The organism is Clostridium collagenovorans DSM 3089 (assembly GCF_900130005.1).
Taxonomy (GTDB): domain Bacteria; phylum Bacillota; class Clostridia; order Clostridiales; family Clostridiaceae; genus Clostridium_D; species Clostridium_D collagenovorans.
In genome coordinates, this window is sequence record NZ_FQXP01000003.1 from 865,071 (window position 1) to 922,741 (window position 57,671).

The 57,671-nt window shown below is 28.7% G+C and carries 48 protein-coding genes and 1 riboswitch (2 of these 49 cut by a window edge); of the genes, 4 read left to right on the plus strand and 44 right to left on the minus strand.

The genetic code is table 11. The features are described 5' to 3' along the window. The 10 genes from BUA48_RS04085 to BUA48_RS04130 form a co-directional block, all read right to left on the minus strand. Window positions 1–985 carry the 5' portion of a LacI family DNA-binding transcriptional regulator gene (locus BUA48_RS04085; protein WP_072830336.1) on the minus strand. Its footprint begins 29 nt before the window's first position, so 985 of the gene's 1,014 nt are visible here — the first part of the coding sequence; it begins with the start codon at window positions 983–985; the stop codon falls past the left edge of the window. A 399-nt stretch (window positions 986–1,384) separates the two neighbouring features. Beyond that, window positions 1,385–2,401 (minus strand): 3-deoxy-7-phosphoheptulonate synthase, encoded by a 1,017-nt coding sequence (aroF, locus tag BUA48_RS04090; RefSeq protein ID WP_072830338.1) that lies wholly within the window; start codon window positions 2,399–2,401, stop codon window positions 1,385–1,387. 390 nt (window positions 2,402–2,791) lie between these two features. Next, the gene (locus BUA48_RS04095) at window positions 2,792–3,550 is read right to left on the minus strand and encodes a Tim44 domain-containing protein (protein ID WP_072830340.1); all 759 of its coding nucleotides are present in this window, start codon (window positions 3,548–3,550) and stop codon (window positions 2,792–2,794) included. Between the two features lie 64 nt (window positions 3,551–3,614). Further along, the gene (locus BUA48_RS04100) at window positions 3,615–4,364 is read right to left on the minus strand and encodes a Tim44 domain-containing protein (RefSeq protein WP_072830342.1); all 750 of its coding nucleotides are present in this window, start codon (window positions 4,362–4,364) and stop codon (window positions 3,615–3,617) included. A gap of 92 nt (window positions 4,365–4,456) precedes the next feature. Continuing rightward, window positions 4,457–5,014 (minus strand): NUDIX hydrolase, encoded by a 558-nt coding sequence (locus BUA48_RS04105; protein WP_072830343.1) that lies wholly within the window; start codon window positions 5,012–5,014, stop codon window positions 4,457–4,459. A gap of 210 nt (window positions 5,015–5,224) precedes the next feature. Next, the gene (locus BUA48_RS04110) at window positions 5,225–5,893 is read right to left on the minus strand and encodes an ABC transporter ATP-binding protein (protein WP_072830345.1); all 669 of its coding nucleotides are present in this window, start codon (window positions 5,891–5,893) and stop codon (window positions 5,225–5,227) included. Further along, window positions 5,893–6,648, minus strand: coding sequence for an ABC transporter permease (locus tag BUA48_RS04115; RefSeq protein ID WP_072830347.1), 756 nt, complete (start codon window positions 6,646–6,648; stop codon window positions 5,893–5,895). Before BUA48_RS04115 ends, BUA48_RS04110 begins: the two co-directional genes overlap by 1 nt. Beyond that, window positions 6,623–7,618, minus strand: a complete 996-nt coding sequence (locus tag BUA48_RS04120; RefSeq protein WP_072830349.1) for an ABC transporter substrate-binding protein — start codon at window positions 7,616–7,618, stop codon at window positions 6,623–6,625. The genes BUA48_RS04115 and BUA48_RS04120 overlap by 26 nt, the downstream gene beginning before the upstream one ends. Window positions 7,619–7,938: 320 nt before the next feature. Further along, entirely contained in the window at window positions 7,939–8,580 is a 642-nt protein-coding gene (locus tag BUA48_RS04125; protein WP_072830351.1) for a YidC/Oxa1 family membrane protein insertase, read from the minus strand. A gap of 44 nt (window positions 8,581–8,624) precedes the next feature. Then, window positions 8,625–8,852 carry a hypothetical protein gene (locus BUA48_RS04130; protein WP_072830353.1) on the minus strand — a complete coding sequence of 76 codons (228 nt, stop codon included), beginning with the start codon at window positions 8,850–8,852 and terminating at the stop codon, window positions 8,625–8,627. A 394-nt stretch (window positions 8,853–9,246) separates the two neighbouring features. On the opposite strand from BUA48_RS04130, the gene BUA48_RS04135 reads away from it, so the two are divergent. After that, a complete protein-coding gene (locus BUA48_RS04135; RefSeq protein ID WP_072830354.1) occupies window positions 9,247–11,913 on the plus strand; it encodes a cation-translocating P-type ATPase in 2,667 nt (888 codons plus the stop codon). A gap of 194 nt (window positions 11,914–12,107) precedes the next feature. On the opposite strand, the gene BUA48_RS04140 is transcribed toward BUA48_RS04135, so the two are convergent. The 14 genes from BUA48_RS04140 to BUA48_RS04205 form a co-directional block, all read right to left on the minus strand. Further along, entirely contained in the window at window positions 12,108–13,337 is a 1,230-nt protein-coding gene (locus tag BUA48_RS04140; RefSeq protein WP_072830356.1) for an ion channel, read from the minus strand. 176 nt (window positions 13,338–13,513) lie between these two features. After that, window positions 13,514–14,200, minus strand: coding sequence for a PHP domain-containing protein (locus tag BUA48_RS04145; RefSeq protein WP_072830358.1), 687 nt, complete (start codon window positions 14,198–14,200; stop codon window positions 13,514–13,516). A gap of 77 nt (window positions 14,201–14,277) precedes the next feature. After that, window positions 14,278–18,858: a S8 family serine peptidase gene (locus tag BUA48_RS15905; RefSeq protein WP_072830360.1), complete on the minus strand. Its 4,581-nt coding sequence runs from the start codon at window positions 18,856–18,858 to the stop codon at window positions 14,278–14,280. A 702-nt stretch (window positions 18,859–19,560) separates the two neighbouring features. Then, window positions 19,561–21,294 (minus strand): NADH-dependent [FeFe] hydrogenase, group A6, encoded by a 1,734-nt coding sequence (locus BUA48_RS04155; protein WP_072830362.1) that lies wholly within the window; start codon window positions 21,292–21,294, stop codon window positions 19,561–19,563. 14 nt (window positions 21,295–21,308) lie between these two features. Then, window positions 21,309–23,189, minus strand: a complete 1,881-nt coding sequence (locus BUA48_RS04160; protein ID WP_072830364.1) for an NADH-quinone oxidoreductase subunit NuoF — start codon at window positions 23,187–23,189, stop codon at window positions 21,309–21,311. Between the two features lie 8 nt (window positions 23,190–23,197). Further along, window positions 23,198–23,677: an NADH-quinone oxidoreductase subunit NuoE family protein gene (locus tag BUA48_RS04165; RefSeq protein WP_072830366.1), complete on the minus strand. Its 480-nt coding sequence runs from the start codon at window positions 23,675–23,677 to the stop codon at window positions 23,198–23,200. A gap of 523 nt (window positions 23,678–24,200) precedes the next feature. Continuing rightward, window positions 24,201–26,168, minus strand: coding sequence for a YgiQ family radical SAM protein (locus BUA48_RS04170; protein ID WP_072830368.1), 1,968 nt, complete (start codon window positions 26,166–26,168; stop codon window positions 24,201–24,203). 296 nt (window positions 26,169–26,464) lie between these two features. Then, on the minus strand, window positions 26,465–26,968 hold the full coding sequence (locus tag BUA48_RS04175) for a PaaI family thioesterase (protein WP_072830370.1): 504 nt from the start codon (window positions 26,966–26,968) through the stop codon (window positions 26,465–26,467). 78 nt (window positions 26,969–27,046) lie between these two features. Next, the gene (locus BUA48_RS04180) at window positions 27,047–29,383 is read right to left on the minus strand and encodes an ATP-dependent DNA helicase (RefSeq protein ID WP_072830371.1); all 2,337 of its coding nucleotides are present in this window, start codon (window positions 29,381–29,383) and stop codon (window positions 27,047–27,049) included. 182 nt (window positions 29,384–29,565) lie between these two features. After that, complete coding sequence (locus BUA48_RS04185) at window positions 29,566–29,745, minus strand: hypothetical protein (protein ID WP_072830373.1); 180 nt, start codon at window positions 29,743–29,745, stop codon at window positions 29,566–29,568. A 273-nt stretch (window positions 29,746–30,018) separates the two neighbouring features. Further along, window positions 30,019–31,419, minus strand: coding sequence for an MATE family efflux transporter (locus BUA48_RS04190; protein ID WP_072830375.1), 1,401 nt, complete (start codon window positions 31,417–31,419; stop codon window positions 30,019–30,021). Between the two features lie 226 nt (window positions 31,420–31,645). Beyond that, complete coding sequence (locus BUA48_RS04195; RefSeq protein WP_084666042.1) at window positions 31,646–34,888, minus strand: ABC transporter permease; 3,243 nt, start codon at window positions 34,886–34,888, stop codon at window positions 31,646–31,648. A 2-nt stretch (window positions 34,889–34,890) separates the two neighbouring features. Then, window positions 34,891–35,595 (minus strand): ABC transporter ATP-binding protein, encoded by a 705-nt coding sequence (locus BUA48_RS04200; protein ID WP_072830574.1) that lies wholly within the window; start codon window positions 35,593–35,595, stop codon window positions 34,891–34,893. 401 nt (window positions 35,596–35,996) lie between these two features. After that, window positions 35,997–37,505 carry a DUF1846 domain-containing protein gene (locus BUA48_RS04205; RefSeq protein WP_072830377.1) on the minus strand — a complete coding sequence of 503 codons (1,509 nt, stop codon included), beginning with the start codon at window positions 37,503–37,505 and terminating at the stop codon, window positions 35,997–35,999. 606 nt (window positions 37,506–38,111) lie between these two features. On the opposite strand from BUA48_RS04205, the gene BUA48_RS04210 reads away from it, so the two are divergent. Continuing rightward, entirely contained in the window at window positions 38,112–41,045 is a 2,934-nt protein-coding gene (locus BUA48_RS04210; protein ID WP_072830379.1) for an insulinase family protein, read from the plus strand. 309 nt (window positions 41,046–41,354) lie between these two features. On the opposite strand, the gene BUA48_RS04215 is transcribed toward BUA48_RS04210, so the two are convergent. Beyond that, window positions 41,355–41,510 carry a zinc-ribbon domain-containing protein gene (locus tag BUA48_RS04215; RefSeq protein WP_072830381.1) on the minus strand — a complete coding sequence of 52 codons (156 nt, stop codon included), beginning with the start codon at window positions 41,508–41,510 and terminating at the stop codon, window positions 41,355–41,357. 683 nt (window positions 41,511–42,193) lie between these two features. On the opposite strand from BUA48_RS04215, the gene BUA48_RS04220 reads away from it, so the two are divergent. Then, window positions 42,194–42,916, plus strand: coding sequence for a TVP38/TMEM64 family protein (locus tag BUA48_RS04220; protein WP_084666044.1), 723 nt, complete (start codon window positions 42,194–42,196; stop codon window positions 42,914–42,916). Between the two features lie 53 nt (window positions 42,917–42,969). On the opposite strand, the gene bilS is transcribed toward BUA48_RS04220, so the two are convergent. The 8 genes from bilS to BUA48_RS15510 all read right to left on the minus strand — a co-directional run bounded on the left by bilS (window position 42,970) and on the right by BUA48_RS15510 (window position 50,066). After that, window positions 42,970–43,488, minus strand: a complete 519-nt coding sequence (gene bilS / locus BUA48_RS04225; RefSeq protein WP_072830385.1) for a flavodoxin family protein BilS — start codon at window positions 43,486–43,488, stop codon at window positions 42,970–42,972. Between the two features lie 362 nt (window positions 43,489–43,850). Beyond that, window positions 43,851–44,177, minus strand: coding sequence for a CGGC domain-containing protein (locus BUA48_RS04230; protein ID WP_072830387.1), 327 nt, complete (start codon window positions 44,175–44,177; stop codon window positions 43,851–43,853). Between the two features lie 15 nt (window positions 44,178–44,192). Further along, complete coding sequence (locus BUA48_RS04235; RefSeq protein ID WP_072830389.1) at window positions 44,193–44,948, minus strand: ABC transporter ATP-binding protein; 756 nt, start codon at window positions 44,946–44,948, stop codon at window positions 44,193–44,195. A gap of 6 nt (window positions 44,949–44,954) precedes the next feature. Next, complete coding sequence (locus BUA48_RS04240) at window positions 44,955–46,040, minus strand: FecCD family ABC transporter permease (RefSeq protein WP_072830391.1); 1,086 nt, start codon at window positions 46,038–46,040, stop codon at window positions 44,955–44,957. A gap of 20 nt (window positions 46,041–46,060) precedes the next feature. Beyond that, complete coding sequence (locus BUA48_RS04245) at window positions 46,061–47,125, minus strand: ABC transporter substrate-binding protein (protein ID WP_072830393.1); 1,065 nt, start codon at window positions 47,123–47,125, stop codon at window positions 46,061–46,063. A 207-nt stretch (window positions 47,126–47,332) separates the two neighbouring features. Continuing rightward, a riboswitch (cobalamin riboswitch) is annotated at window positions 47,333–47,523 on the minus strand. A gap of 77 nt (window positions 47,524–47,600) precedes the next feature. Continuing rightward, on the minus strand, window positions 47,601–48,161 hold the full coding sequence (locus tag BUA48_RS04250) for a ribonuclease FAU-1 family protein (protein ID WP_072830395.1): 561 nt from the start codon (window positions 48,159–48,161) through the stop codon (window positions 47,601–47,603). 308 nt (window positions 48,162–48,469) lie between these two features. Beyond that, window positions 48,470–49,834, minus strand: coding sequence for an amidohydrolase (locus BUA48_RS04255; protein WP_072830397.1), 1,365 nt, complete (start codon window positions 49,832–49,834; stop codon window positions 48,470–48,472). Between the two features lie 79 nt (window positions 49,835–49,913). Continuing rightward, a complete protein-coding gene (locus BUA48_RS15510; RefSeq protein ID WP_178138942.1) occupies window positions 49,914–50,066 on the minus strand; it encodes a hypothetical protein in 153 nt (50 codons plus the stop codon). Window positions 50,067–50,176: 110 nt separating this feature from the next. Here BUA48_RS15510 and BUA48_RS04260 point away from each other — a divergent pair, with 110 nt between their 5' ends. Next, window positions 50,177–50,917 (plus strand): hypothetical protein, encoded by a 741-nt coding sequence (locus tag BUA48_RS04260; protein WP_072830399.1) that lies wholly within the window; start codon window positions 50,177–50,179, stop codon window positions 50,915–50,917. A 152-nt stretch (window positions 50,918–51,069) separates the two neighbouring features. On the opposite strand, the gene BUA48_RS04265 is transcribed toward BUA48_RS04260, so the two are convergent. The 11 genes from BUA48_RS04265 to BUA48_RS04315 all read right to left on the minus strand — a co-directional run. Then, entirely contained in the window at window positions 51,070–51,849 is a 780-nt protein-coding gene (locus BUA48_RS04265; RefSeq protein WP_072830401.1) for a hypothetical protein, read from the minus strand. Next, entirely contained in the window at window positions 51,843–52,541 is a 699-nt protein-coding gene (locus tag BUA48_RS04270; RefSeq protein ID WP_072830403.1) for an ABC transporter ATP-binding protein, read from the minus strand. The genes BUA48_RS04265 and BUA48_RS04270 overlap by 7 nt, the downstream gene beginning before the upstream one ends. Further along, window positions 52,542–52,910, minus strand: a complete 369-nt coding sequence (locus BUA48_RS04275; RefSeq protein WP_072830405.1) for a GntR family transcriptional regulator — start codon at window positions 52,908–52,910, stop codon at window positions 52,542–52,544. It lies immediately after the preceding gene. 154 nt (window positions 52,911–53,064) lie between these two features. Continuing rightward, on the minus strand, window positions 53,065–53,436 hold the full coding sequence (locus BUA48_RS15515; RefSeq protein WP_072830407.1) for a NifB/NifX family molybdenum-iron cluster-binding protein: 372 nt from the start codon (window positions 53,434–53,436) through the stop codon (window positions 53,065–53,067). 2 nt (window positions 53,437–53,438) lie between these two features. Beyond that, entirely contained in the window at window positions 53,439–53,816 is a 378-nt protein-coding gene (locus tag BUA48_RS15520; protein WP_072830409.1) for a metalloregulator ArsR/SmtB family transcription factor, read from the minus strand. Window positions 53,817–54,156: 340 nt separating this feature from the next. Further along, a complete protein-coding gene (locus tag BUA48_RS04290) occupies window positions 54,157–54,504 on the minus strand; it encodes an arsenate reductase family protein (RefSeq protein WP_072830411.1) in 348 nt (115 codons plus the stop codon). 134 nt (window positions 54,505–54,638) lie between these two features. Continuing rightward, on the minus strand, window positions 54,639–55,088 hold the full coding sequence (locus BUA48_RS04295) for a GNAT family N-acetyltransferase (protein ID WP_072830413.1): 450 nt from the start codon (window positions 55,086–55,088) through the stop codon (window positions 54,639–54,641). 158 nt (window positions 55,089–55,246) lie between these two features. Continuing rightward, window positions 55,247–55,900 carry a hypothetical protein gene (locus tag BUA48_RS04300; RefSeq protein ID WP_072830415.1) on the minus strand — a complete coding sequence of 218 codons (654 nt, stop codon included), beginning with the start codon at window positions 55,898–55,900 and terminating at the stop codon, window positions 55,247–55,249. After that, window positions 55,891–56,301: a hypothetical protein gene (locus tag BUA48_RS04305; protein WP_072830417.1), complete on the minus strand. Its 411-nt coding sequence runs from the start codon at window positions 56,299–56,301 to the stop codon at window positions 55,891–55,893. Before BUA48_RS04305 ends, BUA48_RS04300 begins: the two co-directional genes overlap by 10 nt. Before the next feature lie 54 nt (window positions 56,302–56,355). Further along, window positions 56,356–57,093, minus strand: coding sequence for a carbon-nitrogen hydrolase family protein (locus tag BUA48_RS04310; protein WP_072830419.1), 738 nt, complete (start codon window positions 57,091–57,093; stop codon window positions 56,356–56,358). Window positions 57,094–57,107: 14 nt separating this feature from the next. Continuing rightward, window positions 57,108–57,671, minus strand: the 3' portion of a protein-coding gene (locus BUA48_RS04315; RefSeq protein ID WP_072830421.1) for a DUF6709 family protein. 495 nt of this gene lie beyond the right edge of the window; the window shows 564 of its 1,059 coding nt (coding positions 496–1,059); its start codon lies beyond the right edge, outside the window — the gene reads right to left on this strand; its stop codon occupies window positions 57,108–57,110.

Consider the following 57,671-nt stretch of genomic DNA (forward strand, 5'->3'; position numbering starts at 1 on the left):
CAATTAACTTTGCTTCATAACTATAAGACTTATTTTCAACTTTTTTTCCCTCTATAAGTGAAAGTAAAGTATCAGTAGCTTGTACAGCTAATTCATCTATTGGTTGCTTTAAAGTAGTAAGTCCTGGTGTTATAACATCTGAAAAGAATATATCATCAATTCCAATTACCGATAAATCTTTAGGTATGCTAATATTTGCATCGTTAGCTGCCTTATATATTCCATATCCTATTATATCTCCACAGGCAACAATACCTGTAATTTCCTTATTATTTTCAAAAAAATAATTTGCACCATCAATTCCTGTTTTCATATCAAATTTTGATGAATATATATAGGACTCATCTATAGGTAAATTATAATCTTCCATAGCTTTTTTATATCCATTTAATCTATCAACAGCATTAGAAGCCCAAAGCTGGCCTGTTATGCATCCTATATTTTTATGTCCTAAGTCTATTAAATATTTTGTAGCTAAGTATCCGCTGATATAATTATCCACGGATACATTGCAAACTTCTTTAAAACCGTCAATTCTCTTATCAATTGTAACCATTGGATAATGTGCATTTACTAAAGCCTGTAAATGTTCGCTTTTCTTTATTGCACAAGAAGTAAAGATTATTCCCTCTACACAATACTGTTTCATTATATCTATATATTTTTCTTCTTTATTAGCATCATTATGTGTATTACAAACTAAAATACTATACCCACTTTTACTTGCTACTTCCTCAATTCCATCAATTAATTGTGAAAAATAAGGATTAGTGATATCTGATAGCATTACTCCTATCATTTTACTTCTTCCTTTTACTAGTCCTCTAGCTATTGCATTAGGTTGATAATTATATTCTTCAACCAACTTCATAATCCTTTGCTTAGTTTCTTCCTTTGCTTTAGCACTTCTATCATTTATAACATTAGAAACTGTAGTCGGGGATACGCCTGCCATTTTAGCAATATCCTTAATTGTAACTGCCATTTGCCCCTCCAAATTATATATTTTTCTTGCGTCTATTATTTAAGAAATATACTTTATAACTAAATATACTTCCTATAATGCGACTTAAAGGAATAACTTATGAAAATAATTTTTAAATTCAAGTTGTATCCCTTAATAATTTTTATTCTTTAGATTTTATTCATACTTTTACCAAAATATATCATATAATTTTTTTTGTTCTTAAATTGTCCAATATAACCATATTTTTAATTATATAATATTCTATCAATATATACAACAGTTGTACTTCTAAATATAATATTTAAAGTTATATTATGTAATATTTTAAACTTCTTTATTTAATCACACAATATTTTTATTGCATACTTAACCTTCTATAATTTTAACTTATCTTGTTAAAAACTACATTTTTAAGCTCTAAACTTCTTTTCCTATGGCATCTCCTATTGCTTTTAATCCCTTCATCATATCTGCAAATTTACTTGGTTTAATAGATTGATCCCCATCACAAAGAGCATTTTCTGGGTCATTATGCACTTCTACTATTATTCCATCAGCTCCAGCAACTAATGCAGCCTTAGCTAAAGGATCCACTAACCACCATTTTCCTGAAGAATGAGAAGGATCAACCACTACAGGAAGGTGAGATAATTTTTTTATTATCGGTATAGCTGAAATATCTAAAGTGTTTCTAGTATATCTTTCAAAGGTTCTTATACCTCTTTCACATAATATTATATTTTCATTACCTCCATACATAATATATTCTGCTGACATTAAAAGCTCCTCTATAGTATTTGATAATCCCCTTTTTAGCAAAATTGGCTTTTTAGTTTTACCTAATTCCTTTAAAAGTTCAAAGTTTTGCATATTCCTAGCACCAACTTGTATAATATCAACATTTTCTTCAAAGTGTTCAATATCATATGGAGACATAAGTTCTGTAACTATTGGCAACCCCGTACTTTTTCTTGCCTTTATTAGTAATTCTAGTCCATCTTTTTTCATACCTTGAAAAGAATATGGAGAAGTTCTAGGTTTATATGCTCCTCCTCTTAAAAACTGTGCTCCATGCTTTTTAACCTCTGAGGCAATAGCTAAAATTTGATTTTCACTTTCAACAGAACAAGGTCCTGCAATTACCGAAAACTTTTCCCCACCTATTTTTTCTCCACCTATACTTACAATAGTATCTTCAGGTTTAAAGGCTCTATTAACTTTTTTATAAGGCTCTTTTACTTCTATTATTTCATCTACATATTTATTATTTAATAAACTATTTTTATTTATGGCTTTTATATCTCCTGTAATTCCAAAGGAAATTCCTTCTTTAGATCTTATGAATTGTACCTCTACACCCTCTACCTTTTTAATAAAATCAACCATATTATTTATCTTTTCTTCTTCAGTATTTTTTTTAATTTTTATAATCATCATACCTCTCCTTATTTTATCTCTTAATACTATTGAATACATATTTTCTATTTTTATATATTTTTTGTAAATAAAAAGAGCTCACCTTCAGGTGAGCTCTGTAATTCGTTATAATATACAATTACATCTCTTAATATAAGGAGTTTAAGCCATATAAAAACCCCTCTATTATGAACCTCTCTGAAAAGTTATATCTTTTATGAAATTTAAGACAACACAAATAACCAGTACGCCAAAAGCTGCACCAGTTTAAAAACATATTGCTATTAAATTTCACTAAATTCAAACTATTCATTGAAGTTTTCATAAATTTCTCCTTATAATTTTAAAATAATTATTTACAATTATAGTACTAACATTTAATATATGTCAATACATTATTTTGAACTATTACATTTTTCTATTAATAAAAGTGCTTTCATCAACATCTTCTTTTTGAAGTATTTCATCCAATACCCAATTATCATTACCTCTTATAAACTTCCAATACTCCACAAAACTTTGGTGTCTTGGTACTCCACCCTTTATACTGCCTGTTAAGGTATCTACAGTGTAATCAATCATAGATGCTTCAATAAAAAACCATATGGTATCATTGCTATCTTCTTCAAAATCTACAACTCCAACAGGCTTTAATTTTAGAAGTCTTATATCTTCTAACATATTTATTTCATTTCTCATTTTCATCCATTCTAACTTAGTTTGATGCGAATTATATATTGCTTCACTGATACAATCCGAAGCAATATTCATATCTCCTTTAGTCCACGCTCCTTGTACCCTATAAAATACCTCTTCTGCCCTTTTTCTTATACTCTTATAATCCCAAGTGCAATCCTCTTTGCTAAGGTTACTCATGAACTCCTTACTTTTCTTTCTTTTAAAACTTATTCTTACTTTATAAACTATAGTAGTTCCTGATACAAGCACAGTCATCCATATAAAGCTCATTACATTACTAAGCGGAGTCCCTTTTGTACTACTTCCTCTACTTGAGGAATGACTACTAGAAGAAGAGCTACTTCCTCCACCTCCGCCGCCACCGCCGCCTCCACCTCCTCCTGCTCTTGCAAGAACCACTGAAGAACTCTGTATTATAAGACATGTTAATATACTCATAATTATTAATGCTTTTCTATATTTTTTCATCCTTTTTCCCCTAAATTAAAACGTATTTTAGATTTGTTTCCAAATATACACATATAAGTTTTTATCACAATTTAATATTTTTAAAAGCGTGCTCTTTAATTTCATCAGTCTGTAGTATTTCATCTAATATCCAAGTATCAGAATTCCTTATAAATTTCCAATATTCTTGAAATATGCCTGTTGTATTTCCATTTCTTTTTATTTTTCCTTGTACATTATCTATATCATAGTCCTTCATTGAAGCCTTAATAAGAAACCAAATACTATCACCTACATCATCCTTACAGTCAGTAACTGATATTGGCTCTATTTTTAAAAGTCTGATGTCATCTATAAAATTTGCCTTTCCCATCAGTGTCATGAACCTCAATGAATCATTATGTCTATAATATATCTTATTGCTTATGCAGTCTCTTGCCATGTCCATATTTTGCATTTGCCAAGCCTCTTGCACTCTATAAAACACTTCTGCTACTCGCCCTTCTATCTCATCATAATCCCAATCCTTATCTTCATTGCTTAGCTCTTCTATAAATTCCTTTCCTTCTTCTGCTCTCCTTTTCATATTAACTCTATAAAGCAAGCCTGGAACGGCAATTGCAACCATTATAACTATAAAAAGTTTTATTTGTTCTGGAGAGCCAAGCTGCCCTCTTCTCCTTAAAGAACTGTATCTTCTTGAAGATGAACTACTTCCACCACCTCCACCACCTCCACCACCGCCGCCTGCTCTTGCAAGAACCAATGGGGAACTTTGAACTAAAAGACATATTGAAACCGCTAATATTGTAAGTAACTTTCTACATTTTTTCATTTCACTAAATACCTCTACATAAATTAATTACTCAATTTCCATTCTTCTTTATGTTATTTTAGTAAAATATTTTCTAAGTTTTATATTATTGTTTATAACTTATTTATTTTATCTATTAGTTTTTTGTATACTTCCTGCATGTGTGGCTCTGTACTACTACTTATGACTTCATTGATAGGAATCCATTTTACCCCACTATTTTCATCCTCTTTTACTTTAAGAGTTTCTTTTTCCTCAGCTTGCAATAAAAAAGTAACTGATAAGTGTAAATGTGCTGATACATATTTACCTCTTTTCATGTGTCCCACAACAGGTAATACCTCTATAGAGAATATATTTTTTATAATAGGCTCCACCTTTGTTACACCTGTTTCTTCCTTAGCTTCTCTTATTGCAACTGCAAGTAAATCTTCTTCTTCATCAGCATGTCCACCAACCCATGACCATGAATTATATATATTATGATAAACCATTAAAACTTTATCTCTATCCTTATTTACTATAAAAGCTGAACTAGTTACATGGGCAATTTCATTTTGTCTACTTAAAATGTCTTTGAAATTCTCTATGAAATATATTAGTCTTTCTTTATCCTTCAGTTCTTGATTATTGAGAGGCTTATATGATTTTATTTCTTCTATCCAACTCATATTATCTCCTTTTACTAAAATAAAGTTCTTTAAACATCTTAACTTTTAGTTTTTAAGTTATACATCTTTATTTTACTTCCTTTTTTATAAAATATCAATTTACATAGTTATTATAATAAAAAAGAGACTATTTTAATTTTAAAAAATCTTATTTTAGTTTACTATGACCTAAAATAAGATTTTATAATTAATCTAGTCTCTTAACTATTACTATATAAGTTTTATTATATTTTCTCTATTATCATATAAGTTTTCCTTAAAAACACCTTTTATTTTAACTGGTGATTCCCCTAAAACATAAATGTTATCATTAAAAAATATGGCCTCATCTACATCATGAGTTACAAAAATTACTGTTCTATTCTCATTTTTTAATAAGGTCTTAAAGCAATTCATTATGCTTATTTTATTTTTAATATCTATGGACTTAAAGGGCTCATCCATTATTATTACCTTGGAAGGTTTTGCAAAGGCCCTTGCTATGTTTATTCTTTGTCGCATTCCACCACTTAAACTTTGAGGATATTGATTTTCATAATTATCCATATCAACTTTTTTTAAAAGTTCTTTCAACTCATAGTTTACTTGCTCTTTCTCATAAAAGTTCTTTAATATAAGTGATAAGTTTTCACCCACTGTAAGCCAATCTATTAACCTATCCTCCTGAAATATGTAACTTATATCCTGCTTATCTATGCCTATAATTTCTCCACTATCTTTTTCTACTAGACTTGCAATAATATTAAGCAGCGTACTTTTACCACAACCAGACTTTCCTATTATAGAATTCACTTTATTACTTTTAAAGCTTATATTGAAATTTTTAAATATAAGGTTTTTTCCATAACTTTTATTTAACTCACATATCTTTATATCCATTAATTTTTCCACCTAAATGCTCTTTTCTCTATAATTTTTTGAAGTTTGTCTAATAAAAATGATATAAAAGCTATTATTATTATCCATGCAAAAATACCTGAAGTATTAAAATTTATTTTTTCCAACTGAATAACAGTGCCCATACCATAGGTTGGTTGTCCATAAACCTCCCCTGCTACTACTACCTTTAAAGCTAAAGAAAAGGTTGAAAGCATTATTCCTACTATTTGAAACTTAATTGCTGGAAAATACACCTTTAATATTTTATCCTTAATATTAAAATTATAGATTTGCGTCATTTGTAGCAGTTTCTTATCTAAATTTAAAATTGCACTTACAACAGCATCATAAAATATAGGAAACACTATGGCGAAGCCTACTATAAATGGTGTATCATTTTTATTAAACCATATTATAGCTAAAACTACTAATATCATAGTTGGTATAGACATAACTAGAGAATTTATTGGTTTTAAAAAATTCCTAAAGAAATTACTAAAGGAAGCTAAGACTCCTAATAAAATAGCCATGATTAGCGCTACTATAAAACTCAGTACAGCTCTGCTCATTGAACTATATATATGAAAAATAAACTTTTCATCTGTAATTGTATATTTTATACTCTTACCCACCTCTCCCAAGGTGGGTAAGTATATATTGTTATTTATGCTTAAGGCTATTACTTCCCATAAAACAAGCAAAATTATAATTGATAAAAATACCTGAAATTTATCTTTCCATAAATATTCCTTCATCAGGTAAAGCTCCTCCTACAGAACTAGGGTCAATCTCTAACAACTTTTTATAATAATTTTTATAATCATCCTTTGAGTCTTTTATATCTACAAATCCTATATTAGCTCTTTCCATTGCCTTAGGTATCATAACCTTGTCTGTAGATACACCTATTTCTTCACTGTAATTTCCTAATTCCTCTTTATTTTCATTAGCCCATTTAGTACCATTAGCAACTTCCTTTAAAAAGTCATTTATAAACTTCTTATTCTCATCTAAAAAGCTCTTTTTAACAATAATAGTGGATTGAGGGTAACCGTTTTTAGAATTATTTAATTCTTTCCACTCATCATTTAAATTCTTAACTATCTTTACCTCTGGCTTTTTAGTCATTAATGCACTTAATGCTGGTTCTGGCACTACAGCTATCTTTTCTTTCCCAGCTACTATAGTAGGTACTAATTCTGAAGCTGCATTTAAATAATTAAAGGTAACATCTTTATCAGCTTCTAAGCCTCTTTCCTTAAATATACTCTTTGTTATTATATCTGGAGTAAGACCTCTTCCTATATTTGCTATAGTTTTTCCATTTAAATCCTCATAATCCTTTATTTCCTCTGTTGAAACTAAGTATAAAGAACCAAAGCCTACAGTTCCTGCAATCTCATAATTCTTAGTTTTATTATAAGCTATAGCTGCCATATTAGAAGGTACTACAGCTATGTCGGCTTCTTCCTTCATAACAGCAGTTGAAAGATTTTCAGGTGTCTTCTCAATACTGTACTCTACTTTATAATTTTTCCCTATTTCAGGTTTTTCTTTAACTAGCTTTGCCATTGCTATTGAAGGCAAACCATCTGGCATAACTACCTTAACAGACTTTTCTTCCTTATTTTCTTCCTTTGCTGTCTTATTGGATCCACATCCTAATAAAAGTCCTGTAGACATAACTCCTACGATTATTAATGACGTAATTCTCTTAAAATTCATTGAATTTCCTCCCCAATTTTTATGTAAGTCATAATCAAGATTACTTCTTTTGTTGTAAAATCTACATTATTACTTTATTATTTTATCTTGCATGTATATTATACTACCTTAATTGTAAAATGTTAAATATTAATAGTAATTAGAAAAATTTTATAGCTATATTATATTTTCCTTGCTAATATTTGGTATATAAAATTACTTAGAGGTGATTTATGTAATATATGTTCTTCCTAATAAAAAAACCTATAGAATAGACTTCTTTTATTTCGTCTACTCTACAGGTTATATCTCAAGAAAATTCTCTCAACAAATCTTTTATATTAAGCTGCAACTTTATTTTTAGAATAAATTCTATACCCAATTTCCTCTATTAAAGAAAATAAACTACTACTTATAAAGTATAACCCTAAAGCAACGGGAGTTTTCATTGTAAACATTAGACCTATAAATATAGTTGAAATCATATTGGCTTTATTTAAAGCAGCTTTACCCTTTACATTAAAGTAAGGTATATATGAAATTAGATTTGGTGCTAACATAGTTAACACATATATTATAGGTACTATAAAATAATTATCGTGAAGGCCTAAGGAACTTACCCAAGGTATTAAAATACTTCCTGAAGATATATTGAGATTTGAAAATACATTGAATAAAGCGTATATAATTGGCAGTTGAATAAACATACCTAAGCATCCACTTAAATTCTTCATACTTTCCTTGCTATATTCCTGAAGCCTCTTATCAAGTTCCCTTGAATTATTTTTATACTTTGCTTTTATTTTTTCAATTTCCATCGGTGCTTGTTGTTGCTTCTCTATGGATTTTTTTTGTTTCAATGATAAAGGTAATAAGCATATTTTTATTACTAAAGTAAGTATAACTATTGCAATTCCTAAATCTCCTGTAAAACTAATTAAGATATCTAATATTCCTTTTAATATATTTATAATGATGTCCATCTTATTCTCTCCTTATTTTTAAAATATCTAAACATCATTATAAATTAAAATAAACTACAGTATCTCCAAATATCATACTTAAAATAACTAAAGCACTGTCTAGGGGTTAGCTTCTCTAAATAAGCATAATTTTTAAATTCTACTTCTACAAAAATACCTAGCTTTACTCTTAATATATTTTCTTTTAAAAAATATGATATATATATCAAAAATGCGCTTGTAAATGTAATAAGCATGAACATTTGTATTAAACTAAGCATATCTATTTTCATAACTAACCTCCTTTACATAAATTTTAATTTTATCTCATTATATAGTAAGACATTTCCTTAGTCAACAAAATTAATGCTCTACTACTTTTGTCAAAAATTTCTTTGTAAAAAGTATTATTTTGCCTAAAATATTTATTGACAATTATTCAACTTAAGTATATCATAATATTAAATTCAATATTGCTTTCCATATTAAAAGGGAGTAGTTTTAAGTATAATATCAACATCGCGGTTAACTTATGTTGCCTGGTATTATACACCATGAACATATAATGGTTACAAGACTTTTAATATAATCTTAGTAAGATCCTGAGGTTATATTAAAGGTCTTGTTTTTTTTATACCTCACCTTCTTACTAAAGTGCAAAATTATATTAAAGAAGGAGATTTTATTATGAAAAATGCTTATGCAAGGTCAAAGGAAGAGTTATTTAAGGACTTAAATGTAACTTCCAGTGGACTAACTCAAAAGGAGGTACAAGAAAGACATACTAAGTACGGATTAAACGAACTTACGGAAGGTAAGAAAAAGAGTATTGCTCAAGTGTTTTTAGAGCAGTTTAAGGACATGCTAGTAATTATACTAATGATAGCAGCTATAGTTTCAATGTTTCTTGATAATGTAGAAAGTGCTCTTGTTATTTTCGTAGTTATAACACTTAACGCTATCTTAGGTACTGTTCAACATGTTAAAGCTGAACAATCTCTTAATAGTTTAAAAGCTCTTGCTTCACCAATGGCAAAGGTCTTAAGAGATAATAAAAAATTAGAAATTCCATCAAAAGAAGTAGTAGTTGGAGATATCTTATTCTTAGAAGCTGGTGACTTCGTTAGTGCTGATGGTAGAATAATTGAAAACTTTAGTCTTGGTGTAAATGAAAGTTCTTTAACAGGTGAATCAGAAAGCATACTAAAAACAAGTGATGTTATAGAAAAAGAGAATATTCCTGTTGGAGATAGAACAAATATGGCCTTCTCTGGAAGTCTCGTTACTTCTGGTAGAGCTACAATGTTAGTTACAAATATAGGTATGGATACAGAACTTGGAAAGGTTGCTGACTTATTAAATAATACTAAGGAAAAGAAAACACCTCTTCAAGTTAACTTAGATAAATTCGGTAAAAATCTTGCTATTATAATTTTAGCTATTTGTGCTTTAGTTTTTGTAGTTAATATATCAAGAGGACAAGCTTTAATTGATTCCTTTATGTTTGCTGTGGCTTTAGCTGTTGCTGCAATACCTGAAGCTTTAAGCTCAATAGTAACCATAGTACTTTCTCTTGGAACTCAAAAAATGGCAAAAGAAAATGCCATTATAAGAAAGTTAGCTGCTGTTGAAGGTTTAGGTAGTGTATCTATAATATGTTCAGATAAAACTGGAACTTTAACTCAAAATAAAATGACTGTACAAAAATTATATGTTGATAATAGAGTTTTAAATTCAAATGAGTTAGATTTAAATAACTCTCTTGAAAATGATTTATTATCAATGGGTCTATTATGTAGCGATGCTGTTACAACAGATGGTAAAGAAATAGGCGATCCAACTGAGGTAGCTTTAGTAAATTTAGGAGGCTTATATAATATTGATGAACTTGATATTAGAAAAGATCATCCTAGATTAAATGAACTTCCTTTTGATTCTGATAGAAAATTAATGAGTGTAGTTTATAACTCAAATAATAAAAATATAATGGTAACTAAGGGTGCAGTAGATGTTCTTCTTAATAGAACAGTAAATATAGAAACTTCAAAGGGTATACGTAAAATATCTAAGGATGATATAAATAAAATTGAAAATATAAATAAAGACTTTTCAAAAACTGGGCTTAGGGTTTTAGCCTTTGCTTATAAAAATATAGATAATGCAGATACTCTTTCTTTAGAGGATGAAACTGATTTTACCTTCCTTGGACTTATATCCATGATGGATCCTCCTAGAGTAGAATCTGCACAGGCTGTAGAACAGTGTATAAAAGCTGGAATAAAACCAATAATGATAACTGGTGACCATAAAATAACAGCGGCTGCCATAGCTAAACAAATTGGTATATTAAAAAATGAAGAGGAAGCAGTTGAAGGTGCTTTCTTAGACAATTTTAACGATGAAGAACTTAAGGATGTAGTTGAAAACTATTCCGTTTATGCAAGGGTATCCCCAGAGCATAAAATAAGAATTGTTAGAGCATGGCAAGAAAAAGGTAATGTAGTTGCTATGACTGGTGACGGTGTAAACGATGCTCCAGCATTAAAGCAAGCTGATATAGGTGTTGCAATGGGAATAACAGGTTCTGAAGTAGCTAAAGATGCTTCTTCTATGATTTTAACCGATGATAACTTTGCTACTATAGTTAAATCTGTTTCAAATGGTAGAAACATTTATACTAATATAAAGAACTCCATAAAATTCCTACTTTCAGGTAATACTGCTGGAATTCTATCTGTATTATATGCGTCATTACTAGCATTACCAGTACCTTTTGCCGCAGTACACTTATTATTTATAAACCTTCTTACTGATAGCTTACCTGCTATTGCTTTAGGAATGGAACCTCATAATAATAATGTTATGAAAGAAAAACCAAGAAAAATGAATGCTTCAATATTAAGCAAAGACTTTATAATTGAAATATTCTTTGAAGGTTTAGTAATTGCTGCTTGTACAATGGCTGCTTTCCATATAGGTATTAATGCTGGTGGGGAGCTTCTTGGAAGCACAATGGCCTTTGCTACACTTTGTTTATCAAGATTAGTTCATGGGTTTAACAGCAAAGCTAAATCTCATGTTTTAAGTAAAAAAGCATTATTTTCAAATAAATATTTATGGGGTGCTTTTGGACTAGGTTTCTTATTATTAAACCTTGTTTTATTAGTATCACCTCTACAAAGTATATTTGAAGTTGCACCTCTAAGTTCTGTACAACTTATGACTATATATGGCTTATCCTTTGTACCATTTGTAGTTATACAAGGTGCTAAACTTATAATAAGCAAACTTCCATCAAAGGTTGAAGAACCTGTAGAAGATGAAGAACCTGTAAAAGAATCTATAGCTTCTTAATAAAATATGTGGTTAAGTGCTAAATTATTTTAGTACTTAACCACTTTATTTTTATCTATTTATGCCATCTTCTATGTTCTATTTTTTCTTTCATAAAATATCTTTATTCTTCTTAATTATAATTTTCTCAATAACTCCCCTAATTTTTACTATGAATAATTTCTTTATTAAAATGATTTAATCTTAAATTTAATTTATCTAGATATTTTTCTTGCTAAAGTTGCAGTCCATATTCCTACCATAGTAACTCCTAAAAACATTTCTATACTACACATAAGAACGCTTAAATCAATTGGAGTAATATTTCCATATCCAACAGTAGTAAAAGTTACTATACTGAAATGAAAAGCTCTTGAAAAATCCTTTATTATTCCTATTAAAGTAATCTTACTTATGTAAGATATATTGTACTGTACTATTCCAGCACCATCCACCTTAAGCCCAGTAAACATATAAATAATAGCAAAAACGCACATAATAAGAATAGATGTAACTAAAGCATAGGTTGGTCTTTCACCATATCCAGAAATAGCCCAATATATACTAGAATTAAATCTTTCTATACCCTTCAAAGTCCTGTGTTCATTTATCTTATATAAATAATAATACTCCCCGTATCTGCTATATATATTATTTTCTTCAAATTTACTAGCTATAACTTTATATATCCTATATATATCCTCATAGTCACTTTCCTTTGTAACAGGCAATTCATCTAAAAAAGTATCCTCATCAAATTTACTTTTTCCTTTATCATCAAACTCCATATCCTTAATTGAGGTTGAAATTATTCTAACTGCTCTGAAATCACAATCTGAAAACTTAATTTTACTTATCAAAGCCTTATTTATAACAGAATATTTTAAATTGCAATTTATAAATTCGCAGTCTAAAATTAATAAATTTTCTAAAATCATAGCTTCCATATTACAGTTATTAAATATACAATTGCTCAAATTAGATTTTTCATCAAATTGTGTATAAAATATATGTACTTCCTTTTCTCTATTTTCTAAGGGGTCCAAGGCAAATTTACATCCATCAAAAATAACATTTTCAAAATAACACTTTTTAAACATACTTCCATAAAAAGAACAATTTATAAAATGTATATTTTTGAATATACATTTTATAAACAAATTTTTTTCTAATATCAAATCCTTAACTATTTCATATTTTTCTTGCTTCTCGCCTTGTACTTTCTGTAACTTACTTTCCTTTAAATAGGATCCAATAACTTCACAAAAATTCAGGTTATTTATTTTTTTTAATTCAGAACCGCTATCTTCTAGAAGCCTTAATTTCCTTATAGATTCATGCCCTTTACTTAACTCTTTATTTTTATTTATATTGTATTCTCTTTTCCTACATCCTATTTCTTTCAGTGATAATCTTCTTATTTTACTCAAAACATTTCTTTTCACTTAATCACCCTTATATAAGCAAATATATTTTCCTTATATAATTCTATTTATTAAAAGATTAAATAATTCATACTATTTATATTTTAATTTTATACAATTTTATTTTCATATATATAGATTAGAGCTATAGGTTAAATGTATGAATTGCTCCAACTCTAACCTATAGCTCCATTTATCTAATTATTTAATTTATCAATTAATTTCAAAACTTCCTCATGGTCTAAATAAACATCTCCTATTTTGCCATGACGCTTATCTTCTTTTTTCTCAGTATGGAAATCAGAGCCAGCAGTATATATTATACTTTTACTTTCACAATACTTTATAAACTCATTTGTTTCTTCCTCTGTATTTTTAAAATACTTGCCTTCTATTCCATCAAAATTAAACTTTAATACCTCATCCCTTATTTCTTTCTTTATTTTAATAGGATGCGCTAAAATAGCTTTTGCTCCAAAATATCTTAATATTTCTATAGCCGTCAAGACCGAAATTCTATTCTTCATATAATCTCTCTTAACAGTAAGATGCTTATCTAGTATTTTCTCTAATCTCTCAAAATCATGTTCTCTTATAGCTTTTAAACACTGTTGAAATTTACTGTTTTTATAATCTTCATTTTTAAAATATCCCAAAACATGTATTTTCTCACCTTTATATCTTGATGAAACTTCTACTCCTGGTATAATTTCAATTCCCAAATTTTGTGCAAAATCCTTTACCATTTCTAAAGCATCCATATTATTATGATCCGTTATAGAAATAATATTTAATCCTTTTTCCTTAGCCATCATGACAATTTCTTCTGGACTATGTTCTCCATCAGAACATGTTGTGTGTATATGAAAATCTCCTTTGTACATCACTCTTCTCCTATATATTAATATCAATATATATTATTCATCATTAGGCTTATTGTTTATATCTTTAAATAATTTAATTATTTTTTTCTTTTTTTATTGTTTAATGAAGCTCCTAAAATGATACTCATAGCTCCAATTATCATTCCTATGCTATTAACCTCAACCCCTGTTTTAGGTAGCTTATTACTACTTTCTACTTTGTCACTAGGTTTTGCTATATTATCACTTGCTGTACTATTAGTATCTTTTTTCTCTTCTTCTGTGGTGCTGTTTGGAGTTTCTATATTGCCCCCAGGTTTAACTGGGTTTTCTTCTGGTTTAGTTGGCTTATCTGTATTGTCTGGCTTATCTTCTGGTTTTGGCTCAATTATCTTATCTTCCTCAATAGTAAAGTTATATTCTTTTTCAGATATATTTCCAGCCTTATCTACAGCCTGTACTCTAATATTGTGCTTTCCAAGCTCTTCAATAATATCATCAAGATTCCATTCCACTCCATCAAGAAGTACTTTGGCAGTTTCAAAGTGTTTTAAATCAAATTCCGGCTTAAAACCTTTCTTATATACACCATTTTCTTCTAAATTAGTAGCCATTATTTCATCTGAAGTTTTATCAATAATAAAACTAGTGACTTTATTAATCTTTTCACCTAATTTATTTTCTGCAGTTATATCTAAAGTATATTTTCCTTCTTCACTTATAGGAGTTCCTATTTTATAATCCTTTCCATTTAGTTTACTAACTATAATAGCTTCTTTATCATTACATTGAACATTAGGAGTTACATCCTTATTATAATATTCTCCTTCTCCTACTCCATCTACTATAAGACTTAATTTTTCTCTCTCAACTATATTTACATTAAGCTTATATTCACATTTATTATTTAAATTATCTATAGCTTGTACTGATATTTTATCTCCATCCTTTAAATTATCTAACTCTACAGCAAACTCCTCTTTTTCTTCATTAACAAAGTTTTGAGTCAACACATTGTTTCCGTTTACAATAAGCTTATAAGGAGAAGTTTTATCATTAACATTTCCCTTTAAAACAAAAGAGTCTTTATCTATAATTATACTTCCTGCACCATTTTCATTTACTTTAATATCATTTAAACTTATCATTGGAGCTTCACTATCACAAAATACTCTTTTTACCAAATCAACTTTTACACTACCATCTAAGTCTTTCACATATACAGGTACTTTATTAATTCCTTCATTGAGATCTAAATCTATACTAAAATCCATCCAAACTGGATCTTCATGTACTCCTGTATATGTAACAGGTTTATTATTAAAGGTAAATGTGTCTACTGGACGACTTACATATCCCTTAATATTTAATTTAGGGTTATTGACCATCTTTTTAGACTTCATAAAATCTTCATCATTTATTTGTACAACTAATTCTGGTACATTTTCAGGTGTAAGACAAAAGCTCTTTGAACCTAAATTTTTAGCATTATCAAATACCCCAACAGCTATTATACTAATAGGATTAACTGAGTTTTCCTTTATAGGTTTTGTAGTGTATATGAACTCCTTATTTTTTTCATCAAAGGTAGCATTTCCATCTTTTTTACCATTAACAAATATAGGAGCTGACGTAGTATCTATTCCTGAAAACTCATCCTTAGCTTTAAATCTTATAGATACCGTTTTATTCTCCTTATCTTCTTCAAAATTCGTAACTTCAACTTCTGGTGAAGTTAAGTCTATCTTAACTGGTATTTCTTTATATTGAACTACAGGATTTTCACCCTCTGTAGAAAAACCTATTCTATAATAATATTGTCCTTCCTTAGCCACTTTAAATTCTCCAGTTAAGTCATCATAAAGATCTCCATTCCATTTAAGTTCAGGATAAAGAGTTGGATTATTTTTCTTTTCCGTACTTATTAAAGCTTTCTTTAAATTTTTCATTTCAGTAACTTTTCTAATAGGCTCTTTATTTTCATCTAATACTTCCACAACAGTACTTTTAGCATTTCTTAAGGCATATAAGCTAGGTACTATGTTATCATTATATCCATCATTATTAGGACTTATAGCTATATTATCTGGGTTTATAACATACTTGCTACTCTTTATTCTTCCTCCTAATAATTGTGCATCAGATGAGGTGTTGCCCGCCAATGAGAAAAACACATTTTCAAAAGTTCCTTTTAATAGTTTAAGATTTTCCTCTGCAAGTTTAACTATTAAATGTTTACTATCATCCCATACATTATTTGAAACTATTTCTTCTTTAGACCAATCTCCATAAAAGCCCATAAAAGGAACTGAGATATTAGGGTTGTTTTCACTTACGCAGTTGAACCTTATAAATCCCTCTAAGAATATTTCACGTGCTAAATCCTTTGATATTTTCAATGTGCACTTTACTTTAGAGCTTCCCTTTGCAGGAATAGTTATTCTATTTCTATCAAATTCAACTTTTGCATCCTTTTCTTCTAAAATTACATCTTCTAAGATTTCATTTTCCTTTTGGTTTGTTTCCTTTTGAGTTAAAACTCCTTGAGCAACCTCTGGAGCAAATATAATTTCTTTATCACTGTAATTCTTTAAATCTATTTCAAATTCCACTTTATTTTCATTAATTTCCTTAAGTGCAATAGCTGCTTCATTATTATATGTAGCAACCACATTATTCTCTATTGCTTTTTTAACTTGAAGTAAACCAGCCCCTTGATATCTTGGGGAATAAGGTATATTGTTTTTATCATATCTTATATCTGATGTATTTAAAGCTAGATTCTTAGATAAATCAACAAGTTCCTTTCCCCTAACATCTATATCTTTTCCCCTTAAGTATTCACTTATTAAGGCCATAGCACCTGAAACATGTGGAGCAGCCATGGATGTCCCACTTAAGTTTCCATACTTATTATCACCAAAGGTTGAGAATACCCCTCCCCCAGGTGCCACTATATCTGGTTTAAAATCCAAATTAGGAGCTGGACCCCAAGAACTGAAGGATGACATCTCTCCTTTGTTTTCATTGCCTTTAGCATAAATACATTCACTTGTATCTATAGTTAACTTATTTCCTTTTTTTATTTCAGATAAAATTGCTCTTCCACTACTATTTGGAATAAAGATAGCTGGAATTTTTATTCTTTCATCCCTTACCATATCAAGCAGTTCTTCATCTTTATCGTTGTATATTATTACTCCTTTTGCATCATTATTTTGTGCATTAAGTATTTTTTCAACAAAGGCATCCCCTCTACTTCTTGATATAAATGCTATTTTACCCTTAATATCTTTATTTTTAAATTGATCAACTTTATCATTTACAATTCCAGAGGCACAATCTACAAGTTGTAAACCATTCATGTAAGTAGGATCATATTGATGAGTTGCGCAATAGCTTTGTAGAAACTCTGAGTTATCTTCTTTTCTTATTTTAACTCCATTATTTACTATATAATTATTTTCAAAACTTCCAACCGTCAAAGACCCTTTAGCTAAATTAGGACTACTTAAGGTACCAATATCTTTTAACTTTCCTATATCAAAAGGTGCTGTAGAATAACTACTATTCCCTGCTGAGCCCACTACTATAATTCCTGAATTAATTACCTTCTCTATAGCAATTTGCTCTGGATCTTCTGAGTCTTGAAAACCTACAGGTACCCCTAGACTCATATTTACAACATCAGCACCTAAAGTTATAGAATCTTCTAAGGCTGCAATTACATCATCAGAATAAGCACCTTCACAATTTTCATTATTTGAAAAGACTTTCATGGCAAGGATTTGAGCCTCTGGTGCTACTCCCATAACTGCCTTTCCACTTTTTACTTCCTCTTCGCTTCCATTAGCACCAATTATGCCAGTTACATGTGTACCATGGTCTTTAACAACTGCCTTTTTATTTATAATCTCATTATTATCATCAGCATAGTTATATCCATAAGGTATTTTTTGTGAAAAATATGTATCTGCACTTTCATCACAATTTAATTCTTTCAAAGATTTTATATTTTCTATTTTTTCTTTGGAAAGCTTTCCTTCACTTTTAGGATTACTAAAATCTTTGTGATTATAATAGAATCCTGTATCAATTACAGCAACTACTGTTCCCTCTCCTTTCAATTTATACTCTTCATATACTTTGTTAATCTCTGTAATATTTTTAGCTTCATTAATAGCTGGTGTATACTCTTTAACTTGAGTTACTTTTTTTACACCTTCCACAGCTTCTAACTTCTCAATATTTTCTCTTTTAACTTCTAAACTAAATCCATTAATTACATTAGTGTAACTATGTATTATTCCCCCCTCTGCTATATCTTTAATTTTATTTTTTACCTTTTCTTGAGAATTTTCAACTTGTTCTACTGCATGCTTACTTACATCTTTTCCAGCAGAAATATCCATAGCTGTAGGACCATCAATCTCTACAATTACTCTAAGTATTTCTTCAGCATTATTTTTCTCATCTAACATTAAACTTAGTTCTTTCTTCTCTTCCTCACTAAAGACCTCCTTCATCATTTCCATTTTAGTTTCATATGAAGTATTCTCATACATCATGCTTTTTAATTCCTCGGCTTGTACACTTATACTAAAATTACTGTTAACAATAGTACCTACCATTAAAACCGACATAATCTTAGCAAGTATTTTTTTATTACCTATTTTCATACTATCCTCCCATTAAATATAAATTGTTTAATATTTTCCAATCAATCTTCATTATATTTAATAGGGATTTTTTAATCAAATATCCATATTTTTCTGAAGTTACTTCTATTTTTCGACTTGTTATTATATATTAATTTATTCTTTTCTTTTTTTATATCTGCTTAAAATGATATTTTATATATTATTTACATTAATAATATATTTAATTCATATTATTACATTTTTTTCATATTTTATTTTTATCAATTAATTACTATTATAAAATTCTATAAATTCATTTTGACTTATTATTATAATCAATATACTTCTAACTATAATAACTACAATATACTTTTGTATTACCAAGCTTAAAACCCTATATTTTAACATGAATATTTCTAGTTACTTTTCATAATTTTTATGTTCATAAACTTATAATATATGTTCCAATAAACAACCTTCATTGTATTTAGATCTAGTATTTATTATAAAATAAATACTACTCTTATTAGAAATGTAGAATATTAATTAGAACTTATATACACTATAGTATTTAATATACCTAAGTTAATATGAGCTCTTAAAATAAGCTAATGAAAATATTCTAGTAGTATTATTAATAATAAAATAAGCTGTTGTAATAAGAACAATTTTCTTATTACAACAGCTTATTAATTTAATTAGATTATTAATTACTTTATCTATCTCTATCTATATTATTAATTACTTTTTATAATTAACATGAAGTAATTCATGAGCTAAATGACTACTTGGCTCTTCTAAATACTCCTTGTATAATTGTTTAATCATTGGGTTTTCATGTGCTTTTCTAATAGTTTTTTTCGCATCTACAGAGTAAATACCCTTAGTTCTATTTGCAATAGCTTCTAAGTCAGCTTTTATAGATGGTTGTCCTCCACCATTTATACATCCTCCAGGACATGCCATTACTTCTATAAAGTCATAGTTACATTTACCTTCTTTTATATTATCCATAACTATTTTAGCATTTCCTAAAGAACTTACAACTGCAATATTAACTTCTTTACCTTTTAAGTTAACTGTAGCTTCTTTTATACCATCTATTCCTCTTACTTCATGGAAATCAACAGAATCTAATGTCTCTCCTGTTACCCACTCATAAGATGTTCTTAAAGCAGCTTCCATAACTCCACCAGTTACACCAAATATAGAACCCGCACCAGTTGATTCACCTAATGGATTATCAAAGTCTTCTTCTTTCATGCTATTTAAATTAAATCCTGCTTCTTTAATCATTTTAGCAAATTCTCTTGTAGTAATTACTATATCTACATCTTGTATTCCATCTCTACCCATTTCTTCTCTTTTAGCTTCATACTTTTTAGCAGTACAAGGCATAATTGAAACTACAACTATATCCTTGCTATCAACGCCTATTTTTTTACTTAAGTATGTCTTAGCCATAGCACCAAACATTTGTTGTGGTGATTTACATGAAGAAATTAAATTTAAATGTTCTGGATATTTCTTCTCTACAAAGCTAACCCAAGCAGGACAACAGCTTGTTATTATAGGAAGATTTTCTCCCTTAGTAAATCTGTCAATAAACTCAGTTGCTTCTTCCATAATTGTTAAATCAGCACCAAAGTTTGTATCATATACAGCATCAAAGCCTAATGCTTTTAATGCCCCAACCATTTTTTTAGTAGCTACTTCGCCTCTTTCAAGCCCAAATTCTTCTCCTAAAGCAACTCTAACAGCAGGTGCAGTTTGAACAACTACATATTTACTCTTATCTTCAAGTAGGCTCCAAATTTTATGGTAATCCTTAACCTCTGTTAAAGCAGCTGTTGGACAAACAGCTACACATTGTCCACAGTGTGTACAATCTGTTTCATTTAAAGGCTTTTTAAAGAAAGTTGACATAACTGTATCAAAGCCTCTATCTACTGGTGTTAAAGCATTTACCTTTTGCATATCATTACATGCTGTAACACATCTTCTACATAAAATACATTTGTCCATATCTCTAAATATAGATGGTGAACTCTCATCTACTGGATATGTTGACATTGCTCCATTAAATCTAACTCTTTCTATACCCATTTCTGCAGCTAATTTTTGAAGCTCACAATTATTATTTCTATCACAAGTTAAACAATCTTGAGGGTGATCTGAAAGTAATAACTCAACAACTGTTTTTCTTGCTTTAATAGCTTTTTGTGAATGAGTTTTTATACTCATACCCTCTTTAGCTTCTATTGAACATGAAGGAATAAGTTCCCCCCATTTTTCATCCTCTACCATACAAACTCTACAAGTACCTTTACAGTTCCTTATATCTCCGTTATTGCCCATATACATATGACAAAGTGTAGGGATTTTAATACCTAATGTCTTAATAGCGTCTAATACTGTTGACCCTTTTTCTACTTCTACTTCATTGTTATTTACTTTTAAATTTATCATACTCATTGGTTTCACCCCCACTATTTTATTGTAATAGCCTTAACTGGACAAGCGTCATAACAAGATCCACATTTAATACAACTATCTAAATTAATACTGTGTTTAGTTTTAATCTTACCATCTATACAATTTACTGGACATCCCTTAGCACATTTAGTACATCCAATACATTTATCTGTTATTTCATAAGTTAAAAGATCTTTACACACGCCAGCAGCACAGTGCTTATCTTTAACGTGTTCTAAATATTCATTATAGAAATACTGTAAAGTACTTAATACTGGGTTTGGAGCTGATTCTCCTAATCCACAAAGAGATGTATCTCTTATTACTTCACAAAGATCCTTCATATCAGCTAAATCACTTTCAGTACCTTGTCCCTTTGTGATTTTTTCTAATAACTCTAATAATCTCTTATTACCTATTCTACATGGAGTACATTTACCACATGACTCATCTACTGTAAACTCTAAATAGAATTTTGCAATATCAACCATACAGTTATCTTCATCCATTACGATCATTCCACCTGAACCCATCATTGATCCAATTTCTGTTAGTGTATCATACTCAATTGGAATATCAACAAATTGAGTTGGTATACATCCACCAGAAGGTCCACCTGTTTGTACTGCTTTTAACTCTTTATTATCCTTAATTCCTCCACCAATTTCAAATAAAATATCCTTTAATGGAGTTCCCATTGGCACTTCAACTAATCCTACATTGTTAACCTTACCAGCTAAAGCAAAAACCTTTGTACCAGCTGATCTATCTGTTCCTATAGAATTATACCAATTAGCACCATTATTTATTATTTGACATATGTTTGCAAAGGTTTCTACGTTGTTAACACAGGTAGGTTTTAACCATAATCCCTTATCTGAAGTACGAGGTGGTTTCATTGTTGGTTCCCCTCTTAATCCTTCAATTGAGTGAATTAAAGCTGTTGCTTCTCCACAAACAAAGGCACCTGCACCATATCTTATTTCTATATCAAAATCAAAGCCTGTACCTAAAATATTTTTACCTAAAAGACCCATTTTTTCTGCTTGATCCATAGCTATTCTTAATCTTTCTACTGCTAGTGGATACTCAGCTCTTATATAAATATATCCTTGATGTGACCCTATAGCATATCCACAAATCGCCATTGCTTCAAGTACTGAGTGAGGATCTCCTTCAAGTAGAGCTCTATCCATAAATGCTCCTGGATCTCCTTCGTCTGCATTACAAATAACATACTTTATGTCATTTTGAGATCTACGCGCTGACTCCCACTTTCTTCCTGTAGGGAATCCTCCGCCTCCTCTTCCTCTTAAACCTGATTCTGTAACTTCCTTAATTACTTCCTCTTGAGTCATTTCAGTAAGCACTTTTCCTAATGCTGTATATGCTGATGCTCCAATTGCCTCTTCTATACTTTCTGGATTAATTCTTCCACAGTTTTTAAGAGCAATCTTCACTTGTTTTTTATAAAAAGGAATTTCTTTTTTATTTTTTATTCTTTCTTTAGTCTCAGGATGTTCATATAAAAGTCTTTCTACAACCTTGTCTTGCATAATATGACTTTCTATAATTTCTTTAACGTCTTCTGGTTTCACTCTTACATAAAACACATTGTCTGGAACTATTTCCATAACCGGTCCTTCTGAACAGAATCCAAAACAACCTGTGTTTACAACTTTAACCTTGTCACCAATATTTAATCTTTGAATCTCTTTATTTAATTCCTCATTGATTTCATCTGATTTTGATGCTTTACATCCTGGTCCTCCACATACTAATATGTGTCTTTCCTGAACTGCTTCTACAGCCTCATCATTGTATCTTAAATCAACAAGTTTACTATATTGTTTTTTAAGTTCTAATAAGCTTTTATAATCTTTAACTATATCCATATTACTATCTACTCCTTAAACTCATTTAAAACTTTAGCTACATCAGCTTTAGTAAAATATCCATAAACTTTATCATTTACTAAAACTACAGGAGCTATTGCACAAGAACCAACACATCTCAATGTATCTAATGTGTATAGACCATCATCAGTAGTTTGTCCCTCTTTTATGCCTAATTGCTTTTTAAACTCTTCAAGTACTTCACCAGCATTTTTTACAAAACAAGCAGTTCCTGTACAAACACTAATTACATACTTACCTTTAGGTTCTGTAGTAAAATATGAATAAAATGTAACTACTCCATAAACCTTTGAAACTGGTATTTCTAATTTTTTAGCTATAAAGGCTTGAGTTTCTTCTCCTATATAACCATATAATTGTTGTGCTCTATGAAGCACAGATATTAAAGCTGATTCCTTTTCATTCTGCGCATCTATGAATTTTTCTAGTTCTTTAAATTTTGAACAATCCTTGCAAGACTTACACAAATTGCATCCCTTCCTTTTATTTAGTATAAAAAGTCTTTACTTTTTTATTTTGTATGTATAATCAGACTTTCATTTCTTTGAATTTTTAAATAAATAAAAATAAAACTATTTTTTTTATTATTTTTTTTATTATATTATCGTTCCTAGATTATTGTATACTACGTGCTTCAAATTTTCTGTGCTTTTCTACAATTTACACCATTACTTCGAAAATTTTTATACTTTAACGTTAAACTTATAATAAGATGTTATACAGATTTTACCTTATTATTAAGGTCTATGCAAGTTTTTTTTAAGGGTTTTTTATCTTATTTTTCCACATGTTTTGTGATACCTTCATTTTTCTGAATATAACATATATTAAAACTAGTATAATTATGATTTATTAACCCTTTTAATATGATTAAAAATTCATTTATAGAAAAATCCTATTATTCTACCTTTATTGACATCATTATGAAATCAATATTTTAGAATAATAGGATTTTTAACAATCTTTATTTATATAATATAATATGAAAATTTACCTTTTGCTTTTTTTCTTTACATTTCTAATAGTTGGTTTGTTTTTTACTTTTTCTTTTTTAATAGACTTCTCTTTTTTAGAGTTACTACCTTTATTATTTTTATTTGTTCCTTTATTAGTAGTTATTTTTTTACTAGCTACCTTATTATTGTTGTTCTTATTAGAAAGTTCTCTTGGCTTTATTAAACATTTTGGTCCAAAGCCAATTAAATCTTCTCTTCCTGCACTTATTAAGGCTTCTTTTACTAAAGCATAATTTTTAGGATTTCTAAACTGCAGTAAAGCCCTTTGCATAGCTTTTTCATGTCTGCTCCTAGGTATATATACTTCCTTCATCGTTAAAGGATCTAGTCCAGTATAAAACATTGTTGTAGATAACGTACCTGGAGTAGGATAAAAATCCTGAACTTGTTCTGGTTGATAATGTATATCCCTTAAATATTCCGCAAGTTCAATTGCAGAATCTAAAGTACTTCCTGGATGACTAGACATTAAGTAAGGAATAATATATTGTTTTTTACCCAATCTCTCATTAATCTTAAAAAACTTTTCTCTAAATAAATCATAGGTTTTTCCAGCTGGTTTCCCCATGTACTTAAGTACTTCTTCAGAAACATGTTCTGGAGCAACCTTTAGTTGACCACTTACATGGTGCTCTATAAGTTCTCTAAAAAATTTATCATTTTTATCTGCCATTATGTAATCATATCTTAATCCTGAACGTACAAAAACCTTCTTAACCTTTGGTAAACTTCTAACTTTTCTTAATAAATTTAAGTATTCATCATGATCTACATCCATGTTTTTACAAGGTTTCGGATATAAGCATTGTTTGTTTTTACAAGCACCTATTTTTAATTGATGTTTGCAAGCTGGTTTTCTAAAATTAGCTGTTGGCCCTCCAACATCATGTATGTATCCTTTAAAATCTGGTAGATGAGTTATTTCCTCTGCTTCTTTTATTATGGATTCTTGGCTTCTACTTTGCACTATTCTCCCTTGATGAAAAGCTATTGCACAAAAAGAGCAGTTACCAAAACATCCTCTAGAACTAACAATGCTAAACTTAACCTCATCTATTGCAGCTATTCCCCCTACTTCTTCATAAATAGGATGATAGTTTTTCGCATATGGCAAATTATATACTTCATCTAGTTCCTTTCTACTCAGTGGCATTTCAGGCTTATTCTGAACTAAATATTTATTAGCATGCTTTTGAACAACTGTCTTCCCTCTAATTGGATCTTGTTCCTCATATTGAACTTTAAATGCTTCCGCATACTTTTTCTTATCACTACATATATCCTTATATGATGGAATCTCAATGTACTCTGCAACATTATCCAAATCATCCACCAAATAGCATGTACCCGGAATGTGTCTTATGTACTTAGCTTCTAATCCATCATTAAGACAATTAGCAACCTCAACTATTTGCTTTTCACTCATACCATAAACTAAAAGGTCTGCTCCACTATCTATAAGTATAGATTTTCTAACCTTATCGCTCCAATAATCATAATGTGCAAATCTTCTTAAGCTTGCTTCTATACCACCAATTATTATAGTTGCATCTTTAAAGGCTTCTCTTATTTTATTACAATATACAATAGTTGCTCTATCAGGTCTCATACCCATTTTTCCACCTGGAGAGTATAAATCTTTTTCTCTTAACTTCTTACTAACAGTGTAATGATTAACCATAGAATCCATATTACCACCATTAACAAGAAACCCCAATCTCGGTTTTCCTAACTTCTCAAAATCACTTGTATCTTTCCAATTTGGTTGCGCTATAATACCAACTTTATACCCAACACCTTCTAATACTCTTGATATAATAGCAGTTCCAAAACTATGATGATCTATATAAGCATCGGCTGTTACTATAATAAAATCTAGTTCTTTCCATCCTCTTTTTATCATATCTTCTTTGCATATTGGTAAATATGATGCATTTTTCATTCTTTCACCTACTTTGTTTAATTCCTATTTATATATTTATTATCAATATTATAAACTCCATAAAAATAAGCCATCACTTTGTGGAAACCGTACATTTTAAATATCCCTTATCCACTCGATAATGACTAGAACTTGATTATAACATTAATTTTAAAATTCGAAAATACTTAAATAAAAATTTGATTTAAGTTTATTACCTCATATTTTTTTATTTAATTAAATATTTTATGTATATAAAAACTTTTTTATTTTATCTTATCTCACATATACTGCATAATTATTGAAGTGTAAATTTTTTATAATTCAATTTCTTTAGGATCATTTTCTTTTATATTCATAACCCATTCATCTTCTTCAAAATCTGCACCTGTTATTTTTTCTATAGGCATTTTCATGTATCTTCCAAAAGCAGTTACCGCAACATCTCCATTAGGTAAAATAATCTCTCCTGTTCCTTCAAAGATCCTATGATTATTTTTAGTAACTCTTCCAACTATTTTAATTTCTTCGTTCAACGGTACTGGCTTTCTGTATTTCAAACTTAATTCTATAGTAACTCCCCACATTTCAGGCTCTACTATACACACACTTCTTCCTATTGTTTCATCTAATAAAGCTGAGGATATACCCCCATGTAATCTTTCTGGATAGCTTTGATGCTCATCCTTAGGAGTACACAAACCTACCAGTTCTCCATTTTCTAGTTCATAAAATTCAGTTTTTAATCCTATATCATTTTTAAGTCCACATACTATACAAGTCTTAGCATTATTTTGTTTCTTAACAACTTTATACTTCATAACCTTTCCCCCATATTACTTTGATTCTCAAGATAATAATACCATTTTTATTTTTATTTCTCAAATTTTTAAAGCCTTTTAATTCCAAAACTCACTACAATACTTTTCTACGTCTTTATAGCATCGTACCTTTTTATTAGAAATCCATTCGTATGGAAATAACCCTTCATACCTTTTTTGACTATATCTATTATCAAGTAACATTATAATTCCCTTATCATCTTCCGTTCTAATGCATCTTCCAGCTGCTTGCAAAACCTTAATCATACCTGGATATACATAAGCATAGTCGAAACCCTTATTATCCTCTCCATTAAAATAATCTCTTATTATATCTCTATCTAATCCTATTTGCGGCATTCCTACTCCAACTACTATAACCCCTATAAGCTTATCATAAGTTAAATCAATTCCCTCGGAAAAATGACCACCTAAAACACAAAAACCAATATGGGTACTACTATTCTCTTCAGAAAATCCTGAAAGAAACTCTTCTTTTTCTTCTTCACTCATATTATTTTCTTGTATTACAGCATCTACCTTTGGATATGACTCTTTAAATTTAGTAAATATCATCTCCATATATTTATAAGAAGGAAAAAACACCATATAATTTCCCTGCTTAGCTTTAACACATGAATTTATATATTTTACAATCTCCTCACAGGTATATTCTCTTTTATTATATGTAGTAACTATATTATCTCCTATAAGTAGCAATCTGTTTTTCACATCAAAAGGCGACATTAGATTAACTATATGATCCCCCTCCTCTGCGCCTAAAATATCTTTAAAATATTCCATAGGCATAAGTGTAGCGGAAAATATCACTGAGGATATACCTTTTTTCATTTTATCCTGAATAAGCTTTGAAGGATTTACACAATATAGCTTAATTGTAATATCTCCATCTGAATTATCATAAATAGTAACATAATCCTCACTATAAAATTCTGCAATAGCTAAAAATTTGTGTACTTCAAAATATACTTCTAAAAGTTTTTTATTCTCTTCCTTTGATATAGCTAAGTATTCCTCTGTTCTTTCTACGAAAACTCTAAGCAGATTATAAATATCTATAGGCTCTGCTTTTTCTACTATATTATCTTTCTTTAAAAATTCTAGTAATTTTCTTTTTTCAATAAAAAAGGAATTCACATGCTTTAAAGAGTTATTAATTTTCTTGTCTTTTTTAATCATTTCCTTTTTAAGTTCTAATATCATAGCTTTACTTAGCTTTGCCGAATACATTTCTCTTCCTCTATCTATTAAGTTATGTGACTCATCTATTAAAAAAGTAAAATCTGTCTTTTTACCCTCAAAAAATCTTTTTAAAGCTACTCGTGGATCAAAAACATAATTGTAATCACATATTATAACATCACACCACAAAGTAAGATCTAAAGATAATTCAAAGGGACAAAGACCATACCTTTCGCTTATTTCTTCCATAGTCTTTCTTGTAAAATCATGATACTCTTTTAAAATACTTTTTAAAGCCTCATTAATTTTATCATAGTAATCCTTTGCATAAGGACAATACTCTGGATTACAATTAGCTTCATCCATTTTACACATCTTATCCTTTGCTGTTAAGGTAACAAACTTTAAATTTATATTTTGTTTTTTTATAAGTTTAATTGTATTTTCAGCAACTTCTCTTGTTATAGTCTTAGCTGTCAAGTAAAAAATCTTTGATGTATATCCTTCTCCCATGGCCTTTAAAGCTGGAAATACCGTAGATATAGTTTTTCCTATTCCAGTAGGCGCTTGTGCAAAGCACTTTTTTTTATGTACTATACTACTATATACCCTAACAGCTAGGTCTCTTTGTCCCTTTCTATACTCTTCAAAGGGAAACTGTAAACTCTTAATTGAATCATTACGACACTCCATCCATTTGCTTTCTAATTGAGCCCAATACTTATATTCATCTATCAAGTTAAAGAAAAATTCTTCAAGTTCTTTAAACTCAAAGTCTTTTCTTAAATATTTTATACTCATATCTTCTATATTATAGTAAGTTAACTGTATGATTATATTCTCTAAATTGTTTTCTTTACAATATATAAATCCATAACACTTTGCTTGAGCCCAATGCAAAGGATTAAACTCTTCATCAATATTTTTAAGATCTCTTACAGTAGTCTTTATTTCATCTATTACCACAGTATCCTCTTCTATTAAAATACCATCAGCTCTTCCCTCTATAAATATATCTATTCCTTCGTAATTAAACTTAAACTTCAATGGAACCTCAGCACTATAATTTTCCTTATAGGATTTCTGAATTTTTTGATGTGCTCTAGTTCCTTCAATAGCTTTCACTGAACTAACATATCTATTATCAATACTTCCATGTCGCATTATAAATTCTACTAATTCCCTTACGGAAATTTTAACTTCTTTTTTCATAGTTTTTCACCTAATCATCTTTTATTATCATCTTACAACCTATATTTTATCATATAATTTACAATACTTTGTTATTAACAGTAATTTTTCACTTATTTTATCTTATACAAAATACAAAAGGATATTTATGGTTACCTTCACAGCTTTGCTTATAACCTATAAATATCCCTTTAAGTATTCTTTTATTTCTCTTGCCTTTTTAAACATTCATTATTAAATCTAAACATCAAAATAAATGAAATTATTATTCCAATAAGTGTAATAGTTGTCATTCCCCATTGTCCTAAAGAAAAAAATGAATCAAAAGCTATCATTAAAGCTCCCATAATTGCCGCTAAAACAACTCCTAATAACTTATACATTTCCCTATCATCCCTTTATATTAATTTATTAACCTTTATTGAACATATAGTAAACTAAAGTTTATTTATTTTTTATTATAATTTCTTTTCCATAAAATTACAATAGTTTTTTACATTTTTTTCTAATAAATTTTCCATATACTTTAAAATAATCTGTATTTATAATTTACCAATTTCATAGTAAAACTATACATTTTTATTTTAAATTTACATAATAAAAAAGAAATAAGTTAAGAGTAACTTACTCTTAACTTATTTCTTTAATTTATCTCATTATTTTGAGGTCTGAACTTCACTTGCTATTTTATCTTTTTCAAGTCCACTTAATGCCTTCTTATAAAATACTATAAAGCATGTTATAGTTGTTAAGGCTGCTAAAATATCTGCCACAGGTTCAGCTGTTAAAACCCCTTGTAACTTTCCAGTCATTGTTGTTGCAAAGGTAGGAAGTATAAATATAAGCGGTATTAATAATATTATCTTTCTTAGCAATGCCAGTAAAAGAGATATTTTTGCTTGTCCTAAAGCTAAAAAAGTATTTTGACAAGCTGATTGAGCTCCAAAGGCAAATATACCTGCAAAGTAAATTCTCATACTCCATGTAGTTATTTGTACCAATTCAGGTTTATTATTAAATATTCCAACAAGTAGTTCTGGGAATATCATTACTAAAGCAAACATAAATGTAGTAAATGCTAAACAACACCCTAGTAACAACTTAAATGTTTTCTTTACTCTATCTATATTTTTAGCTCCATAATTATAACTTATAATAGGTTGAGCACCTTGAGCTAGTCCCATAAGTGGTAACATTATAATCTGCATTATACTACTCATTATAGTCATTGCACCAACAGCTAAATCTCCACCATAAGCTGATAATTTATTATTTAATGATATTAGAACTAAGCTTTCTGTAGCTTGCATAATAAAGGGGGATACTCCTAAAGCCATAATTGATGTAGCTACCTTTATATCTGGAATCATGTATTTTTTTCTTATCTTCAAGATACTTTTCTTACCAAATAAGAAACATAATACCCATATTGCAGATACTAACTGTGCTGTTATAGTTGCTAAAGCTGCTCCTTTAACTCCCATATCAAATACAAATATAAATATTGGATCTAATATTATATTTATAGCTGCTCCAACCATTACAGTAACCATTCCTGTTTTTGCAAAGCCTTGTGTGTTTATAAAAGGATTCATGCCTAAGGCTATTTGAACAAACACTGTTCCTATTAAATAAAGTGTCAAATAATCCTTCGCATAACCTATAGTAGCTTCACTTGCACCAAAAGCCCATAAAATAGGTTCCTTAAACACCAAAAATATAACTGTTAAAATAACAGAAATAATTAATAGCAACGAGAAACTATTACTCATAATCTTCTCAGCACCATCATTATTATTTTCACCCATTTTAATTGCTACAAGTGGAGCCCCACCCATACCTATAAGAGCACTAAAAGCTGATACTATCATTATAATCGGAAATGCAACACCTACACCAGCCATTGCTATTTCACCATTTGGTATCCTACCTATAAATATTCTATCAATAATGTTATACAAAACATTAACTAGCTGAGCAATAATAGCTGGTGTTGCTAGTTTCAAAAGTAATTTGCCAACACTTTCTTTACCTAAGTCAGTAGTACTAGTTGACATTAAGATCTCCCCCTTGTTTCTTTATTAAGTTATTTTTATTTAATAATTATTTTCAATAAATCGTATTATAATATACCACTACTTATATTACTACAAAATCCTTTCAAATAAAAGCTTTGTGAATCATTATTCATAAAACTTTTATTCAAAGCTCTAAAAACACAAATAAGGAAAGTAATTCTTTTAAAACTACTTTCCTTACTATATCTTCACTGCACTGGCAAGTTTAGTCTACAGACTTCAAAGACTCCACCATTTGCACCTTTTTCAATTTATAATACATGAACCAATTAACAATCATACCAAAGAGTATTGTCATTATAGTTGCATATACATAACTCATGAAATTCATAGTTCTTCCAAACATTAAATTCTCCATTTCAGCTGTTACAATAATAAACTTATGAAGGAATACTCCTAGACCTAATCCTGCTAAAGCTCCTATAGCAGTAAGAATTATATTTTCTCTAAATACATATGCTGATACTTCATTATCATAAAACCCCAAAACTTTAATCGTAGCTATCTCTCTTATCCTTTCACTAATATTTACATTAGTCAAATTATATAAAACTACAAAGGCAAGGGCACCAGCTGCAAATATCAACACTAATACTACATAATTAAGACTGGTCATCATATCTCCAAAGGTATTTTTCATATGAGTATTAAAGTGAATAGAACTAATATTTCTTAAGTTTGAAAGATCCTTAGTTAAATCCTCTTCAAAGTCCTTATTTTGCTCAGTAGTATTGATTAACATTTGATTAAACTTAGGGCTTTCTCCGAATATAGCTTCATAGTTTTTAGGAGTTATATACACATAGTGACCTATATAATTTTCAGCTATAGCAGTAATTTTAATAGCTTTTCTTTCTTTATCATCATTTTCTAAGTATATTTCATCTCCAACCCCAAGTTCTAATACCTTACTAAGCTTTTCTGTAATTATAACGCCCTCTTCTGACAGATTATATTCATTTCCTTTTCTTCTATCTCTAAGTTTAACAAATTCGGAAAGTTCCTCACTTTTTTCTGGAACAAGTAAGGTTGCTGATTTTTTATTTTCATCTTTCCATACATTTATATTTTTTGATTTTATATTTAATGCTCCAGAAATTCTATTATCTTTAGATATATAGTCTAAAGCTTCATTTTCACTTTCTGATGCAACATCTCGCTTATAATTTACTGTTCCATTGTATTTATAAACATTTTCATATTGATTGCTTACAACTGCACTTATTGAATCCTTTAACCCGAATCCAATTAAAATCAAAGCAGAACATCCCGCTATACCTATTACAGTCATAAGAAATCTCTTTTTATATCTAAATATATTTCTTGAAGTAACCTTTTTTATGAAACTCATTCTATTCCATATAAAAGGTATTCTTTCAAGTAAAATTCGCTTTCCTTCTTTAGGTGCTTTAGGTCTCATAAGAAGTGCTGGAGTTTCTATTAACTCCTTATAACATGCAATTAATGCTGATAATATTGTTATTGATACAACTGCTATAGTAGCAGTAATAACAGAGGTCATATTTAGCTTTAATATAAGCTCAGGAAGTACATATGCCGTAGCATAGGCGCTAAATATTATTTTAGGAAACAATATATATCCTATTGAGGAACCTACTATACTTCCTCCTATACTAGCTAAAGCAGCATACACAAGGTACTTTAAGACTATAGAAAACTTATTATATCCTAGGGCCTTCATTGTTCCTATGTTAACTCTTTGTTCTTCAACCATTCTAGTCATAGTTGTTAAACAAATAAGTGCCGCTACTAAAAAGAATATAAGAGGAAATATTTTAGCTATAGCTTCTATACTACTAGTAGAATTACCAAACTCCATAAAACTATAGTTAGCTTCTCTATCTAATACATACCACTGTCCTTCATGTATGTTAGCTATATCTAATTCTCCATCCTCTATATCATTTTCAGCTTTTTTTATTTGCTTCTCTACTTCATCTTTATTTTTATTGTATTCTTCTTTGCCTTTTTCTAACTCTCTTTTTCCAGCCTCAATTTCACTTTGAGAATTGGCAAACTTAGTTTCTGCTTCCTTCTTGCCCAAAGCTAAATTATTTCTTTGTTTTATAAGTTCCTCTTTTCCTAAGCTTATACTTTCAATTCCTTTAATCAAACTATTTTCGCCATTATAGAACTCTTGCTTTTTAGAAGCTAGTTCAGCTTTACTACCTTCTACCCTACCTCTAGCTTGTTCTAAAATACCTTCAAGCTCTTTGATTTTTTCTTCCAACTCTTTTTTTATTTCTTCACTAAGATTACCTTGTTCTAATTCTTTTTTAAACTTATCAATACCCTTTTGTATTTGAGTTATTAGCTCTTCACCCTTTTTTATTTCTTCTTCGGCTTCTTTAAATTTCTGTTCTGCAGTAGCCTTATTAGCATTAAATTCATCATATTTACTTTTTAACTCTTTTTCCTTTGCTAATAATTCTTTTTCTCCCTCTGAGATTTTTTTATCTGCATCTTCTGTAGCTATCTTAAAGTTTTTCTTTGCAGTGCTTAATTCACTTTCTCCCCTTAAAAGTTTAGCTTCCGATTCCTTTATTTTATCCTCAGCTTCCTTTAACTTACCTTCAGCTTCTTCTTTTTTTTCTTGAAGTTGCTTTTTACCTTCTTCTAGTTTTTCCTTAGCACTATTTACAATTTCGTCATATCTTAAATTAGCTCTATATTCCCCTAATTTTTCTACTTCTTTCTTTGTAGGTAATATAGCATTCTTATATTGATCATCATAAGAATTAAAGCTCTTAGCTCCTTTAACTGTAGCATACATTTCTGTATAGGCTTCAGTATTAAAATCCTCTTGTGGAATCATTGCATATGTACCTACAATACCATTACCTATAGAACTACTTCCTTTATCATAGGAAATATAATACGGACTTTTTACTTTTCCAACCACAGTGTATTCCGTATACTTTAAACTGCTACTAAGATCCTCTTCATTAGCTCCATAAAATTTAATCTTACTTCCTATATTAAGTCCCATGACACCTTGATTTTCAATTACACATTCACCTGATTTTTCTGGCAATCTTCCTTCAACTAAAGTTGGCCTATTTATATAATTAGGATTATCATCTTTAATTTCTTTTGTAGGAAGTCCATTTAACCTAGTTACAATCTCCGAATTACCTACCTTCATAAGAACATCTTTAGAATATGTAGGAAAAACCCCTTCAACTCCTTCTATGTTTTTAATAGCTTCAGCATCATCATCTGTTAACCCTAAATTACTAACAAGATAAATATCCATTAAATTATTATCATCATAATATTTATCCGCTGTTATTTGCATATCTGGTGATGCCGATTTAACTCCTGTGTAAAAGGAAACACCTAATGCAGTTATTACAAAAATTGAAATAAATCTGCCCAAAGACTTCTTTATTTCTCTAAAAGTATCCTTCAATAAGACATTTTTCATAATTACCACTCAATCCTTTCTATAGGAACAGGTTCTGAGTTTTCAACTATGCTATTTACCCTTCCGTTTTTCACCGTTATAACTTTATCTCCCATAGGAGCTAAAGCTAAGTTATGAGTTATTACAATTACTGTAACGCCCATATTTCTATTAGTATCTTGAAGCAATTTCAATACTGCTTTACCTGTATTATAATCTAATGCGCCCGTTGGCTCGTCACAAAGTAAAATCTGAGGATTCTTAGCAAGAGCTCTTGCTATTGCTATTCTTTGTTGTTCTCCCCCTGATAATTGAGCTGGAAAGTTATTTCTTCTTTCCTTTAATCCAACCGCTTCTAATACTTCTTCAGGATCTAAGGGATTTTTACAAATCTGAGTGGCAAATTCTATATTTTCTAATGCAGTTAAGTTTTGTACTAGATTATAAAATTGAAATACAAATCCTATATCAAATCTTCTATAAGTAGTAAGCTGTTTTGAATTGTATGCACTTATATCCTTTCCTCCCACTGATACTTTCCCACTACTAGGAACATCCATTCCCCCTAGTATATTTAATATAGTACTTTTCCCTGCTCCACTTGGACCTGCAACAACTACAAACTCTCCTTTATTTATAGAAAAATCAACTCCATCAAGAGCATTGATTTCCACTTCCCCCATTTTATAAGTTTTTCTAACATCCGAAAACTCAATATATTTACTCACTAATTTCTCCTCCATGATACATCCCCTCTTAATTTTAGAGAGCTTTATAATTAATATTAGTTTTTGCCCTAAACTACAAATTATATTATTCTACTTTAATATTTATATATTTTTAAGAAATTGTCAATTACATAAAAACAGTGTTTCATTTTATTTAACATTATTAAAAATAATTTTATTTATAAAAAGTCCTTTACAAATATACTTTTTATGTCTATAATAAATATACTTAGCCCTAAATATAATAATTTGAATTGTATGAATAATTATATATATTTATATTAAAATTATATATTAGCATAAAAAAATCGGTTATTACTGTTAATAATAACCGAATAAATACCTTTTTATTTATTTGTTTTGTTTATTTATTTTTATTTGTTTTAATTACTATTTTAGATTTAGTTGTTATAATATAAGCTTTCAGACGGATATTCAGGATCACATGTTATTTCTATACCTAATTTTCTAAATGTATCTTCATCATGTCTTCCTAATATTGCTGTAGAATGTCCTTGACAACCTTTTAGTAATTTCAACTTCTCCATAGCAACTTCAGCTGTTGGATTAGTTGCTGCACAAATACTTAAAGCAATTAATATTTCTTCACAGTTTAAAGCTATATTTTTGCTTCCAAAAGTCTTAGACTTTAAGTTTACTATTGGTTCAAGTACAACTGGTGAAATAAGCATTATTTCATCTGCTATATTAGCTAAAGCTTTTATTGCATTTAAAACTGCAGCTGCTGATGCTTCCATTAACTTTGAACTTTTACCTGTTAGTATTTTTCCATCTGGTAGTTCTAATGAAACTACTGGACATACTTCATTTTTAGATGATTTTTCTTTTAATTTAGCTGAAACTTCTCTAGCAGGTTGAACTACTTTTCTATCTGTTTCTTTTAAATTTAGCTCTTCCATAATCAATTTGACTCTTTGAGATGTTTCTTTATCAACATATCCCTTTTTATATTCACAGTTTGTTTTAAAATATCTACTTATTATTTCTTGTCTAGATGCCTCTTTAACTACCTCATCATCAACTATACCATATCCAACTCTATTTACTCCCATGTCTGTTGGAGACTTGTAAATAGATTCTTCACCTGTTATCTTTTCAATTATTCTTTTAAGAACAGGGAATGTTTCAATATCTCTATTATAATTTACAGCCATTTTATTATAAGCATCTAAATGGAATGAATCTATCATATTTACATCCTTAAGGTCTGCTGTAGCTGCTTCATATGCTATATTAAGTGGATGCTTTAAAGGTACATTCCATACTGGGAAAGTTTCAAACTTAGAATATCCTGCAACCTTTCCTCTTTTATATTCATGGTAAAGCTGACTAAGACAAGTTGCTAATTTTCCACTTCCTGGCCCTGGTGCTGTAACAACAACTATAGGTTTTGTTGTTTCTATATAAGGATTCTTTCCATAACCTTCATCACTTACTATAGTATCAACATCTGTTGGGTATCCTTTTGTTGCTTCATGCTTATAAACCTTAATTCCTCTACGTTCAAGCTTGTTAATAAAGATATTTGTTGCTGGCTGCCCATTATATCTTGTAATTACCACACTATTTACATCTAGTTCATATTCTCTTAAGTCATCAATCAATCTTAAGACATCTACATCATATGTAATACCAAAGTCGCCTCTAATTTTATTTCTTTCGATGTCTCCTGCATAAACACAAATTACTATCTCAACCTTTTCCTTTAGCTTATGTAGTAATTTTATTTTTGCATTTTCGTCAAATCCAGGTAATACCCTTTTAGCATGTAAATCAAATAATAATTTACCCCCAAATTCAAGATATAACTTGTCATAGTTATTAACTCTCTCTAAGATATATTTTGATTGTTCCTCAAGATATTTCTTATGATCAAATCCTATCTTCATTTTAACTCCTTTCACGATAAAAAATCTTTATCATTATAAATTATTCATATATGTTAAATCATATTTTTTTATTATTGCATATTTTCATTTCATTGTAAAATATTTTATTTCTAAATTCCCTGGATTTATTAAAAAAATCTCATTTTTAATCTATTATTTCTTTATATTATATATAGTTTTATAAAAATTTTATTCTATTCATAATATAGAATTTTATATAATATTTTTTTCTTATACCAAAGTATGATTAAAAACCTCATTTAGAAATCTCTTTATAATTATAACCTAATAAAATAAATTTTACCTATAATTCAAATCTTATAAAATATATTTTTCTTTATTTTTTTTATTTTCCAAAAACTACTCTTAACATTAGTAAAACCAACCCTTATAGTATATTATACTCTTATATTTATATAGAATTTCATGTTTTAATTTCTTGATTTTCCTATATATTTTATATATTATATACATAGGTTTTCTTTTATTTGAATTAAAAGAAAACCTTTTACTAAATAATTTTTTACATATTTACTTTTTATTTTTAAGTAAGAAGTTTCTAAATATGAAAATAATTATTATCAATGATTTAAGGGGGATGGATTTATGTTTATACTTAACAACATTTATCATGGCTTTAAATTAATAGAAGAAGATACTATTAATGAAATAGGCTCTAAAGCTAAAATATTTGAACATGAAAAAAGTGGGGCTCGTTTACTTCATCTAGAAAATAATGATGATAATAAGGTTTTTTCAATAACTTTTAGAACAACACCAACTGATAATACTGGTGTACCTCATATATTAGAGCACTCTGTTTTATGTGGCTCTAAAAAATATAAAATTAAAAATGTTTTCAGTGACATTTCTCAAAGTTCATTAAAAACATTTTTAAATGCAATAACTTTCCCAGACAATACAACTTATCCTATCTCAAGTAGGAATGAAAAAGACTTTTTTAATTTAATGGATGTTTATTTAAATGCAGTGTTTTATCCAAATATCTATGAAAATCATGATATTCTTCGTCAAGAAGGTTGGAGACATGAATACGACGAAGAAACTGATACGCTAGTATATAAAGGTGTTGTTTATAGCGAAATGCAAGGATCTTTATCTTCACCTGAAGCTAACTTAACAGCACAGATTTATTCTTCACTATTTCCTAACACTACTTATACATACTCAAGTGGTGGTGACCCATTAGTAATACCTAGTCTTACTCAGGAAAAATTCGAAGAATTCCATAGTAAGTACTATCACCCATGTAATTCCTATATCTACTTATATGGAAATCAGGATTTAGATAAATGTCTACAATTAATAAATGATAATTATTTATGTAACTTCGATAAAATTGAGATTCCTTCAAAAATTGATATGGTTGGACCTTTTAATGAAATGCAAGAAGTTACTTCCACTTATTCAATAGCTGTAGATGAGGACCCTACAAACAAAGCTTTCTTAGCTTTAAATTTTGCTGGTAAAGAAAATAGTGATCCTGAAACATATTTAACACTTAAAATACTTTATAATATGTTTATAGAATCCTCTGCATCACCTATAAAGAAAGCTTTACTTGATAATGGTATAGGAGATGGACTTGTTACTTATATGGATATGAATATAGATCCTGTTAAACAATCCTTCTTCTCAATTGCAGTGAATAATACTGATGAATCTAAAAAAGTTGAATTTAAAAAAGTTATTTTTAATACCTTAAAGGATTTATGTGACAAGGGTATAAGTAAAGACTTGTTAAAAGCTTCAATAAATACAATTGAATTTAGATTAAGAGAATCCGATCCTGAAAAGGTAGCAAATAAAGGTATTGAATATAGTTGGCTTACATTACACAGTTGGTTATATGATGCTAGTCCTTTAAATCATCTTAAATATGAAGGAACTTTAAATCGTTTAAAAAACTCTGTTGATGAAAACTACTTTGAGAATTTCATAAGAAGTTATATGCTTGAAAATTCTCACTGTTCTTTAGTTATTTTAAATCCTGAAGCTGGATTAGCAAGTAAAAATTCTAAAGCACTAAAAGACAAATTAAAAGATTATAAAGAAAGCTTAAGTGCAGCTGAATTATGCGAACTTAAAAGAAGAAACTTAAAGTTAAAGGAACGTCAGCTTAGAAAACCTACTGCTGAAGAAGTAGAGACAGTTCCTAAGCTTGCCCTTGAGGATATTTCTAAAGAAGCAGAAGTAATCCCTCAGGTACTAGATAAAAAGGATAATTTAACTATTTTATCTCATAAGTATAACACAAATAAAATTGCTTATATTGACTTTTTATTTGATGCTAGCATCATTGAGCAAGAATATATACCTTATGTAAATCTTTTAAGTTGTGTTTTAGGTGAGTTAGATACAAATTCAAAAAACTATTTAACTCTTAATACTGAAATATATAAGACTACAGGTGGAATAACATACTCAACTAAAGTATTTACTGAAAGAAATAACTGTAATATGTATCACCCTAAATTTATAATTAAAGGTAAATCTCTTATAAATAATATACCTGATTTATTACAGCTTATAAATGAAGTCTTAACCTCTACAAACTTCAATAATAAGCAAAGACTTAAAGAAATAATACAAGAAAGCAAAGTTAAACTTGGAAGATATATGGTAAGTGCTGGAGATTCAGTGTCTTTAAAGACGACTCTTGCAAGCTTCTCTAAAGCTGATAATTATAAAGATTGCTTAAATGGTATTTCATATTATGAATTCTTGTGTGATATAGAGAAAAATTTTGATAAAAACCATGAAATTATAAAAGACAAATTAAATAAAGTATATAAAACTTTATTTAATAAAAACAACTTAATTATATCTTATACTGGAGAAAAAGAAGGTTTAAATACATTAAAGTGTAATCTTGATATATTACTAAGTTCACTTGATTCTCATATAGTACCTGCTGCCAAATATACCTTTGTACCTTACGAAGGCACTGAAGCCTTAGTAACTAACAGTAGTGTACAATTTGTAACTAAGTCCTTTAATTTTAACGAATTGGGCTACAAATTTTCTGGGAAAATGAGAGTTTTAGATAATATATTAAAATCTGTATATCTTCACTCTAGAGTACGTCTTCAAGGTGGTGCTTATGGATGTTTTGTTTACCTTACTGATGATGGTAACATGTCCTTTATTTCTTACCGTGACCCTAACCTTATGGAGACAATAACTACTTATAAAGAAGCTTATAAGTTTTTAGAAGAACTTAATTACTCTGAAGAAGATATTAAGAACTTCATTATAGGAGCTATAGGTAGATTAGATTTCCCAAGGCCACCTGAAGTTAAGGGTGAAATAGCTACTTCACGTTATATTTGTAATATATCTAAAGAAGATATTCAACAAGAGCGTGAAGAAGTTTTAAGTACAACTTTAAGTGATATAAAAGCCTATACTGATATGATCAAAAAGGGTATGGAAAAAAATCACTGCGTTGTAGCTGGAAATGAGTCTAAGATCTCTTCATTAAAGGATATTTTTGATAAAGTATATTATTTAATGTAGTTTTATCTTAGGGTTTTTATTTTAATATAATTTAATGAGCTATGTATGAATTATATAAATGTAATTGTACATAGCTCTATTTATAGAAATAACCCTCTTTAATTACATAAATTCTGCTTAATATATAAACTTCTACTTAATGTGTAACCTAACTAAAGAAATATATTAATAGTTTATATGGCTTATCTGATAAATACCTTTTAATATATAATTTAATTCTTGAGATAATACTTTATTATTGTTACTTGTTCATATTTAAATAAATAAGAGCTATAAGATTAAATCTTATAGCTCTTTATGATAATTAAATTATCTTCTGTTGTTTTGTTGTTTTCTAGCTCTTCTACAGTCTGGGCATCTTACTGGATCGTTGTCAAATCCTTTTTCTCTGTAGAACTCTTGCTCACCTACTGTAAATACGAACTCTTTACCACAATCTTTACATAATATAGTCTTATCTGTCATTATATATTCCTCCTTAAATTAAAGATTTTACATGGACAACAACTCTCTTCAATAAGGAGAATTTATTTATCTATATAAAACTTTTCTTATTACTTATTCAGTATATCATAATTTTATGTAAAAGCAAAGTTTTTTTTGTTTTTATATAATTTTTTGTACTTTTTTGAGACAATAGTAATTATCTAAGTTTTTCACATTTAATTCATGTTTTTTTTATTGAAGAAACCCTTGCTACCACTTGTTTCTCTTAGAAATAGCTAAAATTTTTTTATAGCTATATAACTATTTTTTCATGTGCTTTTTCTGTAAAATAACTCATAAATATACCTATTAATTACTCTTATGCTAAAGCTTTAATTCATACTTAGTTTTGAAGTAAAAAATCATATATTTTTATTAATACATACATTAATTCAAAGCCTAATTTATCTCATAAAATATTCCAATAATTTTTGTAAATATACCTACACTTTTCTTAATAGAATATTATATAGGATATTTTTTTCTTACGGATTCTTCTTAAAAAATTTGCCATAAAAGCATAAGAAATAATTAAGATTTACTTAAACTTTATATGTAGTTTTATGTTATATAATTATAATGTTAAAACTTATATGCATTAAATAATAATTTTAATTATAGAATAATTTTATATATTTACATTTATTTAGAAAGGAGCTTATATGAATAACTTTAAAGATTATATAAACAGACACAAGACATTGATTCTTAGTATTTTTTCTGCTTTATGCTTAACTCTATTAATAATATTATTTCATAAATACCTTAGTAAAATATTTATGTATATTTTCAACGTCGATAATATGACTTATATAAAAGACCTGCTTTGCAAAACAGGATTTATGGGTTGGATTATAATGGTACTTTATAATGCTGCTAGAGTAATTCTACCTTTTTTACCTGCTCAACCCTTTGAGATATTATCTGGTGTTATGTATGGCTCATTCTTAGGCATGCTTAACTGTATGCTAGGAATCATCTTAGGTTCTTTAGTAGTTTTTTATATAGTCAATAAATTTGGTAATAACTTAGTTTTAAAGCTAATAAAGGGAGAGCATATTTCTAAATATGAAAGCATAAGAACTTCTAAGAAAATAGAGATTATCTCTTTTCTTATTTTTCTTCTTCCTGGTACTCCAAAGGACACCTTTACTTACATAGCTGCCTTTACAACTCTAGGACTTAAGAAATTCTTACTTTTTATTTCAATAGCTAGGATCCCAACTGTACTCTCTCTAACAATTGCAGGATCTAATATTATAAAAGGAAATCTTATTACTGGAATCTTAATATATGCTGTAACTATAATTTTAACTTTATTAGGGTGTTTATTTCATAATAAGTTCTTAGAAAAACACTCTTCTAAGAAGCTACAGAGCAAATAAAAAAATACAATTTGCATTTTCTATGCAAATTGTATTTTTTATTATAAAAGACTCTATTTAATTATATTTCTTAAAGCATTTTCTGTAAATTCCTTAGCATTTTTAATATCCTTTTCATCTGGATGACTCTTAGCTTCCATATGATTTTTAAGTTGTTCTTTTATGTGTATATCATCGGGGTTTTCTTTTAACATTACCTTATATCTATCTGTTAATTTTTCATTTATTTTTCCTTGGCAAAGAAAGTGACCTAAGATTTTATTGTTTTCTGGTAAAATCTCTTCAATTCTTTCTTTTATCTTATCATAATATTCCCCTTTATCCGCAGCTCCTAAGGTACCAAAAATCATTACTTCTTTATTATTGATTTTTTCAAGAATGTCCTTTATTTTATCATCACAAGTACCTTTATCTACCCAGTATCCAGCTACTACAATATCATACTCTTCAATATTTATATCCTTTTCTCCAAGCTTAATAATATCCTTATTGAAAGGTATAGCTTCGTAAATCGCCTCTGCTATTTTCTTTGTATTCCCTGTTAATGATGAATATATAACTATTGCCTTCATTATAAACACCCTCCTCATAAATAAAATTTTAAATACATATACCTATATTATAGGTTATTTTTCATATAATCTCATAATTTTATTACTTATATAACTAAAATATCTTATTTTGTTTATATCTCATACCCTATATATTAAGTTATCTATTATTACAGTTTTATTATTTTTTAGTTAAAATATAAACTTAATAACTTTATGAAATTTCAACATAATAGTAATCCTTATTTATAGTTAAACAACCTTACTTAATATATTATGAGATTTTAATATTAAAAGAAAAAGCCCTAAGTTTACTTAGGACCTTCTCTACGATATATATTATTATAAGAATGGCTAAATTAAAATAATACTACTTAAGAATTTTATTTATGGCTTCCATGCACAACTTCAAACCCTTCTTTTCTCAAAAGTTCTTCATGCAAGTTATATTTATCACATTCCACCTTTATACAAAGAGCAATGTGTATTGTATCTATATTGTTATTTTTTAACTGTTTGATTTTATGCTCCCATTCTTCGAAATCCGTCATAGTATCCTTGCATCCAATGCAGTAAAAGAAACTTCCCAATTCTTCTTTTTTATCTTTATATATTTGAAAAGCATCCTTTGAGTTATTATATGCCTTAAAACATCCGGTTCCAGAACATCGTCCCATTAACTTTCTACAAGCCATTATTCCTATGCTCATTATATACTCCCCCTTTTATACTCTAAAAGTTATATATATTGGCGTTTCTTCTTTATGAATGGTGCAATCAACCTCATAAACCTCTTTAATTAGTTCTTTAGTCAACACTTCTTCTGGTTTACCACTAGCTGCAACCTTTCCCTTATGCATTACATATAATCTATCACAATAAGCTGTTGCTAAATTTAAGTCATGTAAAGCCATAACCACAGTTATTCCCAAGGATTTAACTACCTTTAAAATTTGTAATTGATACTTTATATCCAGATGATTTGTAGGTTCATCTAATATTAGTAAATCTACCTTTTGTGCTAAGGCTCTAGCTAAAAGCACTCTTTGCTTTTCTCCACCAGACAAAGTAGAAAAACTTCTATTAGCATACTCCAGCATATCAACCTTTTCTAAAGATTCCCTTGTTATCTTGTAGTCTTCCTCTGTGTCCATTTCAAGCATAGATTTATGCGGACTTCGTCCTATAAGCACCATATCCTGAACCTTTATATCAAAAGCTACATTATTAAACTGCCCTACAACCCCAAGTTCACGTGCCATATCCTTAACTGAAATTTTATTAAGATTTTTATTGTCAATATACATAATTCCCTTAGCAGGTTTATAAATTCTATAAATAGTCTTCAGTAAAGTAGATTTTCCACTTCCATTAGGTCCAATCAAACCTACAAACTCGCCCTTTTCTACATTTAAATTAGCATTTTCAACTATAGATTTATTATCTAATTCAACATATAAACCTTCCACATTTAATTTCATAATTAACTACCTTTCTCCAAAGCTATAAGCACGCTTTATCATTATATACATAAAGAAGGGTGCTCCTATTACAGAAGTTATTATTCCTATAGGCATTTCCATATTCTTCAATATTATACGAGCTAGAACATCCGACCAAACAAGAAATATTCCTCCTATAAGCATAGCCACTGGTAAATTAATTTTATGATTTGTTCCAACTAAGCTTCTTGTTATATGTGGAATAATTAGTCCTATAAACCCTATAACTCCACAGCTAGCAACTAAAACTCCAGTTAAAATTGAAACTGCTATAAGATATATCTTTCTGTACTTATGTAGATCTATTCCTAAAGTTATAGCGGCTTCATCTCCTAAAAGCATAATATTCATAACACGTGCTTGTGATATAAAAAATACCGCCATAATAATTACAAGAATAGTAGCTAACCATAAGTTGTCCCACTTAGCTGCGGTTAAGCTTCCCATTGTCCAATCCGAAATAGATCTAATGGCACTATTATCATTAGTTAAATATATCATAAAGCTAGAAAATGCTTTACAAATCAAATTAACTACCATTCCTGATAAAACTAATTTAATAGGGGTTATTCTTCCTCCCATTGAAGAAAGTTTAAATACCACAGCTGATGCAAGTAATGCTCCAACAAAGCCCCAAAATGCGGTACTAGTACCTTGTAAAGCCCCATTTAAAATTGTTGATCCTATTAATATTGAAAAGGTTGCTCCAAGGGTAGCTCCTGAAGATATACCTAGTACATAAGGGTCTGCTAAAGGATTTTGCACAGTAGCCTGCATAACAGATCCACCAAGTGCAAGTCCCATACCAGTTATCACTCCAAGCAATACCCTTGGTAATCTAATTTGCCATACAATATCAATAATTGATTTTTTAAAAGAATCATCTAAAATCTGTACTCCAAATATTTTATTTATAATTACCTTATAAACATCACTAGCTGGAATTTTAACAGATCCAATAGATACGGCTAAAATTATTGATATTATCAATACTATAACCAAAGCTATTATTATAATAAAGTTTTTATTTTTCACTGGTTTTAAATTACTTTGTAATTTTTTACTTTGCACTTATTCTCAAAACCTCAATTCTATTTAAATAAATCAGGATATAATTCTTTAGCATAATGATTTACAGCATCTATAACACGTACTCCACCTGCCCATGTTTCAGCTAAACCAGTGATTATTATTTCTTTGTTTTTAACTGCTGTAACATTTTTTAATGCTGGATTATCAGTAAACACCTTTGCTAGCTCTTCATCACGCACATCTTTTCCATCTGCTTGATGTACTAATATAATTGCATCAGGATTTAATCCTACTATATCCTCTAAACTAACTTTCCCTGATTCTTTTCCTAAATTTTCAGCTCCAGCCTTTAGTACCATGTCTCCAACTAAATCATTTTTACCATATAATCTAAATTCGCCTTCTTTACCTTCTTCTAAAACTAAAACTGTCTTTTTATGTTCTAATTTAGAAGTTTTATCTTCTATTACATTTAACTTATCTTCAATATTTTTTACATAAGCATTTGTTTTATCCTCTATATTAAATATAAGTCCTAAATCTTTAATATCTTTAATTAAATTATCTACAGTATAATTTCCTACAGTTTTAACTGTATTTCTTTGAGCGAAGGTATTAGTTCCTCTTTCTATCCACTCACTAACATCACCTAAGGTTTTATCACTGAAAACACTTTTCCATCCAAAGATAAAATCTGGCTCTAAAGCTAATACCTGTTCCTTAGTTGGATATTTCTCTGATATAACAGGTATTTTTTTATATTTGTCCTCTAATCTATCTAAAATTGGATTATCAAGATAGCAAGTTCCTATTAATCGATCCTCTAGGCCTAAATCAAGCATAATTTCAGTAGTTGTTTGATTTGTAGTTATTACTTTCTCAGGAGCTTTCTCAAAGGTAACCTTTACTTCTTCCCCTGCAAAATTATAGTTAGTAATAGTTACAGGATAATGTGTTGTTGCATCCTTAGAGTTTGAACCTTCCTCTACCTTAGGCTTACTTTCTTCCCCTTTACCTTCAGCTCCTTTAGTATTTGAACACGCTACCAAAGCTGTACTTGTTGTAATAATAGCTACTCCTACTATAAGTTTAGTTAATAAATTTTTTAATGTCTTCCCCTTCATACGTATCATTCCTCTCTTAAGTTTAAAATCTTTATATAATAAAATTAAATTATTTATACATATCATGTGAAATATTAGTCTTAAAATATAATCCTATGCAATAATATAAAAAACCCTTTAACTCTACACTTAAAGAGTTAAAGGGTCAAAAATACACATGGTATTACCGTATTTTTCCAATTTAACACTCCTCTATCCTTCGTAGAGCTACAGTGTAACTAATAGGCAGGTCTTCTGGCTCAAGTATCATCATCTTTTTAACCTTCCCGTATTAACAGTGGTATTAGAAAAAAGACTACTCTTTTACAGCGGCGGGACCGCGCGGGATTTACACCCAACTTCCCTTTTAATCAATAACATAATTTAAATGTTACTAAACCTATTAATATACTTTTATTTAAATTCTATAGTAATATTCAATTGATAATTATTTTCTTTTTTAGAGTATCATATAAAATTTTTCATGTCAATTATTTTAATTCTCATTATTTTTATGGTTTTTAGGCCATTTTTTATAATTAAAAGCTTTTTTACTAAATTCATGTAAATAATTTAGATCCTTAGCAATTCCACTTATAATCTTATTAGCTTCTTCATAGGCTAAGTCGTAATCATCTCTTGTTATCACATGGTTATTTAAGGCTTCCTTTAAATCATCTTCATCTATAAGTAAAATTTCTGAGGAAGGTAAAACTATTACATCTAAATATAAATCATCATAAAAAGGATTACCCTCAGTATCAACTCCATTTTGTTTCGTTATATCGAAATACCATTGAACTATTTCTCCTTTGCTATCAAACATCGTAGTTAAGCACCATTTCTCCTGCAATGGTACATACTGAACCCAAGTGTATCCACTATTAGCTATGCAATAATCTTTTCCTATCATATTTTTAATCAAAGGTCTGTTAACACTTTGTAATATTGTTTTAGCTATAAACCCATTAAAACCCTCTTCTTTAGCTAAGTTTATTTCAATTATACTTTTATCAATTCTTGCCCAGTTGCTCCTATCTAATCCCTTTCTTTTCATCTTACTACACCCTATCCTTTATTTTTGCTAGAAGCATTTAAACTACTCCTATATTGAAACAAATTTATTTTTTACTATAATTAATTACTCTTTTCAAAATAAATTTATACTTTTTGAAATTATACCATTTTTAAATACAACTTTCTTTAAATTATATTACCTTAATATAAAAACTACATATCCCTTAAAGATATGTAGCTTAATTTTATTTTTATTTATTCTTTTAACTATATATAAATAGACTTTATCATATAGGCTATATAAAAATTATTCTTTACCTTTAGTTTATTCCTATCTTTATACTTAAATTATTTTATTATTTTAAAATTGGAATTTAGACTTATATTAGCCTTTTTCCTAATTTTCTCACCTTGTGTTTTAACTTCTTCTAGCAACTCTTTTTCATCTAAAACTTCAATTTTTCTTTCTTTCATAAGCCACGTACCATTACATATTGTGGATTCTACATTTTCACTACTCATAGAATAAACTATATTTCCAATAGGATTATGCATTGGAAGTGAATGAATTGTATTTGGATTCAAGATAATTAAGTCTGCTTTTTTACCGCATTCCAAGCTTCCTATTTCCTTATCTAGTAAAGCACACTTAGCTCCATTTATCGTTGCCATTTCTAAAACTTTTTCTGCACTTACTACCGTAGGATCTAAAGTTCTTCCTTTATGAATAAGAGATGTTAAATACATTTCTCTCATCATATCCATCCTATTATTAGAAGGAGCTCCATCAGTTCCAATAGAAACAGGTATTCCTTTGGAAAGCATTTCTGGTACAGAGGCAAATCCTAAAACAACCTTCATAGCTGCTGCTGGATTATGTGAAACTTTAACATCATTTAGTCTAAATAAATCTATTTCTCTATTAGTAAGCCACACTGTATGTACTGCCAATAAGTTAGACCCTAAAATCCCTAATTTATTAAGATGCTCAACTGTAGAAGTTCCTCTTGTAGCCTTTGCAAAATCAATCTCTCCAGAAATCTCTGCAATATGCATATGCATTCCTGTATTATATTTATCTGCAAGCTTTTTCGTTTCAATTAAAAGTTCATCTGAGTTATTAAAAATAGTTCTAAGTCCAAACCAAATCTTAACTCTTCCTTGTGCTGAATTATTATATTTTTCAAAAAGTTCTATTTGAGTTTTCAGCTCCTCTTCCGTTGACTTTTGCCAAACCGCTGGTAAACCTTCCCCTTGGTCCATTACTGATTTAGCTAAACATCCTCTTATTCCAGTATCAGAAACCGCCTGAACCATAGCATCTACATACTGTCCACCGGACTCTAGAAATGTTGTAACACCAGACTTTATCATTTCAATGCAACATGCTTTAGAAGATATATAAGAGTCTTCATAAGTAAAACCACTTTCGTAAGGCCATACTCTATCTCTAAGCCAAGTCAATAGATCTACATCATCAGCAATTCCTCTTCCTAACTGTTGCGATAAGTGAACATGAGTATTTATAAGTCCTGGCATGACTATTTTCCCTTTTGCATCATATTCCTCCACATTGTTCCCTAAATCATTAAAATCTATTTTTCCAACCTTCAATATCTTATCATTTTCTATTAATATACTTCCATTCTCATATACTTCTCTTTCTGAGTTCATAGTTATTATATAGGCATTTTTAATTAGTAACTTCGACATAAATTTCCTCCCAAATATGTACCCTTAAATATAAATACAAAACTTTTTATTTGAATATTAATTATTATTATACTTTTACCTAAACATAAGTCAATGATTTTATATATATTTCATTTTTTACTTTTCTTATTTCTTCATTAAGCTTACTTATTTTACTTAGGTTTTCAGCATTATTAGTTACAATAAATTTTCTATCATTTTTATTTTCTATTTTATTCCATATATTTATCAAATTCTATCTTTCCTTACTCAAATACCCATGTTTATGTAACACTTTTTATATAAATACATATTCTTATAGTAAAGACGCTTTTAAATTTACTAAAAAAGGAGTTAAAAGTTATGTGTGATAACAGTTGTTTAAATAATAATAAACCTACAGATAAATGTAAATACTTTGAAAGAAAAGCATTGAAATTAAGTCAAATAGCTGAAGCTTTAGGTGTTAAAGCTGCTAAGAAAGCTAAAGAGGCTCGTGTTTTAGGTATGGAAGCAAAAAACTGCATGAGATGTGCATATGAAAAATTTGCTAAAGCTCAAGCTTTATTTAATGAAGGTAATGAAATATTATCCAAATGCCAATGTTTGAGTAAAAAGGCAGCAATTTTTAATTATAAAGCAGTAAAATGCTATGCAAACTGTCCTGTATCTTGCTTTGAAAATTGCAGACAATTAAGATGTAACGCTAGCTTATTAAATAAAAAATGTTATTTCTTAAGATGTGAAGGAACTAAAGTATTAGCTAAAGCTGCTGAAGTTCAAAACGAAGCTATCTGCTATCAAACTAAAGCCATTGAATATATGGAAGCTGAAAAAACTGCTTGGAAAGAATATGCCGACTTAGTTAATGAATCTCAATGTTGTTATGAAAAGGCTGCTTACTTCAGTAATAAAGCTATGAATTGTTATGCTTATGTTAAGGGTAGCTCTTCTAATCCATGTGGAGGCTGCAATGGATGTGAAAATGTGCCTACACCATATTCAAATGTAGAATTTAACGAAACTTTTGAAGAAAACTTTGAGTCATCTGATTATGTTTCTTCAGTATTTGAAAATATAAATAATACTGGATGCACTAAATAGTATTCTAAACTATGTAAAAATATAAGTCATATATAAAAGGGGCTATTGCACTAAGAATAACTTTAGAAAAATATTTGTATTTATAATTAACTTATTAATACAATATATTTCACGTTAATTCATTAATGCTATAGCCCCTATATATTTAAAGTTTATTCTAAATTCAAGTGATTTTTTAATAAATATTTTGTTAAATAAAATAATGCCGTAGCTAAAATTCCGCTCCAGATAACCACCCCTATAATACCTGCAATATTGCTTACATACATAAATTTTTCTAGTACAAATTTGAAAACTGTTGTTGTTAAAAATGCTATAATCCAACTAATTATAAAAAATATTATAAACGCAACTGGTATTCTGTGCTTATTAAATCTACCAACTTGAGCAAAAGAAAGAGATGCATATATGCACAGTAGCGGCAATGTATAATTAATCACTATACCAACTGGAATTAAAATAACCAATGAAATAATTTCCCAATTTTCTAAAGTTATCATACTTATAAGTCTTGGCAATTCTGATTTCAATGCAACAAAAGCCTCTGCTATTTCTTTAATTGTTATTGAATTAGTAGCCATAATCATAAATGCTAAAATAGCAATAATCCCTGCCAAAAATGCCCAAGTCACTGATACTATTAATTTAGATATTATAAGTTCACCTGACTTTACAGGTAAGGTAAACATAAGATATCCCTCATCTCCTAAGAGATTTTTATTAAACCTTTCAATACAAACCGTCAAATTAAGCACTGCTGTTGCAACAAATAAACCCACTAATATTATTATTCCTAATACTGGTACCTTCTCTAAAGCTGGAATGGGCATAGTTATTCTAGTTATAATTGAAACTATAAGAATTGCTATATATAACGGAATAAATTTACGACCTGTAGCCTTAAATTCATATTTTAAAAGTTTTGCTAACATCTGAATACCTCCCTAAATAAAGCATCAATAGATTTTCCTTTTTCAGCTTTTATATCGTCTACATTTCCTTCAAGCACTACTTGGCCATTATTAAGAAAAATAATATCATCACATAAGCTTTCAATTTCTTGTATAAAGTGAGTAGCAAGTACTATACTACTATCCTCAGAATAATTTTTTATAATAGTGTTTAATATATACTCCCTAGCCGCTGGATCTACCCCACCAATTGGTTCATCTAAAATATATATACTCGCCTTTCTAGACATAACAAGTATAAGTTGTACCTTCTCCTTCGTTCCCTTTGACATTGATTTTATTTTACTTTTCATATCTATTTTTAAAGCTTTCACCATATCTAAAGCCTTAGCTCTATCAAAGTCCACATAAAAATCATCAAAGAAATTTATAAGTTCTTCTACCTTCATCCACTCACTTAAATAAGTCCTTTCTGGTAAATAAGCTACTACAGCTTTAGTTTCTATACTTGGATGCATACCATTAATTAATATCTCTCCATCACTGGGTTGAAGAAGCCCATTTATTAACTTTATCATTGTACTTTTGCCGCTTCCATTAGGACCTAATAGCCCAACTATTTTTCCTTTACTTATACTAATATTTACATCATTTAAAGCAACTTTACTTCCATAATCTTTGCTTAAATGCTTTATTTCTAATATATTATCCATCTAATCCATCTCCCTTAAATAATCTTCTATTAATTCCACAAGTTCATTTTTACTATACCCAAGAGGCATAAGTCCCTTGATAGTTTCTTCAATGATTTTGTTTGCATAATTATTTTTAACACTTTTTATAAGCATTGCATCATCAGTAACGAATCTACCACTTGTTCTTTGGCTATAAATAAGATCTTCTCTTTCTAATTCAGAAAGAGCTCTTTGCATTGTATTAGGATTAACTCCCGCCTCCTGAGCCATATCTCTTACTGAACTTAATTTTTCTCCAACTCCTATTTTACCGGATATAATATCAAATTTAATTTTGTCAACAAGCTGTATATATATAGGTTTGTCTGGATCAAAATCCCAAGGCATTGTATCAACTCCTTATTGTATTAATTTCTTAATACAATAATATGACTATTGTTATGTTTTGTCAATACTACTTTATAAAATAAATAAAAAAATAGTTTACAAAGTTACTTTTAACTTTGTAAACTATTTTCACATCAAGTCTTATAAATTTTTATTAGTGATGTCCACAACCATCATGGTTACAGCTATGATTTTTAGGGAATTCATTTAAATTACCTTCATTGAAAGCTTTTATATTATCTTCTATAGTTCCTGATACAGCTCTAAAAACCTTAATGCCTAAAGAGTTTAATTTAGTTATAGCACCTGCTCCTATACCACCTACTATTACTGCATCTACAATCTCACCTGATAAAGCTTTTATAGGTTGACACTTTCCATGCTCATGACCTAAATCTCCATTACCTACTGTCTTAACTTCACCTTTTTCTAAGTCACATATTACAAATACTGGTGCTGATCCAAAATGTCCATATGGAACACTTTTCATCCCCTCATTAGATTCTACTGGAAAACAAAGTCTCATATTTACTCCTCCTCTAATAATCTTTTGCAACATCCTTTAGTTGCTTTACAACTTTTTTGACATCGCAGCATATTAAAATCATTTATATTTAACTTAGTATTAATTAAGCTAATATCTTCATATAGTAAAACTTTCAAGAAATCCATAGATGATTCTAAAACCTCTTTGTTTAAATCATAAGTAACGTAATACCCCTTCTTATATCCTCTTATTAATTCAACATCCTTTAAAATCTTAATATGTTGAGATACCGCAGCCTCAGAAATTTCTAAGTGTTTAGCAATCCCTTTAGCACACATATTTCTTTTAGATAATAATATCAAGATTTTTATTCTTGTTTCATCGCCTATGGCCTTAAAAACCTTAACCTGTTCCTTCATATTCTCTCCTTACTTTCACTTAGTTTAATTAAGTGATTGCTTAATTAAATAATAATACTCTTAACTATTTTTTTCAAGTCTTTTATTATATATTTTTTATTAATTATGTAATTTTATATTGATACATATTATAACACCCGCAATACAGTGATTTTATTCTTTCTATTAATTAACTTAAAGCTAAAAATGTAATTTGGGCTTATTCACTATACTATATTTTTAATAATTAAACTTACAACTTAAAATAGTACCTATTAAAGAAAATAAAAAACTGAAATCATTACATAATTTCAGTTTTAATTGAACTTTTATAAGCTTCTTCAAAATTTTTATCTTTGTTTTAAATTAGCTCTTTATAATTATCTTCCTTAAATCCTATTACAACCTTATCTTCTTTTACTAGTATAGGTCTTTTCACAAGCATTCCATCACTTGATAATAACTCAGCAATATCTTCCTTGCTCATGTCTTTAACCTTATCTTTAAGGTTCATTTCTTTATATAATTTACCACATGTATTAAAGAATTTTTTTGGCTCTAAGCCGCTCATTTCCATCCACTTAAGAAGCTCTTCTTTACTTGGTTTTTCTTCTACTATGTTTCTATGATTAAACTCTATATTATTATCTTTTAAAAACTTAGATGCTTTTTTACATGTTGTACACTTTGGATATTCTATAAATAACATATTACTACACTCCTTAATTCTTTACTTTTCTATATATTAACCTAACTATAGTGATATAATCAACATTTTTCTTAATTTTCTATTTATTATTGGTTTTCTATAAATACTCATAATACTTATCTCACTTTAAAAGCCTATTTACTTAGATATAACATTTCCATATGAGGTATATCATCCTCTAAATAAATATCTGATACTTCTTTAAAGCCTATGCTTCTATATAAATCCAAAACATATTCTTGAGCTGAAATCCTAATAGCCTTTTCATTTAATTCTTTTTCTACAAAATTAATAGCTATTAATAGCATATCTTTTGCCAATCCTTTTCTTCTACATTCAGAGTTCACAACAACTCTTCCTATAGATACCTCATCTTCATAAGAAACCCCTTTCTTAACTACACGTAAATATGCCTTAACCGCTTCTCCTTCCATAGAAAAAATATGGTAGGAATTTATATCCTTATTATCACAATCCTCATAAGGACAATTTTGTTCTACTATAAAAACTTCATTTCTTAGCTTTAATATGCCATATAGCTCCGTTGTTGTCAGTTCCTCAAAGCTTTTTATAATCCATCTCATAACTTATCCTCCTAAAGTTTTTACTATATAGTTATTTTTTAGTATATCAATATTTTTTAATTCTTTGCAACAAAATAAAAAATCAACGATATTTTATTTTTAAACTAATCTTAATCGTTGATTCTTTAAGTTATTTATTATTGTAATTTTTTTCAGTTTTAAGCCTTAATTTTCTCTTTTATTTTCTTAAACTCATTTTTATTTTCCTTTGTGAATCCAACTAAAACTCCTGAAGACCTTTTGGCTATTTCCTTTATTGACTCATCAAAAGCTTCATTATATTTTTTAGCAACTGTAACTTTTCCTAAAATGTATTTTTTACCATTATAGGTATGAATAACTATGCTTCTGCTTAATTCCATAGCATAACGCCCCATGTTTTTTCTTCCATATATCCAAGCTATATCCTTATACCTTATTATAACTATGACTGGATAAAAACTAATTAAATAATCCTTAGTTAAAATTAATCTTTCTCCTTCATATTCTTCGGCATTACGATCATCAATTTGCATATATATATCTTGAAGTTTACCTTGCTCTTCAATTAAATCCATCTGTTTTTTAGATTTAAAAATGGCTATTATTTTCTTTACAATTAATACAACTGATAAACTAATAACAGAAATACAAATTATAATATATGTGTCTACAGAACTTTTAGGATTTGCACCAATGTTTAAATAATATTGTCCTATTTCAGCCCTTATTTCCTCATCACTTGATACTTGATCATTAAATCCTAATCTAAATTCTTCTATTGCAATTGTCATTAAATCATGTGGTATACGTTTTGATGTGTCTAATAGCAATTCTTTTTTGGAGGAGTGTCATCCTCTGATTCGCTGTATGTGTACGCTATTATATCCTTGAATTTTTCTTCTTCACCCTCATAAAGTTTTATAATGTATATATTTTCTTCATCAAAGGCAAAGTGAAATCTTTCTCCTGTATCTTGCTTAAAAAATATAAAATGCTCCTTTTCATAGCTTGCAAATTCATCTGTCATCATTTGCATGTCAATTTTAGCATATTGATTATTTCGTGATACATTCTTAAAGTGAATTGCTTCTGGAAGTCTAGCATCTCTTGATTTAAAACTAAAAAATAAGATTATTGATGCTATAATAGTTATAATAACACATAGGATTATACACATATATGCCCCTACAAAAGCTATCCTTATCTTGTGCCTTGCATTTTTTATACTCATAAAAATCACCCACTATATAATTTTTTATAAAAATATCCTCTTAGTTTAATTCTCTTAAAGTTTTTCATAATACAATATTCCTTTTCTCCCCAATTCTAAAGTTGATACTACATCCCCTTTCTCATTTATAACAAAGGCTCCTCCAAAATATGGGTCACCTATGTAATTAACTAAAAAGGTAAATGTCTTAAGCTTTTTTATTCTTTCACAATAATCTTTTTCTTCTTCATCTATCCACCTTTTCATTGAAGCTTCACCATTAAAAAATGATCTTGCAAAAGGAAAAAGTAAATAATCAGCTTTTAACTCTTTAACTGAATCAAGTATTTCATCATCAAACAAATCCCCGCATATTAGAATTGTCATATTTCCAAAACGTGTTTTAAAGAGACATGTTCTTTGCCCTTCAGCATAAACTCCATCTACGGATGGATCTCTCCACCCAATAGACTGTCTTCTGTAATTTTCTAGTATTTCACCATTACAATCAATGTATATAGCAGAATCATACAAAGTATTCCCTTCTAATTCAAAATATCCTATACATACATCTATATTGCACTTTTTAGCACATTCTCTAATGCTGTTAATTTCATAAGAATCCTTTGATACTCCTAATTTCAAATCATGTTCGATGTCATCATTATTAATTAACCCTGTTATAGCAGTTTCAGAGAAAACAGCTAGTTCTGCTTCTTCACTAGCTGACTTCTCTATTCCTAGTACAATGTTTTTAATATTCTGACTTTTGTCATTTTCTATAATTTCATTTACTATAAGTGCTGTCTTCATAATTTTCCATTTCCTTATACCCTAGTTTTTTCTTCTAATTTCCTAAAAGCTTTTTTATTCTCCTGGTTAAATCCTATTAAGGCTTTAGGAGCTTTTGTCATTAACTCTTGTAATACCTCTTCAAAACTCTCTTTGTTCTTTCTTCCATAACAATCTGTAGTTGCTATAATATATTTTTTCTTGCTTTGATTATATACTACTATAGAATCACTTAAATGAAGTATAAGCTGCCTTCTATTTTTCTGCACATATATCCAACTTATATCATCATATTTTATAATGTCTATCTTAGGGTAAAAATTAATTAAGTAATCCTTAGTAAGCATTAATTTTTGTCTTTTATAATACTGTGAAGTACTACTATCCATTTGAATATAAAGATTCTCTAATTTAAATTGTTTTTCTAATTTTCTTAATGATAATTTAGATATTATTAACAATATAACCCTTACAATCAAAACAAGTATTCCTACTAGTATCAAAACACCGCCTATGCCCAAATATACATATTGTTTTGTATTTGGAGTAGTTTTAGTATTTAAATAATACTTGCCTATTATATTTATTACTTCTTCATC

What these genes read in the sequence shown, in the direction of transcription:
- aroF (WP_072830338.1), bottom strand. Translation starts at nt 2,401, where the DNA reads ATGATTATAAAAATTAAAAAAAATACTGAAGAAGAAAAGATAAATAAT.
- BUA48_RS04095 (WP_072830340.1), bottom strand. Translation starts at nt 3,550, where the DNA reads ATGAAAAAATATAGAAAAGCATTAATAATTATGAGTATATTAACATGT.
- BUA48_RS04100 (WP_072830342.1), bottom strand. Translation starts at nt 4,364, where the DNA reads ATGAAAAAATGTAGAAAGTTACTTACAATATTAGCGGTTTCAATATGT.
- BUA48_RS04105 (WP_072830343.1), bottom strand. Translation starts at nt 5,014, where the DNA reads ATGAGTTGGATAGAAGAAATAAAATCATATAAGCCTCTCAATAATCAA.
- BUA48_RS04110 (WP_072830345.1), bottom strand. Translation starts at nt 5,893, where the DNA reads ATGGATATAAAGATATGTGAGTTAAATAAAAGTTATGGAAAAAACCTT.
- BUA48_RS04115 (WP_072830347.1), bottom strand. Translation starts at nt 6,648, where the DNA reads ATGAAGGAATATTTATGGAAAGATAAATTTCAGGTATTTTTATCAATT.
- BUA48_RS04120 (WP_072830349.1), bottom strand. Translation starts at nt 7,618, where the DNA reads ATGAATTTTAAGAGAATTACGTCATTAATAATCGTAGGAGTTATGTCT.
- BUA48_RS04125 (WP_072830351.1), bottom strand. Translation starts at nt 8,580, where the DNA reads ATGGACATCATTATAAATATATTAAAAGGAATATTAGATATCTTAATT.
- BUA48_RS04130 (WP_072830353.1), bottom strand. Translation starts at nt 8,852, where the DNA reads ATGAAAATAGATATGCTTAGTTTAATACAAATGTTCATGCTTATTACA.
- BUA48_RS04135 (WP_072830354.1), top strand. Translation starts at nt 9,247, where the DNA reads ATGAAAAATGCTTATGCAAGGTCAAAGGAAGAGTTATTTAAGGACTTA.
- BUA48_RS04145 (WP_072830358.1), bottom strand. Translation starts at nt 14,200, where the DNA reads ATGTACAAAGGAGATTTTCATATACACACAACATGTTCTGATGGAGAA.
- BUA48_RS15905 (WP_072830360.1), bottom strand. Translation starts at nt 18,858, where the DNA reads ATGAAAATAGGTAATAAAAAAATACTTGCTAAGATTATGTCGGTTTTA.
- BUA48_RS04155 (WP_072830362.1), bottom strand. Translation starts at nt 21,294, where the DNA reads ATGAGTATGATAAATTTAAAAGTAAATAACAATGAAGTAGAAGTAGAA.
- BUA48_RS04160 (WP_072830364.1), bottom strand. Translation starts at nt 23,189, where the DNA reads ATGGATATAGTTAAAGATTATAAAAGCTTATTAGAACTTAAAAAACAA.
- BUA48_RS04170 (WP_072830368.1), bottom strand. Translation starts at nt 26,168, where the DNA reads ATGAAAAATGCATCATATTTACCAATATGCAAAGAAGATATGATAAAA.
- BUA48_RS04175 (WP_072830370.1), bottom strand. Translation starts at nt 26,968, where the DNA reads ATGAAGTATAAAGTTGTTAAGAAACAAAATAATGCTAAGACTTGTATA.
- BUA48_RS04180 (WP_072830371.1), bottom strand. Translation starts at nt 29,383, where the DNA reads ATGAAAAAAGAAGTTAAAATTTCCGTAAGGGAATTAGTAGAATTTATA.
- BUA48_RS04185 (WP_072830373.1), bottom strand. Translation starts at nt 29,745, where the DNA reads ATGTATAAGTTATTAGGAGTTGTTTTAGCGGCAATTATGGGAGCTTTA.
- BUA48_RS04190 (WP_072830375.1), bottom strand. Translation starts at nt 31,419, where the DNA reads ATGTCAACTAGTACTACTGACTTAGGTAAAGAAAGTGTTGGCAAATTA.
- BUA48_RS04195 (WP_084666042.1), bottom strand. Translation starts at nt 34,888, where the DNA reads ATGAAAAATGTCTTATTGAAGGATACTTTTAGAGAAATAAAGAAGTCT.
- BUA48_RS04205 (WP_072830377.1), bottom strand. Translation starts at nt 37,505, where the DNA reads ATGAAGATAGGATTTGATCATAAGAAATATCTTGAGGAACAATCAAAA.
- BUA48_RS04210 (WP_072830379.1), top strand. Translation starts at nt 38,112, where the DNA reads ATGTTTATACTTAACAACATTTATCATGGCTTTAAATTAATAGAAGAA.
- BUA48_RS04215 (WP_072830381.1), bottom strand. Translation starts at nt 41,510, where the DNA reads ATGACAGATAAGACTATATTATGTAAAGATTGTGGTAAAGAGTTCGTA.
- BUA48_RS04220 (WP_084666044.1), top strand. Translation starts at nt 42,194, where the DNA reads ATGAATAACTTTAAAGATTATATAAACAGACACAAGACATTGATTCTT.
- bilS (WP_072830385.1), bottom strand. Translation starts at nt 43,488, where the DNA reads ATGAAGGCAATAGTTATATATTCATCATTAACAGGGAATACAAAGAAA.
- BUA48_RS04230 (WP_072830387.1), bottom strand. Translation starts at nt 44,177, where the DNA reads ATGAGCATAGGAATAATGGCTTGTAGAAAGTTAATGGGACGATGTTCT.
- BUA48_RS04235 (WP_072830389.1), bottom strand. Translation starts at nt 44,948, where the DNA reads ATGAAATTAAATGTGGAAGGTTTATATGTTGAATTAGATAATAAATCT.
- BUA48_RS04245 (WP_072830393.1), bottom strand. Translation starts at nt 47,125, where the DNA reads ATGAAGGGGAAGACATTAAAAAATTTATTAACTAAACTTATAGTAGGA.
- BUA48_RS04250 (WP_072830395.1), bottom strand. Translation starts at nt 48,161, where the DNA reads ATGAAAAGAAAGGGATTAGATAGGAGCAACTGGGCAAGAATTGATAAA.
- BUA48_RS04255 (WP_072830397.1), bottom strand. Translation starts at nt 49,834, where the DNA reads ATGTCGAAGTTACTAATTAAAAATGCCTATATAATAACTATGAACTCA.
- BUA48_RS04260 (WP_072830399.1), top strand. Translation starts at nt 50,177, where the DNA reads ATGTGTGATAACAGTTGTTTAAATAATAATAAACCTACAGATAAATGT.
- BUA48_RS04265 (WP_072830401.1), bottom strand. Translation starts at nt 51,849, where the DNA reads ATGTTAGCAAAACTTTTAAAATATGAATTTAAGGCTACAGGTCGTAAA.
- BUA48_RS04270 (WP_072830403.1), bottom strand. Translation starts at nt 52,541, where the DNA reads ATGGATAATATATTAGAAATAAAGCATTTAAGCAAAGATTATGGAAGT.
- BUA48_RS04275 (WP_072830405.1), bottom strand. Translation starts at nt 52,910, where the DNA reads ATGCCTTGGGATTTTGATCCAGACAAACCTATATATATACAGCTTGTT.
- BUA48_RS15515 (WP_072830407.1), bottom strand. Translation starts at nt 53,436, where the DNA reads ATGAGACTTTGTTTTCCAGTAGAATCTAATGAGGGGATGAAAAGTGTT.
- BUA48_RS15520 (WP_072830409.1), bottom strand. Translation starts at nt 53,816, where the DNA reads ATGAAGGAACAGGTTAAGGTTTTTAAGGCCATAGGCGATGAAACAAGA.
- BUA48_RS04290 (WP_072830411.1), bottom strand. Translation starts at nt 54,504, where the DNA reads ATGTTATTTATAGAATATCCAAAGTGTACAACATGTAAAAAAGCATCT.
- BUA48_RS04295 (WP_072830413.1), bottom strand. Translation starts at nt 55,088, where the DNA reads ATGAGATGGATTATAAAAAGCTTTGAGGAACTGACAACAACGGAGCTA.
- BUA48_RS04305 (WP_072830417.1), bottom strand. Translation starts at nt 56,301, where the DNA reads ATGAGTATAAAAAATGCAAGGCACAAGATAAGGATAGCTTTTGTAGGG.
- BUA48_RS04310 (WP_072830419.1), bottom strand. Translation starts at nt 57,093, where the DNA reads ATGAAGACAGCACTTATAGTAAATGAAATTATAGAAAATGACAAAAGT.